Here is a 57,671-nt window from a genome sequence, read left to right on the forward strand (position 1 = left end):
TGCAGAACTGTACATAGCCATAGTCAGCCCAGATCAGCGGATGAACGCCCTTCTTTTCCATTTCTGCCGTCAGCTTCGAGCCCAGATCTCCATCGAGCGCATTGTCAGCCGCTTCGATGGTCGGCAGGACGAACGGCAGATCGAGGACCTTGAGTGCCGGTACGACCATGGACCAGCGCGCGGTAGAGTTCAGACCGATATCCAGCCCGCCGCTCATGAGCGCATCATTCATATTCTGGTCATTGTAGAGCTGTCCGGCCGGGTATACCTTGACCTCGATCGAACCCTTGGATCTTTCATTGACCTCTTTGGCAAATTTTTCTACACTCTTGGACAGATGATGCTCGGACGGCAGCTGATATGCCAGCTTCAGCTCGACCTTCTGCCCATTGCCGGATGCTGCCGCCTTCTTATCTCCGCCGGACATGCCGCATCCCGTCATCATACCTGCCATTGCCAGAGCAGCCAGAGAAGCGGCTGCGATCTTCATCGATTTCTTACCCATCATAGATCTCCCTTTCTGCTATACTTACATCAACCTATAAAACACCCTTCTTGAATAAAGTCCTCGAGGGAGACAGCAGATTTCGCGACTACCTGCTGCCTCAAGCCCGCTCTCCCTTTCTCAGGTATCAAAAAACGCCCTGACTGATAAAAATCAGCCAGGGCGTAAACCTTCACGCGGTACCACCTCGCACTATACTCGGAGGCCTTGTAACGCTGCCAAACGCCGCATCCTACTTCATTCAGATACGGGACTTGCGGACGACTTTGTGAGGATCCTCTGCTGCCTTTCACCATACGGCAGCTCTCTGCCAGAGAACCGATTCACTCGCTTCCGTTCCTTGTCTTTATTCAAAATTAAGCTTGTGACAAGTATACACGCTGCATTTATGTTTGTAAAGAGGAAATTTTTAAGCTCATGAAAAGGACACGGCGCTACGAGGAAGGAGGATGCCGCAAATGGCATCCTCCTATCGCTTGCGATATAATGAAGAAGCGATACACCCTGTCAGATCCCCTACATTTCGAGGTATATGATGACATTCATACAGCACTTAGACTCCCCACTTGGCGACATCCTCCTCGCAGCGGATGACGTAGGACTCACCGGCCTTTGGTTCGAGGGGCAGAAATACTTTGCCGCCACTCTCCCGGCAGAAGTACAGACAAAAGAAACGCCCGCGCTGAGAGAAGGAAGGCGCTGGCTAGACCTGTACTTTGCGGGAAAAGAGCCGAAGACCTCTCCGCCCCTCCATCTCATCGGCACTCCGTTTCGCCTTTCCGTATGGAAGATCCTCTCCGAGATCCCCTACGGAAAAACGATGACCTACGGAGACATCGCGCAAAGACTTGCCCAAGAACGCGGTCTTCCTTGCCTATCCGCCCGCGCCGTCGGAAGCGCCGTCGGAAGAAATCCCATCTCCCTCATCATCCCCTGCCACCGCGTCATAGGCAGGAACGGCCGCCTCACCGGCTACGCCGGAGGCCTTCACCGAAAAGCCTATCTCCTCGCGATGGAGAGAAGACATGGAGATAGGGAGACGTTAGACTTGGAGACATTAGACTTCAGACCTCTGATCTCTGACATCTAATGTCTTCAAGTCTCTAATCCCTAGTCACTAAAAGCAGAAAGAACTCCACCATGACCCACATTCTCTTCGTCTGCCACGGACTGAATAACCACAGCACGAACCGCTGCTACATGGAAGCCAACAAACCATGCAACAGCGGTTTTTCTTTATCGTTTTTTCCTCTGGCTGATAGGCGTTCCCATTTTCTTTGACTTTTTGAGAATACGAATGAGCCAGCGAAATTCTTCGTCTGATTCACTCGGCGAATGCCGCAGCAGTCGACAGAATGTTGGCTTCCGCCGTCATGATCGGCTCCAAATCATACAGGGGACGCTACACTTCCCCTGCGCTGGCTGCCGCCAGCTACCCTTTTGTGGACTTGCCATCTGGGGATACCTTGCGTTGCAAGCTGTTCCCAAATGGCAAGTTTCATAAAATATGTTATCTTTTCGATAGCCAATGAAGTATAATGAAGATAACAGCAAATCGGAATTTCTGAAGGAGTGAAATTATCGTTATGAAGGACATCAAAAATACTTGTAAAATCGCATTAGTGCAGGCAGAGCCTGTTATGTTCAACAAAAGCGCTTCGCTAAAAAAACGCTTCAATATATTAGTGAAGCCGCGAGCCAAAAACCGGATTTGATTGTTTTTCCGGAGCTGTTTATTCCGGGATACCCTTTTGGAATGAATTTTGGTTTTAGCATGGGAAAACGAAGCGAGGAGGGGCGTAAAGACTGGAAACGATATTACGATGCCTCTATTGTTGCCGGAGAAACGGAGTTTCAGCAGCTTGCAGAGGCGGCTCAGAAAACTGGAGCATATATCAGCCTTGGCTTTTCCGAGAGAGATGCCGTTAATGGAACGCTTTATAATAGTAATGTCATTTTTGAGCCGGATGGATCGTACAAGGTGCACAGAAAATTAAAACCGACAGGCTCCGAACGTGTTGTATGGGGGGATGCTGATAAGGGGTACTTCCCTGTTACAACAACGCCATGGGGGCCGATCGGCAGTCTGATCTGTTGGGAAAGTTATATGCCGCTTGCTCGTGTGGCTCTTTATCAAAAAGGCATCACGATTTACATTTCGCCAAATACCAATGACAACCCAGAGTGGCAGGCTACCATTCAGCACATCGCAATAGAAGGCAAGTGCTACTTTGTTAACGCTGATATGATTATCAGACGCAACTCATATCCTTCTGACCTATACGAGAGAGATGTCGTATCACAGCTTCCGGAATTTGTTTGCAGAGGAGGAAGCTGTATTATCGACCCGTATGGACATTATTTAACAGAACCAGTCTGGGATAAAGAAACCATCATCTACGCAGAACTTGACATGAGTTTGCCTATCTCCTGCAAAATGGAGCATGATGTGGTTGGACATTATGCACGTCCAGATATACTTGAACTAAAAATCAACGATAAATAGTGCAACAATTACAAATTCTAACTAAATTCTCTTTTTCGGGACTGGAAAAATAGGAATTGTCAGAGGATAAGCATTATGGAAATAAAAAAGGAAAATTATCAAAAGGCTCTGGATATTCTTAAAGACTCAGGCTATGAAATCGTAGAGTGACAATTTCCAGTTTATCAGCTTCACATCGGGTCAACTTGCCCCGAACTTTTACAACGAAATACCCGCCGCTCACACAGCGGCACACCGAGCAGGAAATCTGAAAAAAGGTCTCCTGCTTTTTTCTGCCCAAAATGAGGTAGAAAAAAGCCACCCCATCTGCCGCTCCCCCATGGCGGAATTCATCATGAAAGCGCCCATCCGCAAAGCCGGATGCGAGAAGGCGATCACCGTGGACTCTGTCGCAGCGACCACGGAAGAGATCGGAAATGATATGTACCCGCCCACCAAGCGTATGCTCGCAAAGAAGGGCATCCCCTTCTCGCCCCGCCACGCCCGTCTCATCACGGCGTCGGACTATGCCCGTGCAGACTATATCCTCTGCATGGACGAGGAAAACCTCGCCGACCTTGCCCGCCTGACGTGTGGCGATCCGGAGAAAAAAGTCTCTCTCCTTCTCTCTTGGACAGGGCGGCGCGCCGAGGTGGCAGATCCATGGTATACGGGAAATTTCGAGGAGACGTATGAGGATATCCTCGAAGGCTGTGAAGCGCTGCTGAAAAGCATACGCCGGCAAGGCGTTGCCGGCTCTTGGTGAATGCTCGTTTGGCGATCGCTGCCAATGGTCTTGCTTGGGATCTGTGATCCGCTTTTCCTTTATCCACAGAGTTGTTCACAGTTATTCACAAAACTGTGAATTGCGAAAGCCTCCTCTTCGCAGCTCCGACAATTCGCTAACTGTCACACTTGTCCATCTTAGATATACACAGAGAATTGTGAATATCTGTGAACAAGTGCAGGATGCATGCGCAGTCCTCTTGAAAAAGGCCCGATCCTGTCGGACTGTCTCGCCTCCATGTCTTTGTTCACAGCTGTGGATTTTGTGAATAGCCTATTCACACCCCGGCGCGCTGTTCCATTTTTTTGTAAAACATTCGTCAAGAGGATGTTCGCTCACGTAAAAAAACGAGAAATCAAGAGAAATATAACGAATGAGCGAGAGACAAAGGAGCACCCCCTGTCCGCGTTGTGTGGATATCGGGGGGGGGAGATGCGTGACTAGTAGCTAGTGGCTAGGGATTAGGGATTAGAAATCTCAAGTGACTTGTGACTAAGAGACTAGGAGACATCAGGCTCCCGTATCGTCATTTCGAGCGCAAGCGAGAAATCTTTGTCATTCGCGGTCAGGCGGACAATGTTTGGAAAGTTCAAAACGGGAAACCTGCTATCAAGAGACCTTCGGGCATCGCTATTATTTATACTTCGCGGCACGTCCCATAGGCTAAGTTTGAAAGCAGGGATAAAGATTAGTGGCTAGGGATTAGGAGTCTCAAGTGACTAGTGACTGGAATGCCAGCTCATGGCATCGCCATTATTTATACTCTGCGGCGCTTCTTTTTTATGCGCCGCACCACCCCCTTTGAACCCGCTGAACCTGTTGAACCCGCTGAACCTCTTTCGCACGTAATCAAAGGGCACCTCGACCCACGGGCTAACCCCAAGCCAAAAAGAGCAGCGACATGGCCGCTGCTCTTTTTTCATGCTATATGGATTTCTTATTTCTTTTCTTCTTCGATGGGATAGTCCTGCAGAGCATCGTATCCTTCTTCACCGGTGCGGATCTTTACCGCATTGTCAATGGTGGAAACAAAGACCTTGCCATCGCCATACTTGCCGGTGTAGAGAGCCTTCTTCGCTACCTCGATGATGGTGCGGGGAGAGATCTTGGATACCACGATGTCGATGCGGACCTTCGGCAGAAGCTTTGCCGAGACGGCAGCGCCGCGGTACATCTGCGTCTGTCCTTTTTCGAGGCCGTAGCCCAGTGCTTTCGTGACGGTCATGCCCGTGATGCCGATGGCTTCCATGGCAGCCTTCAGGATCTCGAAGCGTTTATCCGAAGTAATGATCGTGACGCAGTAGAGGCGGTGTCCATCGGTCGGCAGTTCTTTCGGCACGATCTTTTCTGCTTCCGCTTTCTTTTCTTCCGCAAGCGGTACTTCGACTGCCTCTTTCGGCGCCTTGCCTGCTTCCAGTGCTTCGGCTGTGGTGTCCGGCGCCATCATGAAGTCTGCATACGCAGAGACGAGGCCGTGTTCTTCGAAGTCAAGACCATTGATCTCTTCTTCACGGGTGACGCGAAGACCATTCGTGGCTTTGATGATACGGAATACAATGTTTATCGCAACGAATACGTAGAGGGCTACAACGGCAACGCCTAAGATCTGGATCATGAGGAAATGCGGATTTCCTGTGTAGAGAAGGCCGTCTTTGACAGAGAAGACGCCGGTCAGGATGGTGCCGAGTGCGCCGCACACGCCGTGAGCGGAGATGGCGCCGACAGGGTCATCGATCTTCAGCTTCTGATCGACGAATTCGACCGCATAAACGATCGCGATGCCGGCGATGACGCCGATCCAGAAGGAACCGGCCACGGAAACGACATCCGTGCCTGCGGTGATGGCTACGAGACCGGCAAGACCGCCGTTCAGTGTCATAGAAACATCTGGTTTGCCATATTTCACCCAGGTGAGAAGCATGGTGGTGACAGCACCGGCAGCGGCTGCCATATTCGTGGTGACCATGATGCTGCCGACGGAGAGGATCGTATCATCTCCGGTCATGGAAACGGTGGAGCCGCCATTGAATCCGAACCAGCCCATCCACAGGATGAACATGCCGAGGCAGGCAAGAGTGATAGAGTGACCGGGGATCGCATTGACGCTGCCATCCTTATTGTACTTGCCAATTCTTGGTCCAAGCAGAGATGCACCGACCAGAGCGCAGACGCCGCCGACCATGTGTACACAGGTGGATCCGGCGAAGTCATGGAAGCCGAGCTCAGAGAGCCAGCCGCCGCCCCAGATCCAGTGTCCGGAGATCGGATAGATCAGGAGAGAGATCAAAACGGAATAGATGCAGTAGGAGGAGAATTTCGTACGTTCAGCCATCGCGCCGGAGACGATCGTCGCAGCGGTCGCGCAGAAGACGGTCTGGAAGAAGAGGTAGACCAGCGGAGGATAGCCTGCATCACCGGTGTCATAGTGAGTGACGAAGAAATCCGGCGTGCCGATGATGCCGCCGATGTCTTCCCCGAACATGAGACCGAAGCCCAGGACCCAGAAAACGATGGTGCCAAGTGCAAAGTCCATGAAATTCTTCATGACGATGTTGCCTGCATTCTTTGCTCTCGTGAGCCCAGTCTCCACCATCGCAAATCCCGGCTGCATGAAGAATACCAGCATAGCCCCCAGCAGTGTCCAGGTCGTATCCGCAGAGGAGTACTTTCCCTCCGCATCCGCCGCCATGATCATGGTCGGCGTGCACAAGGCCGCCGCCAGGAGCGGCCATTTGGCTAAAATTTTTCTCATTTTTACCACACCCTTCTAAAAAAAGAAATAAGAATTTTTCCGTACATAGAGAAAGCCCGGACCTATGTCCGGGCTTCATTGTCCAAAAGAAAAAGTCTCGATGCCCCTGCATCAAGACCTCTTTGTCCTCTGTGTACTTGTCATTCATTGCTGAATATGCAGATATGATAACGCTAAGAGGCGCCGCCGTCAAGGGGGAAAATGGGAAAATTTGTCAGAAAGTGGGAATATGTAAAGGACTTGTGGTTCAGGGTCAGCCCCCGGGTAATGCTATTAAGTTAAGCGGCAGAACGTTCTTGGCTCCCCATCGGGGGAGCTCCCCGAAGGGGTTGTGCAAGCGAACTGGATTTTTAGGAGTGAAGCGACGCGAAAATCCAGTGAGACGCCATTTCGAACGAAGTGAGATGAGGGGGCTATGTAGCGGTATTGCATGAAAGTGTTGGAATGTCGATAGCATCGGACTATTCAACTATACCTATGACGATACACGCAGGGGCTGTGAAATAATAGCTCCATGAACACAAAAAAGGACTTTCGATTTTTGCGAATCAAAAGTCCTTTTTCGTGTTAGAATTTAACTGCAATGAAAACCCTAACTGTGTATTATGGTACTCCCAAACAGGGAATTTTACCAGCATTTTTTTCTGAGTGCCTAGATATCACAGATCCGGTTTTCACGTTTGACAGATTTATGGAGGAAATCGATTTACGCAAATATCTGAGCAAACTCCCTGCTCATAAGTTGGGAAGAATCAGATATAATCCCGTCAATATGTTGAAAACGGTTCTGTTCGGGTTTATGGATGAAGGATGCATCTCTCTCAGAAAGCTGGAAGACAATTGCAAAGTCAATATCCGCTATAAATACCTTATGGACGGTAAACGCCCGTCCTATCGGACTTTCGGATATTTCATCAATACTGTCCTGATGAATCAAGCTGAATCGCTCTTTTATGAAATCACCCAGGAAATCATCACCAAAGAGCATGTAGACCTGGATCACCTTTATATCGATGGCTCCAAATTCGAAGCCAATGCCAACAAGTACTCCTGGGTCTGGAAAAAAGGTACGGAGAAGTCGAGATTCCGTCTGTGTACCAAAATCTCAGCACTCCTAGAAGAAATCAATGAAATGTTGGGCTGTAGTGGACTGAAAGTCGAGAGCAATTCAGAATATGCTCCTGCATATCTGGAGCTCATCCTGAGCAAACTTCATGAAATCTGGAGCCTGGACGAGGAAAAATTTGTCCATGGCAAAGGGCACCGTAAGAGTCCGGAACAGCGGAATTACGAAAAGCTAAAAAAATATCTACATAAACTTAAAGAATATGGGGAAAAGTTAAGTATCTGTGGAGAGAATCGCAACAGCTATTCTAAAACGGATCATTCAGCTACGTTCATGCGGATCAAGAGAGACTACATGGGAAACGATCAGCTGCTGCCGGCATATAACGTCCAAGTAGGCATAGCCGATGAATACATAGCAGTCCTTGACGTAAACCAGTACAGGTCAGATATGGACTGCTTCGTCCCCCTTCTGGAAAAGTTTTATGAGCACCATGGGATATATCCAAAATATCCAGTAGCTGACGCAGGGTATGGTTCATTCAATAACTATCTGTACTGCAGCGAACATGGGATGGAAGCCTGTATGAAATTCCCCATGTTCTTCAAAGAAACGAAGGACAAGAAGTATCACGAGGACCCATTCCGCGCAGTCAATTTCAAGACGACGGTGGATGGAGCGCTGCTCTGTCCCAACGGAAAGAAGTTCAAATTCGTCTACAGGAAAAACATTCGGGGCAACCAATATGGCCGTCAGGAAGAAATCTATGAATGTGAGGACTGCAGTGGCTGTCCTTATGCAGAACGTTGCAAGAAAACACCTCATAACAGACGGATCAGCCTGAATCGTGAACTTACAAAGGTCCATGCTGAAGTCATTGGACGATTGACAGATACCCGTGGATTTCTGCTGAGGAGGAACCGTGCGATTCAAGCAGAAGGCACTTTCGGAGTGATGAAGAACGACCGGGAATATGACCGGATTGTCCGAAGAGGTATGGATTCAGTGAAAATGGAAGTGTTTCTAGTTTCTATTGGCTTCAACCTGTACAAATACCATAGGAAGCAACAGGCACATATGGATATGGCAGCTTAATTTTAAAAAGCTGATTTTTGGGGGAAAGGGGGAAGTATGCCCTTTTCCTCTTGTTTTTTACTACCAGGAGTGAAAAAGGACACAAAAGAAGGAGCTGTGAAGAAATGGATCTTCATTTCTTCACAGCCCCTGAGGTTGGCCGCGTGAAACGGTACTCCCACATTCGGGGAAGCCAACCCCGCCTCGCTTCGCTCGTCTGCCCCTTCCAGAGGAAGGGGCGCGAATGATTTTTAAGGAAACACTGATTCAATCGTTGTCATTCGCGGTCAAGGACTCGCACTTCCCCCACATATGCCGCGCACTTCTCCGCTTTCCTCATCTGTCTTTCATGCCGCCAGTGCCCTATCCGCCCCTTCGGGGCACCTTCCTCTCGAGGGGAAGGCTGGCGATACGAGGAAAACCTGCGATCAACAGACCTTCGGGCATCGCCCCGTTTCGTCATCCTGAGCGGAGAAAAGGGTAAGGTTAAGATGGACAAATACACAGGCAAGAAAAATGATGCTTCGCTTTTACATGACATCTGCGGGCATCGCCCCATATATTCGCGGCGAAGCCGCCACCTTCATTCCTCATTCCTCATTCAAATCCCTTCCCCCCTGAAAATTTTTTCTTGACTTCCCATCCCCGAAAGTGTATAGTAGTTTCAACTTCATAAAGGCAGTGAAGAGAAGAGTACATGAAGGACGCTGGCAAAGAGAGCTCCGGCTGGTGAGAAGGAGCGCAGACGAATCCATGGAAGATGGCCTCTGAGCCTGGCATGCTGAATGATGAAGCAGCCCGGGATCTCCCGATATAGAGACAAGGTATCAAGGCTATCGCCGTCGTACCTCATAAGGTGTCCCGAAGTGATTCGGACATAAAATTGGGTGGTAACACGAAGTATCTCGTCCCTTTCAGGGAGCGGGATTTTTTTATTGCCCCGCATTTCCTATCAAGGAGGAATTCACTATGAAACTGACAAAAGCAATCGCACTGTCCCTCGCAGCCCTCATCGCTGCAGGCGCTATCGCCGGCTGCGGCGACCAGAAGAAAGAAGCCAAAGCACCGGCTGACAAGAAAGAAATCACCGTCGGCATCACTTCCGGCTATTCGGAACAGGTCATGGAGTTCGTCGCAAAGAAAGCAGAAAAAGAAGGGCTCAAGGTGAACCTCAAGGCTTTCGGTGACTATGTCACTCCGGATGCCGCCCTCGCTGCCGGCGAGATCGACCTGAACTCCTACCAGCACGGCCCGTACCTCGAAGCCTACAATGAAAAGAACGGCACGAAGCTGATCTCCATCGGCAATACCTATCTGGCTCCGCTGCGCATCTACTCCAACAAATACAAAGACCTGAAGGATGTGCCGGACGGTGCCAGGGTCTCCATCCCGAACGACCCGTCCAACGGCGGCCGTGCGCTCCTCCTCCTCGATAAGCAAGGTCTCCTCAAGCTGAAGGAAGGCACCGATCCGACCAAGGCTGTCGTCGGTGATATCGCAGAAAACCCGAAGCACCTCGAGATCCTCGAGCTCGAAGCGCCGCAGCTCCCGCGTTCTTTGGATGACGTAGCGATCTCTGTCATCAATGCCGGCTACGCAAAGGCTGCCAGCCTCGACACGAAGACCGCCCTCGCGACCGAAGACAATACCTCGCCTTATGTCAATATCATCGCAGCCCGCGAGCAGGATAAAGAGAACCCGACCTACCAGAAATTCGTCAAGATCTTCCAGTCTGAGGATGTCAAGAAATACATCAATGACAACTTCAGCGACGGCCTCGTTCCGGCCTTCTGATAGCCGCTGGCTATGCGCCATGAAAGGCCCATCGGAGCATCTTCCCAAAAATGGAAATGCCCCGACGGGCCTTTTGCGTGCCTGACCGGAACGCGGGACCAGGGACGGGTGACTAGTGACTGGCAGCTCTCTCTCATTGTCATTTCGAGCAAAGCGAGAAATCTTTTCCATCGCGATCAGGGACTCACGCTCCCCCACATGTGCCGCGCACTTCTCCGCTTTCCTCATCTGTCTTTCATACCGCCTGTGCCCTATCCGCCCCTGCGGGGCACCTTCCCCTAGAGGGGAAGGCTGACGATACGGGGTAAACCTGCACTCAAGAGACCTTCGAACATCACCCCGTTTCGTCATCCTGAGCGGCGAGAAACGTCATATGTGAGATAACGAATGCCAGAACCGCTGCGACCTCTTCATCGATCTCGGCGAAGCCGCCTTCATTTCTAAATTTTCATTCACATGCCCTCCTCTTTCCTTTATAATATAGATAATAAAGGGAAGGGGAGATTTTTATGTTACGCATTGCAACGGTCGACGACAATCCGGCTGACCTCAAAGAGATCCGGATGTGCCTCTCACATTATTTTCAGAAAAGGTCAGGACAGACGCCCATCGACTACACCATCTCAGCCTACACCAGCGGCCCATCCTTTCTGGAAAATTTTGAAAAAGGCGACTACGACCTCATCCTCCTTGACATCTACATGCCCCGCATGACCGGTATGCAGGTAGCCGAAGAGATCCGCGCCATCGATGAGGACGCATGGATCATCTTCCTCACCACCAGCCGCGACCACGCACTCGAAAGCTACAACGTCTTCGCCTCCGGCTACGTGCTAAAGCCGCTCCTTGAAAATGCGCCGCAGCTCGAGACCCTTCTGACACGTCTCCTCCCGGAGGATGCGCTCGCCGCAAAGACGCTCACCGTAAAGCTCGCCGGCGGCGAATGCCTCTCCGTCCCCTACAGCCACATCCTCTACATGGACTGTCAGGGCAGCCGCGGCGCCATCCTCCATCTCGAAGACCGCACCCTTGCCTCGCAGAACAGCTACCAGGAGCTGGCAGACATTCTCCTTACCGATGAGCGCTTCCTCGAGACCTACCATCGCCTCATTCTCAATATGAATGCCGTCACCGCCATGAAGAAGGATACCTTCCTATTGAAAGGAGATCTGTCTCTCCCTATCAGCCGCCGGAAAAAGAAAGAAGTCAAGCAGCAGTACATGCAGTTTCTGCTGTCGAGATAGAGCTAGTGACTGGGAGACTAAGAGACACCCGTCCCCCTGTCATCCCGAGCGCAGCCGAGGGATCTTTGTTGCACAGCGATTAGTATCCCTCCTGCCCCTGCACGGAAAAACGCCTTCGTGCTGCATTTTTAGGTTTTCAAGCTCTCACCGCTCATCGGTCTGCAAGGAAGATTTCTCGGCAACGCTTTCAATGACGATACGCTTGGAACGCAGCCCATCCTATTCGCGGCGAAGCCGCCACCACAAGCTTGAAAACAGGGATGCGTGGCTAGGGATTAGAGATTAGGAGTGCCGAGTGACTGGTGACTTAAATGCCATCTTCGGGCATTGCCCCATATATATTCGCGGCGAAGCCGCCACCTTCACTCCTAATTCCTCATTTCTAATTTCTCATCCGAGCGAGGCTTTCCATCGCATTCAAGAGGCAGCACGCCCCTCGGATTAAGGAAACACCGGGCACTCATTTCATAAGGAGCAAACCCATGACCGATATCCTTCTTCTGGTCTCTGCCATCGCCATCCTTCAGTCAGGCGGAGCCTATGTACGCTATATGCCCTTTGCGGGCATCATGGACGCTAAGACGAAACGCCGCCTTTTTTACGCGGACTGTCTCATCCTGCTCATCAATATGAGCTGGCAAACCCTCCTCACAAACCAGCTCGGCCTCAATGTCTTCACGTATAAGTGCTGTCTTGCACTCGGCTGGATCCCCTTCTTTCTCTCGATGCTTTTTATCTTCCCCACCGCTAAAGCCGCGCAAATATTCATTCTAGGCATGCAGGGCATCTACCAGTTTGCTCTCCACGGCATATCGGGACTCTGTATACTATTCTGTTTCCCGAATATACCACCGGAGAACCTCCTGATCCCGCATCTCCTCATCTATGACTTCTTCCTTGCATTGACACTTCCCGGTGCCTACCACCTCTTTTCCCCTATGCTGCCCTCGAAGCGCTTCATGAATGAAAAATCCTACTCCTACTATATGGCCGCCATCCCGATGCTGCTCGTCATTGCCGCCACCCCCACAAGTCTCCTTGGCAAGCTCTGGTCTCCTGATAAACTCTTTGTCTGGCTGATCCTCACCATTTTCTTCATCGCTTTCAACCGCTACCTCATCCTGGAAAAGAAAGACTTTGAAAATTTGACGAATATCCAGAGTGCAAACCACCTGATGGAGAAATCCATTTCCTTCCTCCAATCCTATGCCCAGATCCTGCAGGATAACGGGAAAGAAATGTCCCTCTTCCGGCACGACCTGCGCCACCGGATCCTTGCACTCCACGGACTCCTGCAGCAAGGGCAGACAGAAGAAGCCCTTGCCCTTTTGGAAAGCTCTCACGAAGACTTAGAGCGCACCGCCACCCACCCCTACTGCCTGAATCCGATCATCAACGCCATCATCTCTATCTATTTCGAAAAAGCGAAAGAACTCTCCGTCCGCACCAGCCATAAAATTTCCTTCCCGCAGAGCCTTCCCTCCATCGAAAGCCCGCTCGCCTACGTACTTGCGAACCTTCTCGAAAATGCCATCCAAGCCTCCGCCACCATGCCCAAAGAGAAACGCACCGTCGACCTCACGCTCCTTATGAAAGGAAATCAGATCGCACTCTCCGTCGTGAACCCATACGACACGCCTATCTGCTTTGATGAGAATGGCTACCCCAAAGCAGACAAGGAAGGCCATGGCTTCGGCATGGTCTCCATCGCCCGCTTCCTAGATGCCCACAATGCCTATAAAAATTTCACCCAGGAGGACGGTATAGTACGCTTCGAAGCGTACTTCACCGTGGAAGATGAGTAACTGTGACCAGAGACTAGGGATTAGGGATTAGAAAATTCATTTTACCGTTTATTTACATTCGAAAGATATAATAAGGATAAGGAAACACTGATTCAATCGCAGAGTCAGCTTTTACAAGAATTTTTATACATAGCTTCGTCATTTATATAAAACTCCGCGGCGCTTCCTCATTTGATGCGCCGTACCTTCACTCCTCACTCCCCACTTGATTCGGAAGTTGACTGACATGCCAGTGATTTAGAAAATGCAATACTAGTTCCTAGTCACTTTTCCCCCGAAAGGAGTCCCATCATGATCCGTCTTCTCTTTATCTCGCACACCGGAAATAATGAACCGCCGATGGCTCAATGCATCATGGACCACCTCATTCAGAAGGCCGGTCTGACAGACTCACTCTCCGTCTCTGCCGCCTCATTTGCCAAAGAAGGCGCTCCCCTTTCCAAGGCGGCGCAGGAGACACTCTCTGCCCACGGCATCCCCTATACGATGAAAAAGACCTTCCCCATCGCCTGGAAGACCTATGATGACTACGACTTCATCCTCCTCATGAATGATAAGAACAATCCCGATATCTTCAATACCATGGGCGGCGATGTCGATGAGAAGATCCATCTCCTCTCCGAATACGCCGGAAAAGAAGCCGATATCCCGAACCCGCACAAGGGCGCTGCCTTCGAAGATGCGTATGAAGAGGAGGAAAAAGCCTGCGAAGGTCTTTTGAAGAAGCTCGAAGCATGGATACGGTGAGGAGAAAGAGACCGTCCCCTTCCACCATAAGATCCATTCCCCCCATAAAAAAGGAGCTGTGAAGAAATGAGGATTCATTTCTTCACAGCCCCTTTTTACTTTGCTTTCATTTGGTTCAGGGTTCAGCGCTCTCGTGGCGGCTTCGCCGCAACTATACCTATGACGATACACGCAGCCTTTTTTTCTCCCTCCTTCCTTTGGAAGGAGGTGCCCCGAAGGGGCGGAGGTTGGCCGCGTGAAACGCTACTCCCACATTCAGGGAAACCAACCCCGCCTCGCTTCGCTCGTCTGCCCCTTCCAGAGGAAGGGGCGCGAATGATTTTTTAGGAAACACTGATTCAATCGTTGTCATTCGCAGTCAGGGACTCACGCCCCACATGTGCCGCGCTGTTCCGCTTTCCTCATCTGTCTTTCATACCGCCTGTGCCCTATCCGCCCCTGCGGGGCACCTTCCCCTCGAGGGGAAGGCTGACGATACGAGAATACCCTCTTCTAAAAAAGGTGGCACACCACCCTTGTGAACCTATCCGCTCCCCAAGTACCGTCATCCCGAGCGCAGCCGAGGGATCTTTATTGCACTGTCACCATATGCACACATATGCCCTCACTCAAACGACACCTTGGTGCTTCCTTTTTCGTCTTTCCCTCGCTCACGATTTACCGCTCTGCAAGAAGGATCCCTCCACTTCGGTCGGGATGACGTTCAAGAAAGGCGGATAGCCTCACATAGTCTTTCACACCGCTTCGTGGATCCATCCTGCGCCTTTGGCGCGCCCCTTCTCTACGGGGCTACTCGTATCGTAATATAACACCGCTAGTTCCAAAACATGCAACGTATCTCCCAGATGAGAGCCCTGAAGTTTGAAAGCAGAAAGAACATCTACCCTTTATGCGAATCCTCATAGGATAAGGAAACGCCGATTCAACCAAGCAAAAAAGGAAGCTCTCGCGAGCTTCCTTTTTGGCATGTACTTTATTCCGCTTTCTTTTCCAGGATCTCCATGAACTGTTCTCCCGTGATGGTTTCCTTTTCATAGAGGTACTTTGCGAGCTCATCGAGCTTTTTGCGATGTTCCTCAAGGAGCCGCCTTGCCTTCTCATGCTGCGTCTTGATGAGATCGGAGACGGCCTTGTCGATGCGTGCCTGTGTCTCCGGCGAGCAGGCGAGGGTGGTATCGCCGCCCAGGTACTGGTTCGTCACATTTTCCATGGCGACCATGCCGAATTCATCACTCATCCCATATCGCGTGATCATCGCACGCGCCAGACGGGTGGCTTTCTCGATATCGTTCGATGCCCCATTGGTGGATGTGCCGAAGACGACCTCCTCCGCCGCACGGCCGCCGGTCAGGGTGGCGATCTGGTCAAGCATTTCCTCTTTATTCATGAGGTAATGATTGCCCTGCTCCACCTGCATGGTGTAGCCCAGCGCCCCGCTGGTCCTTGGGATGATGGTGATCTTCTGCACCGGTGCGCTATGGGACTGCAAGGCGGCGACAAGGGCGTGGCCGATCTCATGGTAGGAAACGATGCATTTCTCTTTGTCCGTCAAGATCGCATGCTTCTTCTGATAGCCAGCGATGACGACCTCGATGGACTCCTCCATGTCTTCCTGTGTCGCATAGGGACGATGGTCGCGGACAGCGCGGAGAGCGGCTTCATTCACGATGTTTGCGAGCTCTGCCCCTGATGCGCCGGAGGCCATGCGCGCCACCTTGTCGTAGTCGATGGAAGGCGCGGTCTTGATCTTCGCCGCATGGACCTTGAGGATCGCGACGCGCCCCTGAAGGTCCGGCAGTGTGACCGGCACCTGACGGTCAAAGCGTCCCGGACGTGTGAGCGCCGGGTCAAGTGATTCCGGACGGTTCGTCGCTGCCAGGATGATGACACCCGCATTGTCTTCGAAACCATCCATCTCTGTCAGGAGCTGGTTCAGCGTCTGCTCGCGCTCATCATTGCCGCCCAAGGCAGCGCCGCCGCGCTTCTTGCCGATGGCATCGATCTCATCGATGAAAACGATACACGGTGCTTTTTCCTTCGCCTGCTTGAAGAGGTCGCGGACCTTCGCCGCCCCCATGCCGACGAACATTTCTACAAATTCCGAGCCGGAAATGGAGAAGAATGGCACTTCGGACTCGCCGGCGACGGCCTTCGCCAGCATGGTCTTGCCGGTGCCTGGCGGGCCCACGAGAAGGATGCCCTTCGGCATCTTCGCACCGATGTCTCTGTACTTCGTCGGATCGTGCAGGTACTCGACGACCTCCTGCAGGCTGTCCTTCGCTTCATCTTCACCGGCGACATCGGAGAATTTGATCCCGTTCGTCGGCTTGACGAAGATCTTCGCATTCGATTTCCCCATGCCGAACTGCATCGCGCCGGGGCCTCCCATGTTCTTCATCAGCCGCTTATTCATGTAGTGGCCGATGCCGAAGAAGATGAGGATCGGCAGTACCCAGGAGAGCAGCGCCGATAAGAGCGGATTCATCGCTTCGACGATCTCTCCGGTGAAATCCGCGCCCGACTTGTGCAGACGCTCCACCAGCTCGGGATCATTCATGAGAGCTGTCTTGTATGCCTGCTTGTCGTCCTTCTTCGTAAAGAGGATCTTGTCCTGCTCCACCTGTACCTTGTCGATCTCCTGATTCTCCGTCATCGTCATGAAGGAGGAATAGTCCACTTCTTTCACGGCATTCTCACGGAGCATCGGCACGAAGATCGAGTTGAACAGGAAGATCGCAAGGAAGATCAAAATGTAATACGCCAGTATGGGCCGTTTCGGCATTTTGACTTCGTTCATAGCGTTTCCCTTTCTTTGAAATATATTTTTGACCATTGGTCAGTAATTATATTATACGCCCTTTGAAGAGGAAATGGTAGGGGCAGGTTTGGGGCAGCGGATACAGCAGAGAAGGCGCAAATATACCTATGACGATACACGCAGCCCCTTCGGGGCGGAGGTTGGCCGCGTGAAACGGTACTCCCACATTCAGGGAAGCCAACCCCGCCTCGCTTCGCTCGTCTGCCCCTTCCAGAAGAAGGAGCGCGAATGATTTTTAAGAAAACACGGATTCAATCGTTGTCATTCGCAGTCAGGGACTCGCACTTCCCACACATATGTTGCGCACTTCTCCGCTTTCCTCATCTGTCTTTCATGCCGCCTGTGCCCTATCCGCCCCTGCGGGGCACCTTCCCCTAGAGGGGAAGGCTGCGATACGAGGATACCATCCTCTAAAAAAGGCGGCGAAGCCGCCACCTTCATTTCTAATTCCTCATTCCCCCTCTATCTGATCCCCCAGAAGCGTTCCGTATTCTCCTTCGCGCATTTCGTGAGCACCTCTTCCGAGACGCCCATGTACTGCGCAAGCGTCCTCGCCACGTAGGTGATATTCTGCGGCACATTCGTCCTCGGCAGGTGGAAGCCGCGCGGCGTGAGGTACGGCGCATCCGTCTCGATCATCACGCGATCCAGCAGAAGGATCGAGACCGCCTCGCGCAGGTCATCCGCGCGGCGCTCATCGCAGATCCATCCGGTGATGCCGATGTAGAAGCCCATATCGAGCAGCCGCCGGAGCGTTTTCTTATCCCCCGTGTAGCAGTGGACGACGGCGCGCGGACAGATGGCTTCGTGTCCAGCAAAGCAGGCAATGAAGTCCTCCGCTGCGTCCCGCTCGTGAAGGAAGAGCGGCTTTCCCAATTTCTCTGCGAGCAGGATCAGCTCCTTGAAGTAGTGGATCTGATTCTCCTTCCTGCTGTACATGCGGTCATAGTCAAGCCCCGTCTCCCCCACCGCCAGGATGCGGGGATTCGTGGTCAATATTTCCTCGATGCGCGCCACGTCCTCCTCCTTCGCTTCGTCGGCGCTGTGCGGATGGATCCCCGCCGTCCCGTAGACGTCATGGGTCTTCGTGAAATCATTCACGAGCTCATTCTCCTCCGCCTCCGAGCCTGTCAGGATACACTGGATCCCCGCGGCGTGCGCATCCTCGATGATCTTCTCCGGATGGGGGAAGGATTTCGTAAAAAGATTCAGTCCGATATCGTAGTAGGTGTATGGCATAGCGTTCGTCCTTTCTGAAATGTTTTTCATTTTTAGAGTTGTGCTATAATAAGCATAAGGGAAATGACCGGAACCTTCGCCCTTTATTGGCGGGGGGCTGGTCATTTTTTTGTGTGATCATTTGTATTATATCACTCGGTGGGATTACTCTTCGCAGGAAGCCAAATCTCTTTTTCTCGCAAAATTCAATTCATGGCACAAAAAAAGAGCCCGCAAGGGCTCTGGCATGTCTGTGGAGCGGATGAAGGGAGTCGAACCCTCCTGTCCAGCTTGGGAAGCTGGCGTTCTACCGATGAACTACACCCGCATACTCATGCATAGATAATACCATACTTTCCGCTCTTTTTCCAGTCTTGGCGAAAAGTTATTTAGGGAAACGGCTCGTCAAATCACCAGCAACAAAAAGGAGCGGTGAAGAAATGAATCCTCATTTCTTCACCACCCCTTTTTACTTTGCTTTCATTTGGTTCAGGGTTCAGGGTTCAGGATTAGTGAATCATCCTTTGATGGCTGCTTTCCCTTTCTTCAGCCAGTCCATGAGGAGTGGGGAGAAGGCGGAGAGGACGCAGAGGATGATGAGGGCCCAGCAGATCGGGGTGGAGAAGAGGATGGAAATGTCGTTGCCCGAAAGGGTGAGGCTTCTCCTCAGGCCACGCTCGCCGATCGGCCCTAAGATGAGGGCGAGGACGACGGCAGCGGTATTGAGGCCCATCTTACGCATGAGGTATCCCATGACGCCGAAAATGAACATGAGGACGACGTCGACGAAGCTATTATTGATGGCGAAGGAGCCGACGACGCAGAGGACGAAGATACACGGGATGAGGATGGCATCGGAGATCTTGGCGATGTGCGCGAAGATGCGGCAGCCGCCGAGTCCGATGAGGAGCATGAAGAACTGTACGATGACGAAGCCGGCGAAGAAGGTGTAGGTCATCGGCGCATATTTTGTGAAAAGCTCCGGCCCCGGCTGGAGGCCCTGGATGATGAGGCCGCCCATAAGGACGGCGGTGACGGATTCACCCGGGATGCCGAGAGTCAGCGTCGGGATGAGCGAGCCGCCGGTGACGGCGTTGTTTGCTGCTTCGGAGCCCGCGACGCCTTCGATGGAGCCGTGTCCAAATTTCTCCGGTGTTTTGGAGAACTGCTTGGCAGTATTGTAGCCGAGGAAGCAGGCGATGGAGGCGCCCGCGCCAGGAAGAATGCCGATGATGTTCCCGATGAGCCATGAGCGGATGACGGTCGGCGCGATCTGTTTCAGTTCATGGGCTTTGAGCAGCACGGAGTCTTTGAATTTCACAATGCTTCCGCGTTCCTTGATGGCTTTTTCCATGAGGATAAAGACTTGGGACATGGAGAAAAGTCCGATCATCGCGCAGGTGACATTGATGCCGTTGTAAAGCTCATCAACACCAAACATGTAGCGCGCGGTCCCTTCCATCGGGTCCATGCCGATGGTGGAGAGGATGAGCCCGAAGGCACCGCTCATGAGGCCCTTGACCATGGAGCCGGTGGTGACGCCGGCGATGATGGTGAGTCCGAAGAGGGCGAGCCAGAAATATTCCGGACTGCCGAATTTCATCGCAAGCTCTGCAAGGAGCGGTGCGAAGAAGTAGAGGGAAATGCAGGAGAGAAGCCCGCCGAAGAAAGAAGCGGTGCAGGCGGTGCCGAGCGCTTTGCCCGCACGTCCCTGTTTGGTGAGCTCATAGCCGTCGAGTGCGGTCGCAGCCGAAGCCGGAGTGCCCGGGGTGTGGATCAGGATGGCGCAGATGGAGCCGCCGAAGATGGCGCCGCAGTAAATGCCGCCGAGCATGATGAGACCTGTTTCTGCCTTCATCCCGAAGGTGAGAGGCAGGAGGAGCGCGACGCCCATCGCCGCCGAGAGCCCTGGCATACAGCCGACAATGACGCCGATGGTGACGCCGATCACCATCATGAGAAGATTCATAGGGTCCAGAGCATTACCGAAGCCCTGGGCCATCAGTGCTAATGTATTCGCATCCATGTCATTTCCTCCTTAGAGCAAGTCTTCGATGAGCATGCCCATCGGAAGGGGCACATTCAGGAAGAGATCAAAGGTACCGAATACCAGCACCACCATACCGGCGAGGACCAGCAGAATGTAGAGCGGACGGATCTTGAAGAATTTCAGACAGAAGAGCAGGTAGACCAGGGATGCGGGATAGAAACCGACAAGGTACATCATGACAAAGTAGAGGATGAAGGCCGCAAACATGGTCCAGAATTGTTTCGGCATAAAGCCGTCGAAGAGGACCGGCATGTCGTTTTCCGAAGTTTTTTCTCTCCGGTAGTCACGCACCATCTGCCCCACGCGGACAGTGGTGAGAATGAGCAGGAGCCCGATGACGAAGTGCGGATAGTGCCGCGCCCCGAGGGGAAAGCTCTGTGTCAGGTAGAGGAAAAAGAAACTGAAAGCGTACATGAAGCCGCAGATATAGATATCTGATTTTTTCATGAAATGGTTTGACTCCTTTGGAAAATGGGGTAAGGATTCAGGGTGTGCCCGCGGGGCGTGTCGCCCCGTGATTGCATGCGAAAGAGGGGGAGCGGTTTCTATAGGTTCAAGAGGTTCCATGGGGTTGGTGCGGCGCATAAAATTACGAAAGCGCCGCGGAAAATTGAAACCAGCGGTTTTCTCGTATCGCCAACCTAATCCCTAGTCACCAGAAAGCAGAAGCGAGAAACGAGCATTTGCACCTTCTCGTTTCCCGCTTTTGTAATTTCCAGAGAATAGGGATCACGCTGCGAATCCTGAACCTATCGACCTGAACCCTGCACCCTCAATTATTTCGCATACAGCTTAGAAACAACGTTCTTGCAGAAGTCCATCTGTTCTGCGATCATCTGGCCAAGGGCTTTGCTGTCTTTGAAGTCAATGACCATGCCCGCATTTTCATGGGCTTTCTTGACTTCCGGATCTTCCATGGTCTTCTTGAACGCATCTTCGTAGAACTTGATCACATTGTCCGGGGTGCCCTTCGGAGCAACGAGGGCACGCGCGGAGCCGTACCATTTATTATAGTAGCCGAGTTCGCCCAAGGTCGGTACATCTGGGAGCTGCGGGTCTCTCTTTTCCGCATAGACGCCGAGGACTTTCAGTTCTGCGCTGTCGCCTTTGATGAGTTTTGCCACATCAGCGACTTTCGCGCAGGAGAAATCGACTTCGCCCTGACGGAGAGCGAGGAGCTGGTCAGCAGTTCCGCCATAAGGAACTGCGTTGTATTCAAATTTCGCAGACTGTGCAAGGAGCTGGGCTGCGGTGTGATTCGAAGCCTGCACGCCATTCGTAGAGCATTTCAGCTGTCCCGGGTTTGCCTGTGCATCTGCAACGAGTTCCTTCAGGCTGTTCCACTTCGCATCCTTCTTGACCACGACGACAGCCGTTTCTGTCAGGTGGTTGCAGATCGGGACGATGGACTTATCCGTGAATGCAGAGCCTTCCATCTGCGCGAGCGTGGTGTAGGTCGGCAGGTTGATGAAGCCGATGGTCTGTCCGTCCGGCTTGGATTTTGCAAGCTCCGTCCAGCCGATCTTGCCGTCAGCGCCCGGTTTATTTTCGATGACGAGTGTCTGCCCGACATATTTCTTCGCGCTGTTCGTCAAGAGACGCGCACCGGTGTCCGTGCCGGAGCCGGCCTTGTACGCCACGATGACTTTGACGTCCTTTGTTGGTTTCCACGCAGCGTCGCCTGCGGCTTTCTTGTCTTTGTTTCCGCAGCCGGCAAAAAGAATGCCTGCGGAAAGAACTGCGACACCGAGCAATGCCAGTTTCTTATTCATAGGTTTCCTCCTTGCATCTTCCGAGATGCTCCCTCAAAATCGTGCAAGAGGATAGTCCGTCTTTCTGAAGGCTTCATCGCCCCTCTATTCTGTTGCACGTTTATCAGAAATATTTTATCATTCTGTTTTTTCGTAAACAACAGGTAAAGTGCTTGTAAAGCGTTCATTGAACAAGTATATGCTTATTATTTGCGTTTACTCATGCCTCCGGCAGTGCATATGAGAGAAAGGCATAGAAGCCTAGGGGCATCTTCTAAAATTGATATAGAACAGAAAAGGTTTCGGGTTAGCCCAAGGGGCGGCTCGTCCATAGATTGCGCTTGAAAGTTTTCCCAGAGTTGGAAATAAGAAGTGGCCAGGGATTAGGAGCCGCGAGTGACTAGTGACTTGAATACCACCTTCGAGCATCGCCACCATCTATACTCCGCGGCGCTTCTATATTTTTATGCGCCGCACCTTTATTCCTCATTCCTCATTCCTCATTCCTCATTCGAGCAAAGCTTTCTTTCACAATCAAGGGGCAGCCCCCTAAGGGCTGCCCCTCTATCCTCACGCGCCGAAGAAGATCTCCAGCCCGATCCCGATAAGGATCACGCCGCCTAAGATGGTCGCCTTATCCGCGAGCTTCATGCCGAAGCGTTTCCCAAGGAAGAGCCCTGCGATGCAGATAACGAAGGTCACGATGCCGATGATGATACTTGCGAGCATCGCTTTGGCGAAGGGGTACTCCGCCAAGGTGAAGCCGACGGAGAGCGCGTCCATGGAGGTCGCAAGCCCCTGGAGCAGCAGATATCGGAAGCCCACGCTGACCTTGACGTCCTCTTCATCTCCGGAGAGACCGTCACGGATCATAAGCCCGCCGATGGCGACGAGCAGGACCAGCGATGCCCACGGCACCAGCGGGAGCAGCACCTGAAAAAGATCGACGATCCGGTTCACACACGCCCAGCCTACCATCGGCATCAGCCACTGGAAGAAGCCGAAGGTCCCCGCGATGAGACACATGGTGCGGATGCGGAGGAAATGATTCGCAAGGCCATTCGCAAGCGAGACGGAAAAAGCGTCCATCGCAAGTCCCACGCCGAGCAGGACGCTGTTCAAAATAAATAAACCACTCATTGATATCTCCCCGAAATGAAATGGGCTGTGCGATTTGGGTAGCTAGGGACTAGTGACTGGTGACTGAAATGCCACTTTCGGGCATCGCCCCATATATTCGCGGCAAAGCCGCCACCTTCATTCCTAATTCCAATTCCTAACTCCTGATTTTATCTCGTGCGCTGTCTTTTCCCCACGAAAAAAAGACCCCGCGCACAGCCGAAAACTATGCACGTGAGTCTCGCATTTTTAAAGCAAGCCAGGCAGGATGTACGGGTCACTGCCAGTATGTTGACGGGCTCCACCGAAGTGGCTGCTACTCCCTCACTTATGGGAGAATGATAGCATGAAAAGCGTCCCGTGTCAAAGGGTTTGGAAGTGACTGGTGACTAGTGACTGGTGACTGAAATGCAGCCTTTGCCATCTCTATTGCCCCATCAGAACCCGGTGAACTTCTTTGGTAATGAAATCAACGGACGATCTACTCGATGAGTGAATCCTAGTCCCTAGCCACCAGTCACTAGTCACTCATCCCCTCACATGTCTCTTCGGATGACGGAAAGGACGTCCTTCCAATGGGCGAACTGATACGGCGTCATCTGGTCAAGCTCTTCGCGGTCGGCGTCGGAGTAGCGGTCATAGATCACGGCGAAGTCGATGCCGGCATTTCTTGCCGCGGCCGCACCCGCCAGCGAATCCTCGAAGATGAAGCATTCTTCTTTGGAAAGGCCCATGTCCTCGATGACCTTCAGGTAGATGGCCGGGCTTGGCTTGATCTCCGGCGCATCCTCCTGCGTGTAGATCCTCGTGAAGCAGGAATCAAGCGGTGCTTTGCCGCGGATATTTTTATTTTCCTTCCGATATACCTCCATATTGCCGCGGCGCGTGGTGCTGGCGATCACGAGTGTCTTCCCGTCTTTTTTGAAAGCATGGAGCACCTCCGGTGCGCCCGGCTTGTAGTCCACGACCTCCTTCAGGAAATGCTGCGCTATGCGGTAACGCTCCTGCAGAATGTCTTCAGCCTGCCATGCAGAGGCATACGTTTTCCCCAGCTCCTCGCAGTAAGAAAGATACGGCTTCTCCGCATCCCGATGCTCCTTCAGGAAGCGCTCTCTTCTCTGCTGGATATCGCCCTCTGCCATGGCAGGCCCGCCAAGCGTTTGGATCAGCCGGAGGTCTACCTGGTTCCACACGCCGACGGAGTCGATCAGCGTCCCGTCCATATCAAAAATGATCGTCGACTTGTTCTCAAACATATATACTCCTTACTTTTTCAAGAATTTCTCGATCTCCGGATCTCTTTTGAGCGCCAAAAGCTCCTCCTCCGTCGGATAGACGGGGATGTCGCGGTCATGGTTCACGAGACAGAGGAAGCCCAAGATGTCTCCTGCGTCCGCGCGAAACTGATGCCACTGCCAGGGCGGGATGGTGATGAGATCCCCTTCCCTGACTTCATGCACATCACTTCCAAGAAGCGCATGGCCCTTCCCTTTGAAGATCAAGACGAGATGCATGTGCTCATGCTTTTCCAGCGAAGAGAAGCCGTCCTTCTCCACCTGAAAATAGCGAAACTGCACCGGAAGGTCGGCTTCGTTGTCAAAAAGGATCTGCTTCGTCACATCGCGAAAGACCCCGGAATTTTCCTTGTAAATATGGGGCGTGATGCCCTCCCAGCCATTCGGCCGGCTGTGAAATTTATGGATCATGGATGTTCTCCTTATCGAATGGGTTCGGGGTTGGCCCGTGGGGCGTGATGCTCTTTGATTGCGGCTAAAAGAGGTTCAGCGGGTTCTGTAGGTTCTACGGGTTCAAAGGGTTTGGTGCAGCGCATAAAAAAATAAAAGCGCCGAGAAATTTTGATGGTGCTTCGCACGTATCGTCATCCCGAGCGAAGCCGAGGGATCTTCCTTGCAGAACCATTAGCGCAACAATTGCGCTATTTCAATCACCGCTTGCTTCCAATCCCTAATCACTCATCCCCGGCTTTCTCTCAGCAGATCCTCGGCAGACCCTCTCCCCGAAGCGCAAGTATGCGGCGGCGTCCGCCGTAGAGCGTCTCAAGATGCACGCCGCTGCCTGTGCTGACACGCCCGATCTCTTCGGCCTCTGTCCCATAGGGGAGCGCGCGAAGGATGCGAAGCGCCGTCTCTGCCTCGGCGGCAGGGAGCGCGATCAGCATCTTGCCCTCGTTTCCCATCGTCAATGGATCAAGCCCAAGGATGCCGGAGAGCGCTTTGACCTCTTCTCTGACCGGCAGTGCCTCTTCGGAGAGCGTGATAGAAACGCCGGAGGCTGCTGCCAGCTCATTGGCAACGGTCGCCAGTCCCCCTCTCGTGATGTCGCGAATGGTATGGACAGGCAGCTTTGCCGCCAGAAGTGCTTCCACCAGATGATTCAGGGGCGCACAGTCGCTCGTAAGCGTCGTCTTCATCTGCATGCGCTCCGTGAGGATGACGGCGTGATGGTCGCCAAGCGTCCCCGTGACGAGGATCGCATCCCCATCGTGAAGATTTCCCGCGGAGATCTCACAGGCCGGTGCGCGATCACCAAGGCCCGCGGTATTGATGTAAAGACCGCCCTTCCCTTCGATGACCTTTGTATCACCGGCCACGATCGTGACACCCGCCTCCTTCGCCGTCTCTGCCATGGAGCGGACGATCGGCTCCAATACATCGGTGGAAAGTCCCGTCTCGAGGATGAAGCCCGCCGTCAGATAGAGAGGCCTTGCCCCCATCGAGGCCAGATCATTCACCGTCCCACAGACGGAGAGCCGTCCGATGTCGCCCCCCGGAAAGAAGAGCGGCGAGACGACAAAGCTGTCCGTCGTCATGACAGGCACGCCGGAGAGGGGCGGCAGCACCGCACCGTCTTCCATACGGTCTAAGATGGGATTTCCAAGATACTTGGCAAAGAGAGAGGCGATCAGCTTCCCCGTCTCCTCGCCGCCGCTCCCGTGGCGAAGTTCGATATTCATAAATAGATGCTCCTTGTTGATTGATCGTTGGTTGGAAATAGGTGCAGGGGTCAGGGTTCAAGGTTCAGGGTTCAAGGTTCAGGGTTCAGGGTTCAAGGTTCAGGGTTCAGGGTTCAGGGTTCAGGGTTCAGGGTTCAGGGTTCAAGGTTCAAGGTTCAAGGTTCAGGGTTCAGGGTTCAGGGTTCAGGGTTCAGGGTTCAGGGTTCAGGGTTCAGGGTTAGCCTATGGGGCATGCTGCCCCTTGATTTCGAATGAAAGCTTTGCTTGCATGAGGAATTAGAAATGAGAAATGGTGGTGCGGCGCATAAAATAATGAAGCGCCGCAGAATTTTGATAGCGCTTCGCGCCGTCGTCATTTCGAGCGTAGCCGAGAAATCTCTATAGCAGAACGCTCATTACCTGATGTTCAGCAGCATCAAGACATCGTTTTTCCCCAGCGCATACACGCTGATTCCCACAGTGCAGTAGAGACCCTCGGCTACGCTCGGGATAACGATGCTGGAGAATCCTAATCTCTAATCCCTAGTCACTAATCCCTAGTCACGCAATCACTTCTCCCGATAAGTGATGCAGCAGGCACCCTCGGAGGAGACCATACAGGCACCGACAGGATGCTCAGGCGTGCAGGCACGGCCGAAGCAGGGACATGCTTCGCTCGTGATGCGGCCTGTCAGGACATCGCCGCAGCGACAGCCGGCGGGCATCCGGTCTTCTGAGAGTCCCCGGCTGCCCGCATCGAGCGCGCGGTATTTCTCCCGGAGATAAAGCCCGGAGCCTGCGATCGTCCCAAGACCGCGCCACACGGCATCCCCCGGCGTGAAAACATCCGCAAGGAGAGCCAGTGCCTTCGGATTTCCCTCTTCCGTCACAACGCTCGGGTACTCATTCCATAGTCCCCTCTTTTTCTGCGACGCCGCAAGCACAAGACGCGTCAGTGCGCGGAGAAGGTCAGCGGGCGAGAAGCCGCCGATCACCATCGTCTCTTCCGTTTCTTCCGCCAGTTTTCTGAACGGGCGGCATCCTGTGATCACGGCGACATGACCGGGGCAGAGGAAGCCATCGATGTGGCTTTCTCCGGAGATCAGCGACATCGCCCCCGGCATCGTTTTGAGCGCCGTCAGGAAGCGGACATTCGGGATGTGCTCCTCATAGACCAGGCGGATGAGATCCGCCCAGACAGGCGCCGTCGTCTCAAAGCCGACGGCGGCGAGGATGAAGGTCGTCTTGCGATCGGCCTCCGCCTTGGCGAGCACCTCTTCCGGATCGTAGAAGAAATCCACGCGCCCGCCCCTATCACGCGCACCGGAGAGTGACATCCGGCTGCCCGGGACGGCGAGGAGATCACCGAAGGCCATCACCTGACAGCCCGGAGTGAGCGCATAGCGGACGAGCTTATCGATGTAGGACGTCGGTGTCACACACACCGGACAGCCCGGTCCGGAGAGAAAGGTGATCTGCGGCGGGAGCATCTGACGAATGCCCGAACGGTACAGCGCTGAGGTATGCGTCCCGCACACCTCCATCAGTGTGAGCGGCGGTCCGTCATAGCGGGAAAGCCAGCGGGCAAGTTTGCGTTCCTCCATAAAAGGCTCCTTTGAGAAATAGGGGAAAGGGTTCAGGATTTAGGGTTCAGGGTTCAGGGTTCAGGGTTCAGGGTTCAGGGTTCAGGGTTCAGGGTTCAGGGTTCAGGGTTGTGGTGGCGGCTTCGCCGCAGTATAAATCTGGCGATGCCCGAAGGTTTGCGATCGCAGGTTTTCCTCGTATCGTCAGCCTTTCCCTCGAGGGGAAGGCAAATTAGTAGCGGCTACGCCGAGATCCTTCGACTCAGATCGCAGCTGTTCTGGCATTCGTTATCTCACATACGACGTTTCTCGCCGCTCAGGATGACGAAACGGAGCGATGCCCGAAGGTCTCTTGATCGCAGGTTTCCCTCGTATCGCCGCCCCCTTGCAGGGAAGGCTATTAAGTTAAGGAAATCGTTAGCTACGTAACGTCTTGCTTCCCCCTTCGGGGGAAGTGCCGAAGGCAATAGGGGCATGCTAGCGGTATAGCGTACTATGTTGAATAGTCCGATGCTATCGATATTCCAACACTTTCATGCAATATCGCTACGTAGCCCCCTCACCCCTTCGGGGAGCTCCCCCGATGGGGAGCCAAGAACGTTCTGCCGCTTAACTTAATAGCATTACTCATGCGGAGAAGGCTAAGAGGTGCGACGCTCCGCATCGATTTTTTATAAAGGGCGATGCCCGAAAGTGGTATGTAAGTCACTCGTCCCTAGCTGCCAGTCACTCGTCACCCATTTCTTCCCCGATCTCCTTGAACAGGGCGATCCAGTCCTTTGCCTCGTCCTTTTTCACGATCTGGATCGCCATACCGGCGTGGACGAGGACGTAGTCACCGAGCTTTGCGGGCACCATGGAGAGGTTCACGCGGACCTCGGAGCCGGAGAAATCGACCATGCCATGCGTGCCTTCGATGGAGACGACGCGGCCGGGATATGCTACACACATAGGGATGCTCCTTTCGGGAAATAGAGGGCTTTATGTCTGATTCTTCATGAGATAGAACCATGCCTGTCCGAGCGCGATGCCGCCATCGCCCGGCGGAACTTTTTCATTGGTATACACAGAAAAGCCGCGCTTTTGAAGCGCTTCCCGCGCACGCATCAGGAGAAGCTGATTCGAAAAACAGCCGCCGGAAAGAAGGATGCGCGAGAGGCCGAAGTGCTCCGCCGAGGAGAGGATCATCTCGGCGATGGCCTCGTGAAAGGCGAGCGCCTTTTCTTCTATTGTACCATGGGACGCCAGCAGCGAGGCAAGGAGCGTGCGTCCGTCCCAGAGAAGACGCCCATCCTGCTCTTTCCCTTCCCAGAAGATCTTCGGAGCGTGCGCGGCTGCCATCGCGGCCTCTTCCAGCGCCATGGGACACTCGCCTTTGAAATGATTCTCCTCGCCAAGCCCCAGCAGCGCCGCCGCCGCATCGAAGAGACGGCCCATGGAGGAGCTTTTTATCGTATTCACATGATGAGAAAGTGCGGCGCGGATGAGAGGCGCACGCGGATCCTTCGACGGAAGGTCCGCCGCTGCCAGATAAGCGAGCGCACTCTTCCACGCCTGTTTCATAGAGGCATCGCCTCCGATCATGGAAACCGGCGCAAGGTGTCCCACGCGCTGCATGGACGTCCCTTCGCAGAGAAGGATCTCGCCGCCCCAGACGGTGCCGTCCTCCCCATAGCCTGTGCCGTCAAAGACGAAGGCAAGGGACTTCCCTTGCAGATGATGCTCCGCCATGACAGAGAGCGCATGGGCGTGATGATGCTGGACGGTATAAAAGGGAAGTCCCCTCTCTCTGGCTGTTTTTTCTCCCAAAAGGCGGGACAGGTAGGCAGGATGCAGATCCGAAACGACCGCTTGCGGCGAAAGCCCCAAGAGCTCTTCCCAGTCCTGCTCCGTTTCCAGAAAAAACGCCTGCGAGCGTTCATTCAGGATATCGCATGGCACCTCGGCGGGATACAGCGAGCCGCCGCCTGCGAGAGCAAAGCCCGGCGCCATGTCCGCCCCTGTCGCAAGAACCATGCCGGATGGCGCATCTCTCACCACCGGTTCCGGAAGAAATCCGCGCGTTCTTCGTAGGATCTGCGCTTCCCTTCCCTGCAGCTGCATGACGCTGTCATCGGCGGGGCGCAGGATCTCCCTGTCATAGAAGAAAAGCCCTGCGATGTCTTCCTCTGCTTCGTAATACGCCCGCGCCTCCTCGTCCCGGAAGATCATCGGCTCGCCGCTTTGGTTCGCACTCGTGACGATGAGCGGCGCATCGACGCCCTCCGCCAGCTGGCTGTAGAATCCGGTCGAGGGAAGGCAAAGCCCCAGCCGCGGCACACGAAATGCCACGGCAGGAAGGACCTTCCGTCTCGGCGCGGCAAGCAGGATCGGGCGCACCGGCGAGGTGAGCATTTCGATCTCTTTCTCCGAAAGCATCGCCCACGCCTTCGCCATGTCGATGTCTTTCATCATCAGCGCGAACGGCTTCCCGCTGCGGTGCTTCATGCGGCGAAGACAGTCCGCCGTCTCTTTCCTGTCCCCGCGGCAAACGAGCTGGTAGCCGCCCATCGCCTTCACCAGAAGGATCGCGCCCTCTTTCGCAAGACGGATCGCTTCTGCCATCGCCGCCTCTTTTTCAAACCGTCTCTCCCTCGTCCATCCCTTCAACTGCGGGCCGCAGTGTGCGCATGCGATGCTTTCCGCATGACAGCGGCGGTCAGAAAGGCTTTGGTACTCTTTCTCGCAGTCCTTGCAGAGAGGGAAATCCTTCATGGTCGTCCGCTCGCGGTCATAGGGAAGCGCCTCGATCATCGTATAGCGCGGCCCACAGGCGGTGCAGGACGTGTAGGGGTAGCCATAGTGATGGTCCTTGGGATCTTTCATATCTGCGAGACAGTCTTCGCAGATGCCAAGATCCGCCGGAAAGAGCGGTGCGCGCGCCGCTCCGCCGCTTGGGACCGCGCGAAAATCCGGCAAAGGCGCATGGGCGATCTCCTCCACGCGCATTTCCGCGACCTCCACAGGCGGCCTCGCCGCCCGTATATCCTCCATGAAAGAAAGGAGAGCCTCGCGGCTCCCCTGTGCAATGATGGTGACGACGCCGCCTTCATTCCTGACGGTGCCTGTGATATGATGCGCCCCTGCCAGACGGCAAATGAGCGGACGGAAGCCCACGCCCTGCACACGGCCGAGGGCAGTGATGCGATAGGTCAGCATGGCAGGCTCCTTTCAGAAATAAAAGATTCGCGGGTTCTATGGGTTCTATGGGTTCTATGGGGAAGGTGGCGGCTTCGCCGAGATCCTTCGGCTCAGGTCGCAGCTGTTCTGGCATTCGTTATCTCACATACGACGTTTCTCGCCGCTCAGGATGACGAAGCGGGGCGATGCCCGAAGGCCTGCGGATAACAGGTTTCCCGTTTAGAGTTTCCAAACATCGCCCGCCTGACCGCAAATAACAAAGATTTCTCGCTGCGCTCGAAATGACGATACGAGAGTCATATTTTCTAATCCAGGCACTAGTATTGCGTTTTCTAAATAACTGGCATTTAACTCAACTCCCAAATCAAGTGAGGAGTGAGGAGTTAGGAGTGAAGGTACGGCGCATAAAAATAGGAAGCGCCGCGGAATTTTATATAAGGAGGGGTATTGGGGCACTATATGAATGGTGTGCCCCTTCCAGCACTTCTCACTAAGTCCAGAAGTTAACAAATCGCTATACCAGCTACCAGTCACTAGTCCCCAGTCACTAGTCACTCATCCCCGCCTTCTCGCAGATCCACTTCGCGGCCTCTTCATACCCTTCTCCGGTCTTTCCGCTGACCTTGAAGACGGGCGCATTCTTATTCAGATGGCGGATGCCTTTCATGAAGAACTCTTCACCGAAGTCCAGATAGGGCATGAGGTCGACCTTGTTCAAGAGGATCATATCCGCTTTTTCAAAAGCGAGCGGATACTTGTACGGCTTGTCGCTGCCGTCTGCCACGCTGACGATGAGGAGCTTCATGTGCTCGCCGATATCCAGCTCGGCAGGGCAGACGAGATTTCCGACATTTTCGATGAAGAGGATGCCCGGCGCATCGAAATCCATGGTGTGTACCGCATTATGCACGAGCGGTGCATCCAGATGGCAGGCTCCGAAGGTATTGATCTGCGCCGCCTTCACATGTTGCTTTCTGAGGCGCTCGGTATCGATGTCGGACTCAATATCCCCCTCGATGACATAGACCTTGCGCGCGATGTACTTCATGAGCTGCTCGAGCGAGGTGGTCTTGCCCGTCCCCGGCGCGCCCATGACATTCACGGCGAAAATATTCCGTTCCGTCAGGTAATGTCTGACATGCTCGGCAATGTGATTGTTATGGGCGTAGATATTCTCCATCACGCCAGCTTTGACCATATGCATGGGGTATCTCCTTTTTCTTACTATGCAACCGGCAGACAAATAGACTGCCATAGAAGGGTTCAAATTTCCAGATCCACGCTCTCTATATAGAACTCCTTCCCGATCTCTGTCGGAGAGCCATCGCCGCCGCAGCGGGGACAGGTGAAGGAGAAGCGCTTGCGTTCAAAAAGAGCGCCGCAGTGGTCGCAGCGCATCTTCGGCTTGATATCCCGAATAGTCAGCCGCGCGCCCTCGCAAAGGGTGCCTTCGGAGATCACGTCAAAGTACATCTGGATGGACTCTCCGATGAATCCCGAGTCTTCTCCCACGACGAGATGGATCGCTTTCACAAGACCGCCCTTTTCACGGGCGGTCTTTTCTGCGATGCGGACGATCTCCAGTGTCACCGGGTACTCATGCATGGGGCTCATCCTTCTTTACAGGTGGACGCGGACGGGCGGGACGTACCGGTGCCTTCCCAGTGAGCGTCAGCACGAGGGCTTTGTCTTCGCCTTCCTCCCACTCTTCCTTCATCGCAAGGCACTTTGCCGGACAGTTCTCTGCGCATACGCCACATGCCACGCATTTCTCGCGGTCGATCGTCCACTTCCGTGTCTTCCGGTCGATCGTGATCGCCTGCATCGGACAGCTGTGCTCACAGCGTCCGCAGAAGAGACATTTCTCGATGTCATTCTTCACATGATGCGGATTCTCCGACTGCGGCACATCCTTTGCCGGCTCTGTGGCAGGGACTGCTTTTGCAGGTTCTGCCTTCGGTGGTTCTGCGGCAGGCTTTACAGCTTCCGCCGGTTTTGCCGCCGGACGGGCGGGACGCACCGGCGTTTTCCCGGTGAGCGTGAGCACGAGGGCTTTGTCCTCGCCTTCCTCCCACTCTTCCTTCATCGCAAGGCACTTCGCCGGACAGTTCTCTGCGCATACGCCGCACGCCACGCATTTCTCGCGGTCGATCGTCCACTTCCGCGTCTTCCGGTCAATCGTGATCGCCTGCATCGGGCAGCTGTGCTCACAGCGTCCGCAGAAGAGGCATTTCTCGATGGCATTTTTCACATGATGCGGATTCTCCGACTGCGGCACATCCTTTGCCGGTTCCGGGGCAGGGACTGCTTTCGGTGCTTCTGCCTTCGGCGGTTCTGCCGGCTTGGCCGCCGGACGGGCGGGCCGCACAGGAGCCTTTCCGGTGAGCGTCAGCACGAGGGCTTTGTCCTCGCCTTCCTCCCACTCTTCCTTCATTGCAAGGCACTTCGCCGGACAGTTCTCTGCGCATACGCCGCACGCCACGCATTTCTCGCGGTCGATCGTCCACTTCCGGGTCTTTCGGTCGATCGTGATCGCCTGCATCGGACAGCTGTGCTCACAGCGTCCGCAGAAGAGGCATTTCTCGATGGTATTCTTCACATGATACGGATTCTCCGACTGCGGCACATCCTTGACCGGCTCTGGGGCGGGAGCTGTTTTCGGTGGTTCTGCCGGATTGGCCGGCGGCGCCGGGCGCACGCGCGGGCGGCGGGTCAGGACCTTGCCCTGATAGGTGGTGACAGCGGCTTTATTTTCTCCCTCTCCCCATGTATCTGCAAGGGAAAGGCACTTCGCCGGACAGTCAAGCGCGCAGGCGCCGCAGGTGATGCACTTGTTCCGATCGATCGTCCATGTACGGTTTCTGCGGTCGATCGTGATAGCGTCCACCGGACAGGTCTTTTCGCACTTGCCGCAGAAGAGGCATTTTTCGATGTCATTTTTCACGTGGTTGTCAGCCACAGCCGCTTCCGTAGCTGCCGGCGGCTGCGCTTCCTCCATGACGGGCTGCCCCGCCGGTCTTCTTCGGATCTTCGAGACGCCGTGAACGGTGATCTCTGTTCGATTTCCCAGGTAGCAGCCGAGCGAGAGACACTTTCTCGGGCAGTTGTCGATACAGGTACCGCAGTTCACACAGGCTTCCAGATCGATGCGCCATGTACGGTTCGCACGGTCGACGGTGATGGCGCCCGCCGGACAGTTTCTTTCACACATGCCGCAGAAAACGCACTTCATCACATTATTGACGATATGGCTTCGGTCATCCATCGCGAGCATGGCTGTATTCTGCGCGGCGACAGTCTTCTTGACTTCGCTGACGCCCTCCTTCTTGACGACGGTCAGAATGATCTCCGTCTTTGTAAGGCCCGGCATCGCATAGTGCGGATCCATGGAGAGGCACTTCTTCGGACACGCCTCCACACATGCGCCGCACTGGATGCAGGAGAAAGGATCGATCCTCCACTCGCCTGTCTTTCTATCGACAGTGAGTGCGCCGGAGGGGCAGCTTCTTTCGCACATGCCGCAGAGGATGCACTGGCTGACATCATTCACCACGCGCCCACGGACACCTTGACAGAAGGTCTTCGGCGCCAGCGGATACTCCGAGGTCACAGGAGGCTTGAATAAATTCGCCACAGCCTGTTTGATATATACCAGGTAACTCATATGTGAAAGCCTCCTTTTGACTTGGGGAAAAATAAGGGTTCAGGTTAGTGGGTTCAGGTTAGTGGTGCGGCGCATCATACTTTGGAAGCGCCGCGAGTTCTATATAAAGCCCCTTCCCCTCGGGAAGGGGGTACTATACGGGGAAGGCTGTCATCCTCCATTCAAATTCGCTTCGCGAATCTTACGATGCTACGCATCGCCAACCTCCGCCCCTTCGGGGCACCTCCTTCCAGAGGAAGGAGGGAGAGCGTGAAGCGCCATTATATTTGCGGCGAAGCCGCCACCACCATTTCGCATTTCTAGGGAAGCACTGATTCCCCAACTGTTCCACCGCACCCCTGAACCTTGAACCTTGAACCCGACCTATCTTTCGCAGCAGCTGATGCAGGGGTCGATGGTCAGGATGATATTCGGCACATCGGCGAGGTCGCAGCCCTGCAGCATTTTGACGAGGGCCGCGATATTGCAGTTCGTCGGGGTGCGGAGACGGAAGCGCTCGAGGTTCTTGGTGCCATTCCCCTTGATATAGTAGATGGCTTCGCCGCGCGGCTGCTCGACGCGGGTGAAAAATTCGCCCTTGGGCGGGACGCCGCGGACAGGCGATGCGATCGCGCCTTCCGGAAGATTTTCGAGCGCGCCTAGAATGATGTCGATAGACTGGTAGAGCTCGCGGATGCGTACCTTCGCACGGGCGAGGCAGTCGCCGGTCTGCTCCAGGACCGGATGAAATCCCAGATCCCTGTATGCGCCGTCATCATCGGCCATACGGTAATCATTCGGGACGCCGCTGGCACGTGCCATCGGGCCGACACAGCCCAGATCCATCGCCTCATTCATCGAAAGGATACCGACTCCCTCCAGACGCGTCTGGATGGTATCGTCATAGAGAAAGACAGACGCCATCTCTTCGATCTCCTTGCGCAGGCCGGTGAGCCTCTCCTCGATACTCTTCTTCATGGCATCCGTGAGGTCACGGCGCACGCCGCCCACCTCGCAGACGGAGAAGATGACGCGGCCGCCGGTCGTTTCTTCGAAAATATCCAGGATCGTCTCACGAAGCCGCCAGCAGTGCATGAAAAGGCTCTCGAAGCCCAGCGCATCCGCGCCAAGCCCGAGCCACAGGAGATGGCTGTGCAGGCGGGAAAGCTCATGCCAGATCGTACGCAGGTAGCTCGCACGGCGCGGCACATCGATCTCCATCAGCCCTTCGACGGCCTTCGCATAGCCCCAGCCATGCCCGAAGGAGCAGATGCCGCAGACGCGCTCTGCGACATAGATGAACTGCTTGAAATCGCGCTTCTCGACCAGCTTTTCCAGTCCGCGGTGGACGTAGCCGATGGACGGCACAGCGCGAACGACTTTCTCATCCTTCAGCTCCAGATCCAGATGGATCGGCTCCGGCAGGACCGGATGCTGCGGGCCAAAGGAAACGGTAGTGAGTTCAGCCATTGCCCTCCTCCTTCTTCACGACAGATGCATCGACGCCAAGACCGCTTCGAAGGTTCACCTTCACGGCCTGCTTTGCGTGGACGGCATTCGACAGGTCATGCCACGGCGTCTTCTGCGCGAGGTGGTAGAAATGCCCGCCATAGTCCACATCGGGCGCGATGAAACGGACATCCAGCCCGAAAAGATCGTGAATCTCATTCTCCCACACAAAGCCGTACCAGTACAGGCTCGTGATGCTCATGACGGAGCCGCCCAGCGCCGCGGTCAGACGCAGGTGGTAGAGAAAATAATTTTTGTCAAAGGTGTATGTCAGTTCGAAGCCCTCCGTGGTACGTGTGCAGAGGATCTGGACCAGGCGGCAGCCTTCTTTTTTGAATCGCGCCACACGCTCCAAGAGGTCTTCCGGGCGAATGGTGATAAACTGCTGTTTCATAGATGTTCTCCTTTGGGAGGGGGATAGAAATGGGTTCAGGGTTCAGGGTTCAGGGTTCAGGGTTCAGGGTTCAGGGTTCAGGGTTCAGGGTTCAGGAGCGGCGCATAAAATAATGAAGCGCCGCAGAGTATAAATAGGGCGATGCCCGAAGGTTTGAGAAATAACAGGTTTCCCATTTGGGGTTTTCAAACATTGTCCGCCTGATCGCGAACGAAAAAGATTCGAGGGCTTCGCTCGAAATGACGATACGGGAGTCTGATATATCCCAGTCACCAGTCACTAGTCACCAGTCACTCCTAACCCCTAATCCCTGAACCCTCACTCTGCTTTCAAACTTCACGGCGCTTTATAAATATTTCGCACCGCACCATAACCTTGAACCCGCCAACCTGAACCCATCAACCTTTTCTCAGTTTCTTCTGCTTTTCTTCCAGCACGGAAAGGCCTTTTACGACGCCATCGATGATGGCCTCCGGACGTGCGGCGCAGCCGGGGACGTAGACATCGACGGGGATCGCCTTGTCCATGCCGCCAAGCATATTATAGCACTCGCGGAAGATGCCGCCGCTTGAGGCGCAGGTCCCGACGGCGATCACCACCTTCGGCTCCGGCATCTGTTCATAGATCTGGCGGACGACAGGCAGGTTCTGTGCGTTCACGCCGCCGGTGACAAGGAAAATATCGGCGTGCTTCGGGTCACCGGTATTGACGATGCCGAAGCGCTCCACGTCATAGAGCGGTGTCAGGCACGCAAGCACCTCGATATCACAGCCGTTGCAGGACGATCCGTCATAGTGGATCAGCCAGGGAGATTTCTTTTCAAAGCTCATACATGACCTCCGGAATGGAGTGAATTGGGATAGGGTGTTATTGGGTTCAGGGTTAGCCCACGGGACGTGCTGCCCTTTGATTGTGGGTGAAAGCCTCGCGCGCTCTCTAGTTAGGAGTTAGGAGTGGTGGTGCGGCGCATAAAAATATGGAAGCGCCGCGAGTATATATGGGGCGATGCCCGAAGGTGGTATTTAAATCACTAGTCACTAGTCACTAATCCCTAGCCACTAATCCCTAGCTACCAGTCACTAGCTGCTCATCCCTGTTTTCAAACTTGTGGTGTCGGCTTCGCCGCCATTTTATATGCGGTGCAAAGCGCGACGCCGCTCACTTGAACCCATCAACCTGAACCAGACAACCTTTATTTGAAGTACATCAAAAATGCAATATTCAGAAAGCCTGCCATGAGGCCGACAAGCCAGGTGGAGGCGAGCATGCGCTCCCACTTAATGCGGGCGCAGCAGTTGTCGATGAGGATCTCTGCGAAGAAAACGATCTCGCAGATGGCAAGGCCGAGAAGCCATGTCCACCAGGTATCCGATGCGAAGAAGAGGAGCACGAGACCGAAGAGGAACACATTCTCATACCAGTGCGCGATCTCGACGATAGCCAGGGTACGGCCGGAGATCTCTGTCTTAAGACCGCCGATGAGCTCTTGATGCGCTTCATGCGACATGGAGATATCGAAGGGCGATTTCCTGAATTTAATGAGAAGGATGAAGCAGAGGCCGAAGAAGATGCCCGGCATACGCAGGATATTCATATGGGCGCCCGTCAGGATGTCTCCGACGGAGAAGCTGCCGCTGGCGAGGTAAAAGCCGAGTGCCACCATGAGGAGCATCGGTTCATACGCCATGGTCTGCACGAGCTCACGCTCCGCGCCGATCTGGCTGTAGGGGGAGTCGACGGCATACGCCGCGATGATGAGGCAGACACTCGCCATGGTCAGTGTGAATACGACGAGCAGGATATCGCCCTGCGCGAAGAAGAGGGTGCCGGTCAGAAGGACGAAAAGAAGGAAGCCGAAGATGTAGAAGCCTTCCGCCTTATTGACGGCGATCGGCTGCTTTCCCCACAGCTTCAGGAAATCATAGAAGGGCTGCAGGAGGGGCGGCCCCTTTCTTCGCTGCATACGGGCGGAGATGATGCGGTCGCACCCGGAAAGCAGTCCGCCGAGGATCGGCGCTAAGAGGAGGTACAGGAGACCCCCTGCGATAGGCATCAGGAAGTCAGACATGGAATGCACCTCCTACAGTCAAAGACAGCTCCATCAGGACACAGGCAAGGGCTGCGGTGTAGCCAAGGAGCTTCATGCGGTCTTCACCGAACCAGCTCTCCAGATACCAGTTCCGCAATGTGACGGGGACGACACGTCCGCCGGCGCCGCGATAGGCATTGTCGCTTCCGAGGTTCTCCCCGGAAAGATTCGTGACGACCTGTTTCTTCTCGCGGCTTTTGCCGAAGCGAAGAGGCAGGACGACCAAGAGGAAGACCATGAGCGACATGATCCAGAGATTGCTCTGCGCGATGACCTCTGCCGTCGCATGATAAGTGAGTGCGAGGTAGGGGATGACGCCGTATTCCGAAACGAGCGGGAAGAGCACGCAGACGATGAGCGTCAGTGCTGCCAGCGTTTTGAGCGCCGTCCATTCGACGCCAAGGATCCCTCGCTCGCGGTTTTCATTCGTCGGGACAAAGGTCGTGATCTTGCCGAGCCACTTCGTCCAGTAGAAGAGCGTGGTCGCCGAGCCGTAGACGAGGACGAGGAGAAGCAGCGGCTGTCCTGCATCGACGAAGGCTTTCATAGCGGCCCACTTGGAGATCAGCATGCCGAACGGCGCGAGGAACATCCCGCAGATACCGATCACCATGCAAAGCGAAAGGCGCGGCATGGAATTGAAGATCCCATCGAAATTCTCCAGATCGCGGCTGCCGAGCTGCTGCTCTGCGGTACCGACCGTGAGGAAGAGGAGAGACTTAGCGACTGCGTGAAAGATGACGATCATGATCGCCGTCCATGCGGCTTCATAGGAGCCTGTGCCTGCGCAGCAGACGATCAGGCCGAGATTCGAGATCGTGGAATAGGCGAGCACCTTTTTCCCATCGGACTGGGAAATGGCAGCGCAGGAAGCGAAGAAGAAGGTGATCCCGCCCACCAGCATCGCCATGATGCCGACATGATTATCTCCCAGGATCGGCGCGAGCTTGATGATGAGGAAGACGCCCGCCTTGACCATGGTCGAAGAGTGCAGGAGCGCCGAGGTCGGCGTCGGTGCCACCATCGCCCCCAGAAGCCATCCGGAGAAGGGCATCATCGCCGATTTCGTAAATCCGCAGAAGACGAGGAGCGCTGCGATAAGCTCGACCGGTTCACGGCTGCGGCCCAGATTCACCAAGAGAGACAGCTCGACCGTGTAGTATTTTTCCCCCAGAAGGACGATCGCCAATGCAAAGGCAAGCCCGCCCAAAAGGTTCATCCAGAGCGCCTTGCAGGAATTGTGGATCGCTTCATTCGTCTGCGAATAGCCGATCAGGAGGAAGGAGCAGAGAGATGTGATCTCCCAGAAGGTGTACATGAAGAGCAGATTGTTCGACATGACGAGACCGAACATCGCCGAAAGGAAGAGGAAGACCACAAAGAAGAAAAAGCCGCGTCGGTCAGGGATCCCCGCATGCTTTCGATGGTACTGCGCCATGTAGCCCAAAGAATACACCGCGATGAGTCCGCCGATGATGCCGGCGATCAGGATCATGATGATGGCAAAGTGATCGATGAGGAAATCCCATGATACATAGATGCGATCGCCCATATGCCATTCAAAGGCCGCCACGATCGCAAACTGCACAAGCCCCAGAAGTGCGATGCTGTAGCGTTTGAATTTTTTCGCATAGTAGCAGACCGCCAGAATGACAAGGAAGTCTGCCGCCAGCATCACCGCTTTCAGCAGCTCACTATCCACGCCGATCTTCACCGGCTCATCAAAGCAGGTGACGGCAACGGCAAGTGCGAGCCCCATCATCACCGCTGCCGAGCCTTTCACGAGCAGGTTGCGGAAGGAGGCATCGCGTGTCAAGAGCAGGACCACGGCCGTTGCAAGCGGCAAAAGAAACAGCAAGAGGGGTAGAAGCATAAGATCGACCTCCGAAGTGACCATGAGAAATGAGAGAGTCTCTCAATAAGTGCATGTGATTTATATAGCGTGTATACATATTTTTGCATATTCTTCGTATTGATATATACTTTATACTAAATGAATCAACAATGCAAGCGCAAAATGATTTCGATCGACGCTAAGCAGAACGAAAAAGGGCAGCTGCGACAAAATGCAAAAGCAGCTTGTCGTATCTGCCCTCTTTGGGAAGTGACTGGGGACTGGGGACTAGTGACTGGGAATTAGCAGCTAGGGATTAGGAATTAGGGGTTAGGGAATCTCGAGTGACTAGTGACTTGTGACTTGAATACCGCCTTCGGGCATCGCCACTGTCTATACTTCGCGGCGCTTCTATACGTTTATGCGCCGCACCACCATTTCTCATTTCTAATTTCTAATTCAAAGAGCAGCATGCCCCCAAAAACATTGACTCACTGTTTCCCCAGCACATCCGCCATCACGCGCTTGAGCGCCCTGATATCGAAGGGCTTTGCCACATGGGCATTCATGCCGAGCGCGGCGGCCTTCGACTTGTCTTCGGCGAAAGCATTGGCCGTCATGGCGATGATGGGGATCTTCGAAAGCCTTGGATCCTCCAGATGACGAATGAGGGTGGTCGCCTTGTAGCCATCCATATTCGGCATCTGGATATCCATGAGGATGAGATCATACCAGAGCGGTTCTCGTTTCTCAAGCATCGCCAGACACTCGATGCCATCTCTGGCACGCTCCACAAGAAGCCCGGCCTCCTTTAGAAGCTCTTCTGCAATCTCTGCATTGAGATCATTGTCTTCCGCAAGAAGGATGCGGCGGCCTTGGAGCGTCGTATCCGGCAGCGCGGAGTCTTCTGCAGGGAATGCCTCTTCCGGCCCTTTGGCGATGCGGTGCGGGATCCTGACCGTAAAGGTGGTGCCCTTGCCCGGCTCACTCTCGACCGCAATGGTGCCGCCCATGAGCTCTGTCAGCTTCTTGGCGATGCCCATACCGAGGCCAAAGCCCGGCCGTCGGCTCTCCGTGCTGCTCCTCTCGCGCGTGAAGGCTTCGAAAATGTGCGCGAGGAATTCCTTCGCCATACCGATGCCATTGTCCCGGATGGTCGTCGTGAAGAGCTCGATGCCCTCTTGGGCCGGAGCGGAGCAGACATCGAAAGACACCCTCCCTCCGGGCGGTGTGTACTTGCATGCATTCGAGAGAAGATTCAGCAGGATCTCCTGCAGCTTCACCTTATCGGCATAGATGAAGCGCTGCGGCGTCCGAAGCGTCCTTGTGAAGGAGATCTGTCTGTCCCTCATCTGATTTTCAAAAAGGCAGCCGACAGACTCATAGAGCTCTTTCATGTCGATGATCGACTCCTCGATACCGCTCTTGCCGCTTTCGATGCGCGCAAGCTCAAGGACATTGTTGATCAGAGAGAGCAGGAATTCACCGGACTTCTCGATCTTTTCTGTATAGTCCAGGATCCTCTCCGGCTCGTCCTTGTACATGCGAAGCAGGTGAGAGAAGCCGAGGATCGCATTCATCGGCGTGCGGATATCATGCGACATATTGAAGAGGAAGGTGGACTTCGCCTTATTGGCGAGTTCGACCTGGCGGAGCGCTTCTTCCAGCTGCTGCTGTTTCTTCCTCTCCTCATGGATGATCTGATCCAGCGCGCGGTGGCCTATGATGACCTCGAAATGATCTTCATCCTGCTGGGAAAGCACCGCCCGCACTTCGAAATACTCATTCCCCGCAGGATTCGGACGCACATGGCAGCGGACGCTGTACGTCTTATGCCGGAGAAGCTCCTCTTCGAGGCGAGCGGGTGAGAGGAGGACGGCGATCTCTTCGCGATCCGCCTCATGCACCAGATGCTCGCAGGCATAGCGGATCCATTCACTACAGCGATAATGCACATCCTCGAGCTTTCGCCCTATGTGCGTATCCTCACCGCCCCGGATCAGCTCGATGGTATCCTGCCGGAGATCCGTCAGGAAGATCACAGAGAAATCCTGCCCCAATGCATTCATCACAGCCTGGTACTGCATCTCCTTCTGCTTGGCGCGATCGATGGGATTCACCATGTACAGGAGATCTTTCGCGCGCCCCTTCTCATCCCTCGTCTTCACGATGAATCGCGCCTGCCGCCACTCCCCCGTGCGCGCACGATACGTGGTCGTGATGGTGTCTTCCTGCGAAAGGCGCGTGACAAGCGTCCTCGTATCCACAAAATCGCGCATGTGGTCCCAATATTCCTCGGAAACGATATACCGCAGTATATCCTCAAATGCCTGCGACGCCGCACACACCTTCCTGCTCGCCTGATACCCTTCACCGACACTAGCGATCCTCTCGCAGGTGTCTTTTTCCAGATCGACGAGGTAGATCACCCAGTAGATCTTGCTGATCGCAGAAATGACTTCATGCGACCGGCGTTCAGATGCGAGTGCCTCCTCGAGACGCCGCTGGTGTCTGCCCTCTTCCCTGACCAGATCATCGATCGGCCGGATCCCGATGACGACCTTAAAGCTCGTCTCATCCTGATGCACGCGGATGGCCTTCAGCTCGAAGTATTCATTCCCCTCGCGGTTCCCTTTCGTACGCGCCCGATACGTGAACGTTTCCTTCTCCCTCAGATGGCGCATCAGTCCCTCAGGGCCCAGCTCCCCATAGAAATCCCCACAGGACTCTTTCACCAGCAGATGATCGCGGATGTATACCATGCGCGCCCGATAAGAGAGCTTCTCCTTGGCAGGCAGAGCCTCCTCGATATCCATGCCATGGCTGAACATCCCCTGCTTCACGACCTCTATCGTATCTGTCTTGAGGTCTGCGAAACAGATCACCGTGTAGTCTAAGCAAAGCGACTGCAGGATCGCATTCTCTCTCTCAAGATGACGGAACGCCTGCTCCATAGGCGTTCCCGGCTCCGTCTCAGCACAGAGTGTCTTGTCGAAGTTTTTGATCGACGCAAGGCAGTAGCCCGGTGTCCCTGCCGGCATGATATGGAGATGGATGAAGCGCTTCGTCCTCTGGGCAAAGGTATCGAAATCCAGCGTCTTCCCGTGATAGGCCGCTTCGTAGTAGGGGAAAAGCCACTTGCCGCCGATCTTCGGCAAAAGCTCGATACCCGATCTGCCGAGCAGCTTCTCAAGAGGGATAGAGAGATGCTTTGCTTCCGCCTCATTGGCATAGGCAAAACGCCAGTCCACCGGTTTTCCCGCCTCATCCACCTCGACATGGATGACATAGATGGGCACCGGACTCTCCCAGACCGCTGCCCCCAGCATCTTCAAGTAGATCTCGTCCTTCATCGCTTTCCCCCTTACGGCACGCACAAAAAAAGCATGTATAAATTCTTTTTATTATACATGCATGCGGAAGAATTTCAAAGAGAATGGGTTTGAGGTTAGCCCGTAGGGCGTGTTGTTCCTTGATTGTGGAAAGCTTGGCGCGAATGAGGAATCCGAAATGAGAAATGGTAGTGCGGCGCATAAAAATCAGAAGCGCCGCGGAGTATAAATAGGGCGACGCCCGAAAGCCGACGAAGAGCAGGTTTCCCGTTTGGGATTTTCAAACATGGAGACCTGCCGCGCATGACAAAGATTTCTCGCTACGCTCGAAATGACGATACGTGAGTCTGAACGAGTCCCCCGAGGCTCCTAATCCCCAGTCCCTAGCCACTAGTCCCTAGCCACTAGTCACAAGTTCCCCACCACATCCTTTTTCTGGATGAGCCAGGCGGGGATCATCGCCGCGAGCGTGCCGATCACGGTCATAAAAGGGATGATAAGGAGTCCTCGCGGATCAGGCGCTGTTTCCATCACGACCGCCGCATGAGACGCGATGAGCTTCGCAGTGAGAGCGCCTCCGCCATAACCCAGAAGCCAGCCGGTGAAGGAAGCGGCGAGAAGGAGTATCGCCGCCTCCGAGAGCAGCAGCCGGCGAATGTCCCCCTTCCCTACCCCCAGTGCGCGCAGGAGCGCAAGCTCCGAGAGCCGGCCGAGCGTGCTCCAGTACATCGCCAAAAGTGTGATAAGGATGGAGACCGCCAGAAGACAGGCAGTCAAGATCCCCCAGAAATCCTTCGTCTGCCCCACCATCGCATAGAGAGAGATGATGGTCTGCGACGGGAAGAGCATCTGCACATCCTTCTGCCGCTGGTACAAAGAAAGAAGCTGCATCGCTTCCTTGTAGCCTTTCGGTACGACGAGAAGCGCCGTCACTTCCTTTTGCGCTTCGGCGGCCGTGCCATGCGCTTCCCACACGTCTCTGATATCCGTCAGAATCGCCGTGTCATACGGCCCCTTCACAGGAGCAAGGATCCCGACCACCTTCAAGGTATGATTATGCGCTCTTCCTTTCGCGCTCGCTCCATGCACCGAGTGGAAGGTATCCCCTATGCGAAGTCCGGTGAGACGCGCCGTCTCGCTCCCGATGACGACATCCCCTTCCTCCGCAAAGCATCGTCCTTCAGCGATGGAAAGCCATGGGCCCTTCTTCTTATCCGGGCGAAAATCAAAAATATCTGCGTTCGTCCCGGCGATGCGAAAGCCCCGGTAATTATCCCCGAAGGCGAGCGGATACACCGCCTCCGTGTGCGGATCGGAAGCGAGCTTCTCCACATCGTCATGGGTGATATTTCCGATCGGCTTGTCCCGAAGGAATACCGTATTCAGCACCAGCTGGTACGAGGAACCCTTCGCTCCGACAAGGATCGGAAACGGAGAGACCGCACGATTGATGCCATCATAGAGCCCGCCCGCCGTCTGCAACAGAAATACAGGCAGCGCACAGGCGAGTGCGATCAGAAAGAGCAGGATCAGCCGTGTGAGCGGACGGCGGATGAATGAAAGAAAAGCCAGATGAAGCATGGGATACATTCTCCTTTAATAGAGTCAAAGGGTTCAGCGGGTTCTACAGGTCCAGAGGGTTCAGGGTTGTGGTGGCGGCTTCGCCGCAAAAAAAGAAAGCCAACCCCGCCTCGCTGCGCTCGGCAGCCCCTTCCAAGGGAAGGGGCTTGCGTGGATACTCCCTCCTTCCTATGGAAGGAGGTGCCCCAAAGGGGCGGAGGTTGGATGGGGAAAGCGGTATTTTTGTATCGCAACCTTCCCCTCGAGGGGAAGGTGCCCCGTAGGGGCGGATAGGGCAAGGACGGTATGAAAGACAAAGGCGTTGATGTCTTCCAATCTCCCAGTCTCCCAGTCTAAATCCCTAGTTTCCAGTCCCCAGCCACTATTTCCCCAGCACCAGTCTGTTTGCAAACCGTGCCTGCACCTTCTCGTCATGCGTGGCGCAGAGGAGCAGGCAGCCGCTCTCGTATTGGTACTGCAGGAGCTTTTCTACGATGAGCTCACTGTTTGCGCGGTCCAGGCTCGCAGTCGGTTCATCGGCCAAAAGGACGGCAGGCTTCCGGAGGATTGCACGAAGGAAAGCGACACGCTGCGCTTCTCCGCCGGAGAGCGCGTCCGCCTTTCGTGGTGCGTACTCAGAAAGTCCGACAGAGGCAAGCAGGCACTCGGCCTCTTCCCGGGTGAGTGTCTTTCCCGCAATCGATGCGGAGAGACGGAGATTCTCGAAGACGGTGAGATAGGGCATGAGCATGGGCTTTTGGAAAATGCAGCCGATCTCTTTCGCACGGAAATCACATTTCTCTTTCTCCCTCAGCTTTGCGACGTCCTTCCCATCTACCACGATCTCGCCCGATGTCGGCGTGAGCAGGCCGCTCACCGCATGGAAAAGCGTCGATTTCCCGCTCCCCGAGGGGCCGATCAGCGCCCATGGTGCATTCGTAAGACGTGCATAGGGAAGATCCAGTGCACGGATCCTCCCCGCACCATCCGGATATTCACAAATAAGGTTTTTGATTTCGATCATGATGGAGCCTTTCAGGAATGAGCGTTCAAGGATCAGGGCGTTTTCTTTGGCGCCTCACCGCCATTCCTCCTTCTGAATCAAAAAAGAGGCCCCGATCTTTCGGTGCCTCTTTATAGGTAAACGAGGTTCCGGCTGGAGAAATCAGCTGTCAATCGATGTGGCTCGAATACGCAGCTGGCTCACGAATCCGGTTTCTTCATCTGTTTCACTCCCGATCTCCAAAGTGCCCGTAACCGTGATGGGAGTATCGTAGGGGAGAGCGGTGATGGAGTCATCTACCTTGACTACGATGATGTTATCGGGCCAGTCTGCGTCACTGGAACAGAAGGGGCAGACGGACATCGGGACTTCCGTCAGAACGAAGAAATGTATGGTCGGTGTCAGTGGAGGGGCCATGAAGCCCGAGATCGTCACTTCGCCGCCTTCAAGGCTCATCGTCTTGTCCGAAAAGGTCAATCCCTCTGCGGAGTAGCCGGAGTAGATCTCGTCAAAGGAGTAATCTTCCGCGGCTGCAGGCAGGGTGACTGCCCCGGCCAGGGCGAGCGCCATAAAGGAATGCCTGATGAGGGAAAATAGTGATCGTAACAATAGGATGCTTCTCCTGAGAAAGGATTGTAGGGTTCGAAGGTAAACAGGTTCAACGGGTTCTATAGGTTCAGAAGGTTCAAAGGGTTTAGGTAGCGGCTTCGACGCAAATATACATTATCATATGCGGCGAGGCCGCCACCACACCCCTGAACCCTGAAGTTTGAAAGCAGAAAGAACAATCTACCCTTTATGAGAATCCTCATAGGTTAAACAGGTTCTGAAGGTTCAAAAGGTTCACAGGTTTCTCATTTTTCGTAAATACCGTATATTTCAAAACTCCGCGGCGCTTAGATCCTTCGACTCAGTTCTCCTATTTCAGATAAGCCATTTTTTAACATACGACGTTTTTCTCCGCTCAGGATGACGAAATGCGCCGCACCACACCCCTGAACCCCTGAACCCTTGAACCCATCAACCTATATCTTATTTTGCTTTTTTATTTCCATCGATCCCCAAGGCTCTCATGATACCGAAGAAGACTTCGGTATTATCCATGGTGCCGTGGAAATATTCGGAGCCGGGGCCGCCGGCATTGAGAAGAATGTCGTCAGCGGAATGGCATTCCTGCGGATCAGACTTCGGCGTATTGGCCGGCATGAGCTCTGCCGGATCCCCCGGATGGATGCGAGCCGGATTTGCCTTGGAGGAAGCCGTGGTCACCTGATGGTATTCCACCTTTTCACCGTTCTGCACAGCTTCTTCCTTGGTTTCCTTGGTAGCCAGCGCCGGCGGGGTCGGTGTCTTCATGAAATGATAGTTTTCATAGTATTCCGGATGGTTGGCATACTGGATAGCGAGGGTGACATCCGGATCCGGGTTATCCGGGAAGCCATCTTTATTGGCATCCTTGAAAGTCGGGAAAATGGAATCGGCATACACTCTGACTGCCTGTGTACCCTTCTTGCCATCTCTTTCATGGTAGGTACCGCTGATGGACATGCCGTGTGCATGATCTGCCAAAACGATGATCAGGGTATCATCGCCATGCTCTTTGGCCCAGTTTTCCGCATATTCGATGGATTTATCAAATTCGATGGTATCGTAAGCCGAACGCTGCCAGTCCATGACATGGAGCTGCTTATCGATGGAAGCACCTTCGATCATTGCGAAGAAACCATTCGGATTCTTGGAGAGTATATCCAGTGTTTTCTTCGTCATGTTCATCAGGTTCGGCTGGTCCGTGAAGCCCTTCAGCACCTTCGGATTCTTCTCCATTTCACGATCGATGTAAACATTCATCGTGCTGGTATGGAAGAGACCGAGGAGCGGCTTGTCTGTCGGCGCCTTCATGAGGTCGGTAGAGTTATCGACGAAGGTATAGCCCTTGTTTTTGAATTCTTCGATGACATTCACCTGGTCTTTTCTCTTAGAACCGGGTACATCCTTAGGGATGTAGCGAGCCGAGCCGCCGCCCAGGATGACATCTGGTCTATGGTAGTCTTCGAGGTAGTCCTTCGCGAGGAAATCCTGCGCCGCTCTTCTTCTGGTGTGACCGACCATCGCTGCCGGGGTCGCATCGGTGGATTCCGCCTGTGTGACAAGACCGATGGACATGCCGCGGGTACGTTTCAGGATCTCAGAGACATTTTCTACCTTCGGATCATCGAGCGGATCTTTGGTGGAGTCTTCGTAAACGCCCATGGCATTGACAACAGACTTGTGACCTGTTGCATAAGCGGAAGCGGAGTTTGCACTGTCGGTGACGAGGGAGTCATAGCCGGACGTGGTGATGACTGCATTGTGCGCGAGCTTTTCCATCGCGAGCAGGTCATTGTACTTGCCATTCGTCATGCCCTTGGAAAGGATGCGGGCCACTTCACGCGCCTGCAGCGACATGCCGTCGCCGACGAAGAGGATGACATTCTTTGCTTTCTTCTGTGCGACTTCATGCACCACCTGATAGGAAGCAGCCGCCTTGGAAACGCCGAGGCTGTCCTTTGCGGAAGCTGCGACTTCCACCTTACCCGGCTTCGCAAAGGTCACGTCATCGATACGGAACGAGGTGACGCCATTACCAAGATCCTTCACTGCCGCTTTCTTGCCGAAGAACTTTTCAGCCGGAACGCCGTTGATCGTCACGTCGACATTCTGAAGGTTTTTCGCATTGGAAACTTCGACATCAAAGTCGAAACGTGCGCCGCTCCAGAATTTTGCGGTATCTACCGGAAGAATGCGAATATCCGATGCCTGTGCCTGAAAGACGCCCCCCAGAATGGCACCGCCGGCCAGAAGACCGAGAACTGCTGCTTTCATGATATGTTTTCTCATTATTTTCTCCTTTAAAATCGCAAAGAGAAAGGATGCCTGCCATCGATGCTTTCCTCGCGCCACTGTCACCGCTTCTCTTGCTGTGTTTATAATCACTGTAAGGCATTACTGCAATAAATATGACAGGCTTCTGTATAGAGGAAGAAAAACTTTCATTAAAAAACGCGGTATTTCCATAGAAAAGTTGAAATACCGCCGAGGATCGTAAAGAAAATGTATGAGAGACAGGGAAAGCGCCTTCTCCCTCCCGCCCTTTTTCCCTATTTAAATACCCGCACCGGATGGCGGCCGGTGCGGGCTGTATTTTTGGAGTCTTCGGAATGGTCTAGTCATAAGACCATAGGACTATGATCCTATGAGAATGCGGAACGGAACAAGCCTATGTTCCTCAGAGATCCACCGTTGACAGCCGGTTTCATTCTGCCGGACCGCAGCCGGCAAGGAGAGATGGGAGCGCAGGATGGAAAATCATACAGGAACACATAAGGAAAGCACTGACCTCATGCAGAAAAGAAGAGCAAGCCTTGGTAAAAGGCGCACGGAAACGCAGATGCACTATGACTTCTACGGCCCCCGACTCTGGTGCCTTGGGAGTCATGTCACGCTGCGAGGCCGCCCTCGTTCTTTCTTTCCTTTGCGTTCTTCCGCACCGGCTAGACAGATTTACCGGAGAGGACAGACAGAGCATCCCAAAGGCCTTCCCTGTGAAGCGCGGGAAAACGCTCCCGGATCCTCCGTCTCACAGTCGAAAATTTCGGAGACGAAGCTCATGAAAGAGAGTCTGCTCATTTCTCAGGCGATCGCTGCACCCATCCTGCCGATCTACTTTATCGGCGGCAAATGCCCCGGGCTCCTGATCCACACGCAGAGTTCTTTCGGACAGATTTTCTCATCAAACGATCTGACATGTCTACTTGGTTCTATTATACACCATTTTTCACTTGAAAAAGTGAACAATTTGACCTGCATGACAAAAGCCCCGCCGCCGCGGGGCTTTTCTGGCTATCGAAAATTTCTTGAGATGCTTATGAGAAACGAGGTTGCGTGCCGTCCCATTGACCGCAGACGAAAGAGGGGGCAGGTTCTATGGGTTCAGCGGAGGCGGTGTAGCGCATTTCGTCATCCTGAGCGGAGAAAAACGTCGTATGTTAAGGAAATCGTTAGCTACGTAACGTCTTGCTTCCCCCTTCGGGGGAAGTGCCGAAGGCAATGGGGGCATGCCAGCGGTATAGCGTGCCATGTTGAATAGTCCGACGCTATCGATATTCCAACACTTTCATGCAATACCGCTACGTAGCCCCCTCAGCCCTTCGGGCAGCTCCCCCGATGGGGAGCCAAGACGTTCTGCCGCTTAACTTAACAGCCTTCCCCTCAAAGGGAAGGTGCCCCGAAGGGGCGGATAGGGCACCGGCGATATGAAAGACAGATGAGAAAAGCAGAAAGGTGCGCGGCACAGGTGAGGAAAGCGTGAATCCCTGATCGCTGCTGACGCGGCTCCCTTCCTACGGACAGCAGGCTTCCCATTTTAGATTTCCTGACATCGTCCGCCTGACCACAAATGGCAAAAGATTTCTCGCTGCGCTCGAAATGACGATACGAGAGTCCCCTAGTCTCTAGTCACTAGTCCCCAGTCACTAGTCCCCAGCCACTACTCGTTTTGTTCCGCCAGTGCCTTCACGAGATGATATACCTCCGCAAAGGGCAGGTGTTCTTTTTCTGCGATGGCCTTCACCGATTCATACTCGGGGTAGAAGCGTCTCTCCCCGGGGAGGGCGACTTCCTTCACCTCCGCGATGCCGAAGGGCGTTTCCACCTGCTTCTGGTTGCGGTGAAGGATGGAGCGCATGACGCTCGGAAATTCGCGGATACCGATGGTCGTCGTTTCTTTGAAGATGATGTCTTCAAGCTCTTCCATCCTGCTCTTCTTGCAGATCACGGTGAGCTCCCACGCGGGACGGTTCTTCTTCATGTAGACCGGGCTGTAATGGACATCGAGCGCGCCGGCCTGCATGAGGCGGTCGATGGTATAGCCGAGCGCTTCGCCGGTGCTGTCGTCGATGTCGGTCTCGAGCTTCACGATCTCATCCTTGCCCTCTTCCATGGCATTCCCTTCGATGAGGTATGCGCGGAGGATATTCGTGCGCTCGGTGTAGGCTCTCTTGCCCGCGCCAAGACCTGTACGCACGATGCGGAAGGCTTTCGGCAGCTGGTGCGTCGTGCAGATGGCCGCCGCAATGGCTGCGCCGGTCGGCGTGACGTATTCCCCCTTCGCCTCCATGATGGTGAGCGGCATATCGTAGGCTTCGATGATATTCATGGTCGCCGGGACGGGGACGGGCAGCACGCCGTGCTGGCAGCGGACGGTGCCTCTGCCCTCAGTGAGGCAGGGAATGATGACATCCGTGATCCCCAGGCTGTCAAAGGTGACCGCCGCGGAAATGATGTCAACGATAGAGTCGATGGCGCCGACTTCATGGAAATGCACCTCTTCCAGCGGCATATGATGGGCGAGAGACTCTGCTTCTGCTACGATGTGGAACATCTTGCCCGCCAGTGCTTTCGCCGAGTCTGTCATGTCTGTCGCGTCGATGATGTCTAAGATCTCTGCCAGATGGCGTCCATGGTGGTGGTGATGCTCATGGTGATGATGAGGCTCTTCGCCTCCGTGTCCGTGGCAATGATGCGCCTCGTCTTCATGGCAATGGCAGTGATGCGCTTCTTCTTCCTCGTGACAGTGGCAGTGAGGCGCTTCCTCGTCCTCATGGCAGTGACAATGATGCGCTTCCTCGTCCTCATGGCAGTGGCAATGATGCGCTTCCTCGTCCTCATGGCAATGGCAGTGATGCGCTTCCTCGTCCTCATGTCCATGGCAATGATGCGCTTCTTCTTCCTCGCGGCAGTGGCAATGATGCGCTTCCTCCTGCGGGGCTGCAGCGGTCACCGGTGCCGGGCCATAGAGGTAGGCCATATCATGGTCATGATTTTCATGGGCTGCATCCAGAATGACATTGAAATCACAGCACGCAATGCCGGATTTTTTGACGCTGGAGATCTCCACCATGAAACCGTCCGCAGGAATGGAATTCAGCGCGCGTTCCAGCACCTCCGGGTCTGCACCGAGGTCGATCATCGCTGCGACAAACATATCTCCGCTGATGCCGGAGGAAGTTTCAAGGTATAATGTTTTTCCCATATGGTTTCTCCTTGTTGGTTGTTGATTATTGGTTGGAATCAGGAGTGACTGGTGACTGGATTCTAGTAGCTATGGACTAGTGGCTAGGGATTAGGAGCTTCGAGTGACTGGTGACTGGAATACGACTTTCGGGCATCGCCCCGTTTCGTCATCCTGAGCGGCAAGAAACGTCGCACTTGAGATAACGAATGCCAGAACAGCTGCGCCCTGAGCCCTTGATCTCGGCGAAGCCGCCACCTTCATTCCTCATTCCTAATTATGGCACGTAATCATAACAAGAAATATGGCGATATGGTTACTTTCAAATCCGTCCCATTTCCGCCAATCGGTTGATCTGTGTCGCCACATAGCCGGCGCCGAAGCCATTGTCGATATTGACGGTGACGATGCCGTTCGCGCAGGAATTGATCATCGTCAAGAGCGCCGAAAGGCCGTGGAAGCTGGCGCCATAACCCACCGACGTCGGCACCGCGATGACGGGATTCTTCACAAGCCCGCCGATGACCGAGGCGAGCGCCCCTTCCATGCCTGCCACTGCGATGACGCAGTTCGCACGGCGCACGATCGCCTCCTTCGAAAGGATGCGGTGGATGCCGCTGACGCCCACATCATAGACACGTTCGACATGCGTCCCGAAGTACTCTGCCGTCTGTGCCGCTTCCTCTGCGACGGAAATATCTGCCGTGCCGCCCGTGCAGATGGCCACGCAGCCGATGTGCTCCTTCTCCTTTTCCAGCTTCAGGATATGCGACACCGGGTCATAGGAGATCTCCGGCAGGAATTCCTTCACGATCTCATACTGGTGGGGAGAGGCGCGGGTGCCGAAGACTTCCCCCTCCACCTCATAGAGCCTTCGGAAGATCTGTCCGATGAATTCGTCAGATTTCCCCTGGCAGTAGATCACTTCTGCAAAGCCGGAACGCTTCTTCCGATCCGTATCGAGCTTGGCAAATCCCATTTCCTCATAGGATCGCTCCGCCGGATTCTCACGGATGAGCGCCTCTGCCGCAGAGAGCGACAGCGCGCCGGACTTCACTTGGGTCAATATCTCTTGAATACTCATATATGTGTCCTTTGGTTGATTTGTTGTTGGTTCAGGGTTCAGGGTTCAAGGTTCAGGGTTCAGGGTTAGTCCACGGAGCGTGCTGCCCTTTGATTGCGTTTGAAAGTTTCGCTTGAATGAGAAATTAGAAATGAGAAATGAGAAATGCGAAATGGTAGTGCGGCGCATAAAAATATGGAAGCGCCACGGAGTATAAATAGTGGCGATGCCCGAAAGTAATATTCAAGTCGCCAGTCACTAGTTACTCGAGGCTCCTAATCCCTAGTCACTAGCCACCAGTCCCTATTTCCCATCCATCGACCCCGAGCGGAACCCTTCCAGGTCCATGGTCACGTAGCGAAAGCCCAGCGCATGAAGGCGCGCGATGACTGCCTCACGATTTTCCACGAGCTTTGGGAGCTGTGCAGGGAGTACCTCGATACGGGCGATATCTCCATGGCAGCGCACGCGAAACTGCAAAAAGCCCAGATCGAAAAGCAGCTGCTCAGCCGCTTCGACCGCGCGGAGCTTCTCCTCCGTGATCCTCGTGCCATAGGGGAAACGAGTCGCCAGACACGCAAAGGATGGCTTATTCCATGTGGGAAGTCCTTCCTTCTCCGACAGGATGCGGATTTCCTCCTTCGTGAGCGCCGCCTCCTTCAAAGGGCTCACGACACCCAGCTCGGCAAGCGCTTTCAGCCCGGGGCGATAGCCCTTCGTATCACTGAAATTTGTCCCGTCGATGATATAAGCGATCTGATGCTCCTTCGCCAGCTCGCCAAGAGACGAGAAGAGATAGGTCTTGCACCAGTAGCAGCGATCCTTCAGATTGTCAGCAAAGCCCGGCGCAGCGAACTGGTCCCTTTCCACGATCACCTGCCGGATGCCGCGGGACGTGCAGAAATCCTTCGCCTCTTCGATCTCCCGCGCGGGGACGGAATTCAGCTTCATCGTCACTGCGACAGCCTGATCGCCGAGCACCTTAGAGGCCTCATGAAGAAGAAAGGTCGAGTCCACACCGCCGGAAAAAGCGACGGCGGCCGAGCCAAGTGTTTTCAAATGTGCTTCAAGCGTTTTCTGCTTGAGAAGAATGCTCTCATGGACCATTAGAAAGTCTCCTTTGTTAGGGTTAGCCCCGGGGATGTGCTGTCCCTTGATGATTTGTGAAACAGGGGGAACGGGTTCAGAGGGTTCAGAGGGGGTGGTGCAGCGCATAAATCATGATGATACCCGAATGTTGTATTTAGTCACCAGTCACTCGAAGCTCTTAATCCCTAGCCACTAATCCCTAGCCACTAGTCCCTAGCTACTAGTCCCTAGCTACTAGAATCCAGTCACCAGTCACCAGTCACCAGTCACCCCAAAATATACTTCTTTCGCGTCTTGAAAAGCAAGACAAAAAGTCCGACGGCCGTGACGAACCAGCTCAGCGGATACACCGTCATAAGGCAGTCAAAGCTGGGGATGGCAGGAAATACGGCCCACATGTACAGGATACGGAAACCGCAGATCCCGACGATCGTGATGAGCGCCGGAGAAAGTGAATTGCCAAAGCCGCGCAGATAGGCGGAGATCATTTCGATGGCCAGATTCAAAGGCTCCGCCAGAATGATATAGCCCATGCGGGTGACGCCATAGCTGATGACCATCACATCGCTGGTAAAAAGCGCAAGCAGTGATGGTGAAAAATACAGGATGGGCGCTCCGATGATGACGCAGACGACCAGATTCTGCAAGGTGGTGATGACCCCGACGCGGCGGCAGCGCGCCATGTCGCCGGCCCCGTAGTTCTGCCCGACGAATGTCGTACATGCCTGCCCGAACGCATTGACAAAGATATAGCAAAGAATATCCAGATTGAACGCCGCCGCCGTTGCCGCCATGACATCCGCGCCAAGGCTGTTGATCGCCGACTGGATCACGATGTTCGACAGACAGAAGACCGCCGCCTGCAACCCGGCCGGTGTGCCGATGCGAAGGATCTCCCGTAAAATATACAGATCAAAGAATGATGCCCTGCATTCCAGATGGATCACATGCGTGCTGCGAAGCAGGATCGTCACCAGCATGGCGGAAGAAAGAAGCGTCGCACATGTCGTAGAGATCGCCACCGCTGCCACGCCCTGATGAAAAAACGCCACCAGCGTGTAGCTGATGATGACCTTGATGACCCCCGCCGCCGCCAGACAGAAGAGGGGCGTCTTCGTATCTCCCTGACTTCGGAAGATGGCAGACGCAAAATTATAGACCAGGATCCCCGGCAGAGCCAGGAAAAAAATGCGCAGATACTCTGCCGAGAGCGGCATGAGCGCATCCGGCACCTGAAGCAGCGAGAGCAGCGGCTCTGCGACAGCTTCGCTCAGACAGGTCATCACGATTCCTGCGGCAAGCGCAAAGGCAAGCGTCGAAAAGACCGCCCGATGGATCCCCTCCCGATTTTTCTTCCCTGTCATTTGGGAAATCACGACATTTGCCCCGATCGAAATACCGATGAAAAATGTCACGATGAAGCCGATGATGGGCGTATTGCTCCCGACAGCCGCCATCGCTTCCTTCCCGACAAACTGCCCCATGATGATGGTGTCGATGGTATTGAACACCTGCTGCAGCATGCCCGTCAGTGCCAGGAGCAGCGCAAAACGGATCGTTTTCCTTCCGATCGGTCCATGCGTCATATCTATTTTTTTCATATATACCTCTTACCCGGCAGGCGAAGGGCAGCGATCGGGAAGGCACAAAGGAAATCATCTCTGCGTCCCGAAGCCGCTGGATGGCCTGCTACATATATTTCTTATTATATCATTCCTGACAACCTGCCTTGCAAGCGCGCTGCCTCTTGCCAAGACCGGCCATTGGCTCTATGATATAGAGGAATGCAAATGTATGCAAATACCTTCTGACTATCGAAAGGTATGCCTAAATGGTGACTGGGGACTAGATTCTAGTAGCTAGGGACTAGTGGCTAGGGATTAGGAATGGCAGGTGACTAGTGGCTTGGAGACATCCGACTCCCGTATCGTCATTTCGAGCGAAGCCCTCAAATCTTTGTCATTCGCATTCAAGTGGTCGATGTCAGGAACCCCCAAACGGGTAATGCTATTAAGTTAAGAAAATCGTTAGCCACGTAACGTCTTGCTTCCCCCTTCGGGGGAAGTGCCGAAGGCAATAGGGGCATGCCAGCGGTATAGCGTGCTATGTTGAATAGTCCGATGCTATCGATATTCCAACACTTTCATGCAATACCGCTACGTAGCCCCCTCACCCCTTCGGGGAGCTCCCCCCGATGGGGAGCCAAGAACGTTCTGCCGCTTAACTTAATAGCATTACCCGCATGGGGAAGGCTGGCGATACGGGGGAAACCTGCCATCGCAAACTTTCGGGCATCGCCCCGTCTCGTCATCCTGAGCGGCGAGAAACGTCGTATGTGAGATAACGAATGCCAGAACAGCTGCGACCTGAGCCGAAGGATCTCGGCGAAGCCGCCACCACGATCCTGAAGTTTGGAAGGCAGGAATGAGTGGCTAGGGATTAGGAGCCGCGAGTGACTAGTGACTAGTGACTTGTGACTAGTGGCTTGAATACTACTTTCGGGCATCACCCTATATATATATTTGCGGCGAAGCCGCCACCGCAACCCTGAACCCCGAACCCTGAACCCTTTATTGATTTCCTCTAAGGAGGCATCGCTTATGGATCTATTCGGACACGAAGACCCGGAAGAATATATCGTCCGCCGCAGGCAGGAGATGGAGCGCCCCACCGGCTTTGCTACGCACGAAGCGCTGAAGGAAGCCATCACCTCCTGCAGCCGCTGCCCGCTTCGCCGCGAAGGCGGTCTTGGCCCCGTGCTCTCCACCGGCCCTGCGGATGCCCCGCTCATGATCGTCGGCGAAGGCCCCGGGGGTGTCGAGGATGACTACGGCGGCCCTCTGATCGGCCCCTCCGGGCAGCTGCTGGACAAGGCGCTCGCCTCCGTCGGCATCACCCGCGACCATGTCTACGTGACAAACATCGTAAAATGCCGTCCGCGCGGCAACCGCACTCCCACCATGGACGAAGGGCATTTCTGCGGAAGCATCTGGCTTTTGCAGGAGATCGCACTCGCACGCCCCGCCGTCATCATCGGTCTTGGCAAAGTCGCGCTCCGCTTCTTCCTAGGCCGCGAAGCCGGTATCATCCGCTCCCGCGGTCACTGGATCGATTTCCATGGCATCCCCGTCATGCCGACCTTCCATCCCGCTTACCTTCTCCGCCAGAGCGGCCG

At 54.3% G+C, this 57,671-nt stretch carries 40 protein-coding genes, 1 tRNA gene, 1 pseudogene and 1 other annotated feature (2 of these 43 cut by a window edge); of the genes and pseudogenes, 9 read left to right on the forward strand and 33 right to left on the reverse strand.

Annotation, left to right across the window (positions count from 1 at the left end; translation table 11 throughout):
• Positions 1 to 508, reverse strand: partial view of a DctP family TRAP transporter solute-binding subunit gene (locus ACGG9R_RS10305; protein ID WP_390154732.1) — the start only. It extends 542 nt beyond the left edge of the window; only the first 508 of its 1,050 coding nucleotides appear in the window; it begins with the start codon at positions 506 to 508; the stop codon falls past the left edge of the window.
• A gap of 529 nt (positions 509 to 1,037) precedes the next feature.
• Between ACGG9R_RS10305 and ACGG9R_RS10310 the strand changes: the two genes are divergently transcribed.
• A complete protein-coding gene (locus ACGG9R_RS10310; protein WP_390154735.1) occupies positions 1,038 to 1,595 on the forward strand; it encodes a methylated-DNA--[protein]-cysteine S-methyltransferase in 558 nt (185 codons plus the stop codon).
• A gap of 146 nt (positions 1,596 to 1,741) precedes the next feature.
• Here the strand turns inward: ACGG9R_RS10310 and ACGG9R_RS10315 are convergent.
• A pseudogene (locus ACGG9R_RS10315) lies at positions 1,742 to 1,828 on the reverse strand (transcriptional regulator); the annotation flags it as partial.
• Positions 1,829 to 2,186: 358 nt separating this feature from the next.
• On the opposite strand from ACGG9R_RS10315, the gene ACGG9R_RS10320 reads away from it, so the two are divergent.
• Together ACGG9R_RS10320 and ACGG9R_RS10325 are read left to right on the forward strand one after the other, a co-directional pair.
• Positions 2,187 to 3,011 carry a carbon-nitrogen hydrolase family protein gene (locus ACGG9R_RS10320; protein WP_390155149.1) on the forward strand — a complete coding sequence of 275 codons (825 nt, stop codon included), beginning with the start codon at positions 2,187 to 2,189 and terminating at the stop codon, positions 3,009 to 3,011.
• A 319-nt stretch (positions 3,012 to 3,330) separates the two neighbouring features.
• On the forward strand, positions 3,331 to 3,756 hold the full coding sequence (locus ACGG9R_RS10325) for a low molecular weight protein-tyrosine-phosphatase (protein ID WP_390154738.1): 426 nt from the start codon (positions 3,331 to 3,333) through the stop codon (positions 3,754 to 3,756).
• A gap of 958 nt (positions 3,757 to 4,714) precedes the next feature.
• On the opposite strand, the gene ACGG9R_RS10330 is transcribed toward ACGG9R_RS10325, so the two are convergent.
• Positions 4,715 to 6,466: an ammonium transporter gene (locus tag ACGG9R_RS10330; RefSeq protein ID WP_390155151.1), complete on the reverse strand. Its 1,752-nt coding sequence runs from the start codon at positions 6,464 to 6,466 to the stop codon at positions 4,715 to 4,717.
• 646 nt (positions 6,467 to 7,112) lie between these two features.
• On the opposite strand from ACGG9R_RS10330, the gene ACGG9R_RS10335 reads away from it, so the two are divergent.
• From ACGG9R_RS10335 to ACGG9R_RS10355, 5 genes are all read left to right on the forward strand, one after another.
• The gene (locus tag ACGG9R_RS10335) at positions 7,113 to 8,690 is read left to right on the forward strand and encodes an IS1182 family transposase (RefSeq protein WP_390154741.1); all 1,578 of its coding nucleotides are present in this window, start codon (positions 7,113 to 7,115) and stop codon (positions 8,688 to 8,690) included.
• Between the two features lie 651 nt (positions 8,691 to 9,341).
• Positions 9,342 to 9,585 (forward strand) — a binding site (T-box leader).
• 53 nt (positions 9,586 to 9,638) lie between these two features.
• On the forward strand, positions 9,639 to 10,463 hold the full coding sequence (locus tag ACGG9R_RS10340) for a MetQ/NlpA family ABC transporter substrate-binding protein (RefSeq protein ID WP_390154743.1): 825 nt from the start codon (positions 9,639 to 9,641) through the stop codon (positions 10,461 to 10,463).
• 509 nt (positions 10,464 to 10,972) lie between these two features.
• On the forward strand, positions 10,973 to 11,707 hold the full coding sequence (locus tag ACGG9R_RS10345; RefSeq protein WP_390154746.1) for a LytR/AlgR family response regulator transcription factor: 735 nt from the start codon (positions 10,973 to 10,975) through the stop codon (positions 11,705 to 11,707).
• 482 nt (positions 11,708 to 12,189) lie between these two features.
• Entirely contained in the window at positions 12,190 to 13,512 is a 1,323-nt protein-coding gene (locus tag ACGG9R_RS10350; RefSeq protein ID WP_390154749.1) for a sensor histidine kinase, read from the forward strand.
• Positions 13,513 to 13,803: 291 nt separating this feature from the next.
• Positions 13,804 to 14,259, forward strand: a complete 456-nt coding sequence (locus tag ACGG9R_RS10355; protein WP_390154752.1) for a hypothetical protein — start codon at positions 13,804 to 13,806, stop codon at positions 14,257 to 14,259.
• Between the two features lie 973 nt (positions 14,260 to 15,232).
• Here ACGG9R_RS10355 and ftsH read toward each other — a convergent pair.
• The 30 genes from ftsH to ACGG9R_RS10505 form a co-directional block, all read right to left on the reverse strand.
• Positions 15,233 to 17,056: an ATP-dependent zinc metalloprotease FtsH gene (gene ftsH, locus ACGG9R_RS10360; protein ID WP_390154755.1), complete on the reverse strand. Its 1,824-nt coding sequence runs from the start codon at positions 17,054 to 17,056 to the stop codon at positions 15,233 to 15,235.
• Between the two features lie 483 nt (positions 17,057 to 17,539).
• On the reverse strand, positions 17,540 to 18,316 hold the full coding sequence (locus tag ACGG9R_RS10365; protein WP_390154758.1) for a TatD family hydrolase: 777 nt from the start codon (positions 18,314 to 18,316) through the stop codon (positions 17,540 to 17,542).
• A gap of 233 nt (positions 18,317 to 18,549) precedes the next feature.
• Positions 18,550 to 18,623: transfer RNA gene (locus tag ACGG9R_RS10370), tRNA-Gly, on the reverse strand.
• Between the two features lie 189 nt (positions 18,624 to 18,812).
• Entirely contained in the window at positions 18,813 to 20,321 is a 1,509-nt protein-coding gene (locus ACGG9R_RS10375; RefSeq protein ID WP_390154761.1) for a tripartite tricarboxylate transporter permease, read from the reverse strand.
• A gap of 12 nt (positions 20,322 to 20,333) precedes the next feature.
• The gene (locus tag ACGG9R_RS10380; protein WP_390154763.1) at positions 20,334 to 20,792 is read right to left on the reverse strand and encodes a tripartite tricarboxylate transporter TctB family protein; all 459 of its coding nucleotides are present in this window, start codon (positions 20,790 to 20,792) and stop codon (positions 20,334 to 20,336) included.
• Positions 20,793 to 21,121: 329 nt separating this feature from the next.
• A complete protein-coding gene (locus ACGG9R_RS10385) occupies positions 21,122 to 22,117 on the reverse strand; it encodes a tripartite tricarboxylate transporter substrate binding protein (RefSeq protein ID WP_055236429.1) in 996 nt (331 codons plus the stop codon).
• Between the two features lie 549 nt (positions 22,118 to 22,666).
• On the reverse strand, positions 22,667 to 23,236 hold the full coding sequence (locus ACGG9R_RS10390) for a manganese efflux pump MntP family protein (protein WP_390154767.1): 570 nt from the start codon (positions 23,234 to 23,236) through the stop codon (positions 22,667 to 22,669).
• Between the two features lie 515 nt (positions 23,237 to 23,751).
• A complete protein-coding gene (locus ACGG9R_RS10395) occupies positions 23,752 to 24,471 on the reverse strand; it encodes an HAD family hydrolase (protein ID WP_390154770.1) in 720 nt (239 codons plus the stop codon).
• Positions 24,472 to 24,480: 9 nt separating this feature from the next.
• The gene (locus ACGG9R_RS10400; RefSeq protein ID WP_390154773.1) at positions 24,481 to 24,921 is read right to left on the reverse strand and encodes a cupin domain-containing protein; all 441 of its coding nucleotides are present in this window, start codon (positions 24,919 to 24,921) and stop codon (positions 24,481 to 24,483) included.
• A gap of 284 nt (positions 24,922 to 25,205) precedes the next feature.
• Positions 25,206 to 26,189: a hydrogenase expression/formation protein HypE gene (gene hypE, locus ACGG9R_RS10405; protein WP_390154776.1), complete on the reverse strand. Its 984-nt coding sequence runs from the start codon at positions 26,187 to 26,189 to the stop codon at positions 25,206 to 25,208.
• 548 nt (positions 26,190 to 26,737) lie between these two features.
• On the reverse strand, positions 26,738 to 27,772 hold the full coding sequence (gene hypD, locus ACGG9R_RS10410) for a hydrogenase formation protein HypD (RefSeq protein WP_390154779.1): 1,035 nt from the start codon (positions 27,770 to 27,772) through the stop codon (positions 26,738 to 26,740).
• Positions 27,773 to 28,477: 705 nt separating this feature from the next.
• Positions 28,478 to 28,702, reverse strand: coding sequence for a HypC/HybG/HupF family hydrogenase formation chaperone (locus tag ACGG9R_RS10415; RefSeq protein ID WP_390154782.1), 225 nt, complete (start codon positions 28,700 to 28,702; stop codon positions 28,478 to 28,480).
• Between the two features lie 30 nt (positions 28,703 to 28,732).
• Entirely contained in the window at positions 28,733 to 30,949 is a 2,217-nt protein-coding gene (gene hypF / locus ACGG9R_RS10420) for a carbamoyltransferase HypF (RefSeq protein ID WP_390154785.1), read from the reverse strand.
• Between the two features lie 529 nt (positions 30,950 to 31,478).
• The gene (gene hypB, locus ACGG9R_RS10425) at positions 31,479 to 32,135 is read right to left on the reverse strand and encodes a hydrogenase nickel incorporation protein HypB (RefSeq protein ID WP_390154788.1); all 657 of its coding nucleotides are present in this window, start codon (positions 32,133 to 32,135) and stop codon (positions 31,479 to 31,481) included.
• Between the two features lie 59 nt (positions 32,136 to 32,194).
• Positions 32,195 to 32,536, reverse strand: a complete 342-nt coding sequence (locus ACGG9R_RS10430; protein ID WP_022106761.1) for a hydrogenase maturation nickel metallochaperone HypA — start codon at positions 32,534 to 32,536, stop codon at positions 32,195 to 32,197.
• The gene (locus tag ACGG9R_RS10435; RefSeq protein WP_390154791.1) at positions 32,529 to 34,595 is read right to left on the reverse strand and encodes a 4Fe-4S binding protein; all 2,067 of its coding nucleotides are present in this window, start codon (positions 34,593 to 34,595) and stop codon (positions 32,529 to 32,531) included. Before ACGG9R_RS10435 ends, ACGG9R_RS10430 begins: the two co-directional genes overlap by 8 nt.
• A gap of 363 nt (positions 34,596 to 34,958) precedes the next feature.
• Positions 34,959 to 36,044 carry a nickel-dependent hydrogenase large subunit gene (locus ACGG9R_RS10440; RefSeq protein WP_022106764.1) on the reverse strand — a complete coding sequence of 362 codons (1,086 nt, stop codon included), beginning with the start codon at positions 36,042 to 36,044 and terminating at the stop codon, positions 34,959 to 34,961.
• Positions 36,037 to 36,477: an NADH-quinone oxidoreductase subunit C gene (locus tag ACGG9R_RS10445; RefSeq protein WP_390154793.1), complete on the reverse strand. Its 441-nt coding sequence runs from the start codon at positions 36,475 to 36,477 to the stop codon at positions 36,037 to 36,039. Before ACGG9R_RS10445 ends, ACGG9R_RS10440 begins: the two co-directional genes overlap by 8 nt.
• Positions 36,478 to 36,875: 398 nt before the next feature.
• Positions 36,876 to 37,307 (reverse strand): NADH-quinone oxidoreductase subunit B family protein, encoded by a 432-nt coding sequence (locus ACGG9R_RS10450; RefSeq protein ID WP_022106766.1) that lies wholly within the window; start codon positions 37,305 to 37,307, stop codon positions 36,876 to 36,878.
• 362 nt (positions 37,308 to 37,669) lie between these two features.
• Positions 37,670 to 38,545 (reverse strand): respiratory chain complex I subunit 1 family protein, encoded by an 876-nt coding sequence (locus tag ACGG9R_RS10455; RefSeq protein WP_390154796.1) that lies wholly within the window; start codon positions 38,543 to 38,545, stop codon positions 37,670 to 37,672.
• Positions 38,538 to 40,439: an NADH-quinone oxidoreductase subunit L gene (locus ACGG9R_RS10460; RefSeq protein ID WP_390154798.1), complete on the reverse strand. Its 1,902-nt coding sequence runs from the start codon at positions 40,437 to 40,439 to the stop codon at positions 38,538 to 38,540. The genes ACGG9R_RS10455 and ACGG9R_RS10460 overlap by 8 nt, the downstream gene beginning before the upstream one ends.
• Positions 40,440 to 40,891: 452 nt before the next feature.
• Complete coding sequence (locus ACGG9R_RS10465; RefSeq protein WP_390154801.1) at positions 40,892 to 43,777, reverse strand: hybrid sensor histidine kinase/response regulator; 2,886 nt, start codon at positions 43,775 to 43,777, stop codon at positions 40,892 to 40,894.
• A gap of 363 nt (positions 43,778 to 44,140) precedes the next feature.
• Complete coding sequence (locus ACGG9R_RS10470) at positions 44,141 to 45,313, reverse strand: ABC transporter permease (RefSeq protein WP_390154804.1); 1,173 nt, start codon at positions 45,311 to 45,313, stop codon at positions 44,141 to 44,143.
• Positions 45,314 to 45,674: 361 nt separating this feature from the next.
• Positions 45,675 to 46,316, reverse strand: coding sequence for an ABC transporter ATP-binding protein (locus ACGG9R_RS10475; RefSeq protein ID WP_390154805.1), 642 nt, complete (start codon positions 46,314 to 46,316; stop codon positions 45,675 to 45,677).
• A gap of 141 nt (positions 46,317 to 46,457) precedes the next feature.
• Positions 46,458 to 46,904 (reverse strand): hypothetical protein, encoded by a 447-nt coding sequence (locus tag ACGG9R_RS10480; RefSeq protein ID WP_390154807.1) that lies wholly within the window; start codon positions 46,902 to 46,904, stop codon positions 46,458 to 46,460.
• A gap of 423 nt (positions 46,905 to 47,327) precedes the next feature.
• Positions 47,328 to 49,172, reverse strand: a complete 1,845-nt coding sequence (locus tag ACGG9R_RS10485; RefSeq protein ID WP_390154810.1) for an alkaline phosphatase — start codon at positions 49,170 to 49,172, stop codon at positions 47,328 to 47,330.
• Positions 49,173 to 50,820: 1,648 nt separating this feature from the next.
• Complete coding sequence (larC, locus tag ACGG9R_RS10490) at positions 50,821 to 52,365, reverse strand: nickel pincer cofactor biosynthesis protein LarC (protein ID WP_390154811.1); 1,545 nt, start codon at positions 52,363 to 52,365, stop codon at positions 50,821 to 50,823.
• Between the two features lie 301 nt (positions 52,366 to 52,666).
• Positions 52,667 to 53,428, reverse strand: a complete 762-nt coding sequence (gene larB / locus ACGG9R_RS10495) for a nickel pincer cofactor biosynthesis protein LarB (RefSeq protein ID WP_390154814.1) — start codon at positions 53,426 to 53,428, stop codon at positions 52,667 to 52,669.
• A gap of 282 nt (positions 53,429 to 53,710) precedes the next feature.
• Entirely contained in the window at positions 53,711 to 54,514 is an 804-nt protein-coding gene (gene larE, locus ACGG9R_RS10500; protein WP_390154817.1) for an ATP-dependent sacrificial sulfur transferase LarE, read from the reverse strand.
• Positions 54,515 to 54,762: 248 nt separating this feature from the next.
• A complete protein-coding gene (locus ACGG9R_RS10505; RefSeq protein ID WP_390154820.1) occupies positions 54,763 to 56,097 on the reverse strand; it encodes an MATE family efflux transporter in 1,335 nt (444 codons plus the stop codon).
• Positions 56,098 to 57,096: 999 nt separating this feature from the next.
• On the opposite strand from ACGG9R_RS10505, the gene ACGG9R_RS10510 reads away from it, so the two are divergent.
• On the forward strand, positions 57,097 to 57,671 hold the 5' portion of the coding sequence (locus ACGG9R_RS10510; protein ID WP_390154823.1) for a uracil-DNA glycosylase. The gene runs 160 nt beyond the window's last position; 575 of the gene's 735 nt are visible here — the first part of the coding sequence; its start codon is at positions 57,097 to 57,099; the stop codon falls past the right edge of the window.

Origin of the sequence: Dialister sp. i34-0019-2H8 (assembly GCF_042846925.1) — a bacterium.
GTDB lineage: Bacteria > Bacillota > Negativicutes > Veillonellales > Dialisteraceae > Dialister.

Coding starts and splice junctions, on each gene's coding strand:
- larC (WP_390154811.1), bottom strand. CDS start 52,365: ATGGGAAAAACATTATACCTTGAAACTTCCTCCGGCATCAGCGGAGAT.
- ACGG9R_RS10395 (WP_390154770.1), bottom strand. CDS start 24,471: ATGTTTGAGAACAAGTCGACGATCATTTTTGATATGGACGGGACGCTG.
- hypE (WP_390154776.1), bottom strand. CDS start 26,189: ATGAATATCGAACTTCGCCACGGGAGCGGCGGCGAGGAGACGGGGAAG.
- ACGG9R_RS10475 (WP_390154805.1), bottom strand. CDS start 46,316: ATGATCGAAATCAAAAACCTTATTTGTGAATATCCGGATGGTGCGGGG.
- ACGG9R_RS10415 (WP_390154782.1), bottom strand. CDS start 28,702: ATGTGTGTAGCATATCCCGGCCGCGTCGTCTCCATCGAAGGCACGCAT.
- ACGG9R_RS10350 (WP_390154749.1), top strand. CDS start 12,190: ATGACCGATATCCTTCTTCTGGTCTCTGCCATCGCCATCCTTCAGTCA.
- hypF (WP_390154785.1), bottom strand. CDS start 30,949: ATGCTGACCTATCGCATCACTGCCCTCGGCCGTGTGCAGGGCGTGGGC.
- ACGG9R_RS10375 (WP_390154761.1), bottom strand. CDS start 20,321: ATGGATGCGAATACATTAGCACTGATGGCCCAGGGCTTCGGTAATGCT.
- larB (WP_390154814.1), bottom strand. CDS start 53,428: ATGAGTATTCAAGAGATATTGACCCAAGTGAAGTCCGGCGCGCTGTCG.
- ACGG9R_RS10460 (WP_390154798.1), bottom strand. CDS start 40,439: ATGCTTCTACCCCTCTTGCTGTTTCTTTTGCCGCTTGCAACGGCCGTG.
- ACGG9R_RS10440 (WP_022106764.1), bottom strand. CDS start 36,044: ATGGCTGAACTCACTACCGTTTCCTTTGGCCCGCAGCATCCGGTCCTG.
- ACGG9R_RS10455 (WP_390154796.1), bottom strand. CDS start 38,545: ATGTCTGACTTCCTGATGCCTATCGCAGGGGGTCTCCTGTACCTCCTC.
- hypD (WP_390154779.1), bottom strand. CDS start 27,772: ATGGAGGAACGCAAACTTGCCCGCTGGCTTTCCCGCTATGACGGACCG.
- ACGG9R_RS10450 (WP_022106766.1), bottom strand. CDS start 37,307: ATGAGCTTTGAAAAGAAATCTCCCTGGCTGATCCACTATGACGGATCG.
- ACGG9R_RS10330 (WP_390155151.1), bottom strand. CDS start 6,466: ATGGCGGCGGATGCGGAGGGAAAGTACTCCTCTGCGGATACGACCTGG.
- larE (WP_390154817.1), bottom strand. CDS start 54,514: ATGGTCCATGAGAGCATTCTTCTCAAGCAGAAAACGCTTGAAGCACAT.
- ACGG9R_RS10355 (WP_390154752.1), top strand. CDS start 13,804: ATGATCCGTCTTCTCTTTATCTCGCACACCGGAAATAATGAACCGCCG.
- ACGG9R_RS10310 (WP_390154735.1), top strand. CDS start 1,038: ATGATGACATTCATACAGCACTTAGACTCCCCACTTGGCGACATCCTC.
- ACGG9R_RS10485 (WP_390154810.1), bottom strand. CDS start 49,172: ATGAGAAAACATATCATGAAAGCAGCAGTTCTCGGTCTTCTGGCCGGC.
- hypB (WP_390154788.1), bottom strand. CDS start 32,135: ATGCATATGGTCAAAGCTGGCGTGATGGAGAATATCTACGCCCATAAC.
- ACGG9R_RS10325 (WP_390154738.1), top strand. CDS start 3,331: ATGGCGGAATTCATCATGAAAGCGCCCATCCGCAAAGCCGGATGCGAG.
- ACGG9R_RS10445 (WP_390154793.1), bottom strand. CDS start 36,477: ATGAAACAGCAGTTTATCACCATTCGCCCGGAAGACCTCTTGGAGCGT.
- ACGG9R_RS10430 (WP_022106761.1), bottom strand. CDS start 32,536: ATGCATGAGTACCCGGTGACACTGGAGATCGTCCGCATCGCAGAAAAG.
- ACGG9R_RS10365 (WP_390154758.1), bottom strand. CDS start 18,316: ATGCCATACACCTACTACGATATCGGACTGAATCTTTTTACGAAATCC.
- ACGG9R_RS10345 (WP_390154746.1), top strand. CDS start 10,973: ATGTTACGCATTGCAACGGTCGACGACAATCCGGCTGACCTCAAAGAG.
- ACGG9R_RS10505 (WP_390154820.1), bottom strand. CDS start 56,097: ATGAAAAAAATAGATATGACGCATGGACCGATCGGAAGGAAAACGATC.
- ACGG9R_RS10390 (WP_390154767.1), bottom strand. CDS start 23,236: ATGAGTGGTTTATTTATTTTGAACAGCGTCCTGCTCGGCGTGGGACTT.
- ACGG9R_RS10400 (WP_390154773.1), bottom strand. CDS start 24,921: ATGATCCATAAATTTCACAGCCGGCCGAATGGCTGGGAGGGCATCACG.
- ACGG9R_RS10435 (WP_390154791.1), bottom strand. CDS start 34,595: ATGAGTTACCTGGTATATATCAAACAGGCTGTGGCGAATTTATTCAAG.
- ftsH (WP_390154755.1), bottom strand. CDS start 17,056: ATGAACGAAGTCAAAATGCCGAAACGGCCCATACTGGCGTATTACATT.
- ACGG9R_RS10380 (WP_390154763.1), bottom strand. CDS start 20,792: ATGAAAAAATCAGATATCTATATCTGCGGCTTCATGTACGCTTTCAGT.
- ACGG9R_RS10340 (WP_390154743.1), top strand. CDS start 9,639: ATGAAACTGACAAAAGCAATCGCACTGTCCCTCGCAGCCCTCATCGCT.
- ACGG9R_RS10385 (WP_055236429.1), bottom strand. CDS start 22,117: ATGAATAAGAAACTGGCATTGCTCGGTGTCGCAGTTCTTTCCGCAGGC.
- ACGG9R_RS10470 (WP_390154804.1), bottom strand. CDS start 45,313: ATGCTTCATCTGGCTTTTCTTTCATTCATCCGCCGTCCGCTCACACGG.
- ACGG9R_RS10335 (WP_390154741.1), top strand. CDS start 7,113: ATGAAAACCCTAACTGTGTATTATGGTACTCCCAAACAGGGAATTTTA.